The sequence below is a fragment of the Massilia sp. 01N417 genome (assembly GCF_056399645.1).
Window position 1 is genome coordinate 1 of sequence record NZ_JBFTRS010000007.1, and the last position, 56,312, is coordinate 56,312.

The following is a 56,312-nucleotide window of genomic DNA, read 5'->3' on the forward strand; positions in this document are numbered from 1 at the left end:
CCTTGAAGGGTCGTTCGAGACCAGGACGTTGATAGGTCGGGTGTGGAAGTGCAGTAATGCATTAAGCTAACCGATACTAATTGCCCGTACGGCTTGTCCCTATAACCTTGGCAGTCAGCCAGGGTACGATGACAGCTGTTTGTTGACACAACAGATCAAAACTACTTCTTCCAGATTCAGCGTCGCGTCTTCCYCAGGAGACGATACGCGTACAAGTCATGCCTGATGACCATAGCAAGTCGGTACCACCCCTTCCCATCCCGAACAGGACCGTGAAACGACTTTGCGCCGATGATAGTGCTGCAACCAGTGTGAAAGTAGGTTATCGTCAGGCTAATTATTCGCAGAAGCCCGCTCAGTTGATACTGAGCGGGCTTTTTGCTTTTCTAGCGTGTGATTTTCGTTGCCGTATTCCGACCTCGAGCATCTCGATACGGCGGCGCTGCGGACAAGCAGCAACGCGGCGAGGCACTGGTCGCTAGCGCTTGTGGTAAGTGCCGATCAGCTGCCCCTGCGCCAGCACATGCCCTTTCATCGCCTGTTCCAGCTCGGCCTTGGTCGGATGGCCGAGGTCGGGCAATTCCACGTCGAGGGCGTAGAGCTTGTGCACATAGCGGTGCGTTCCGATTGGCGGGCAGGGGCCGCCATAGGCGCTTTTCTTCCAGTCGTTGAGGCCGGTGCGCGTGCCCGGTGGCAGGTCGGTGCCGCGCACGCTGGAGGGCAGGCTGGCCGCGGAAAGGGGGATGTTATACAGGACCCAGTGCACCCAGGTCATCTTGGGCGCCGCCGGGTCCGGTGCGTCGGGATCGTCGACGATCAGGGCGAAGCTTTTCGTTCCCGGTGGCGCGCCCGACCACGACAGGGCGGGCGCGGTATCGGTTCCGTCGCAGGTATGGATTGCCGGAATGTTGCCGCCGGCGTCGAAGTCGGCCGAAACGAGTGACAGGCTCATGCTCTTCTCCTGGCAAGACTGGATTTCTCCCTCGCTTCGACTCTATACCGCTCCCGCGCTTGCCGGCGCGAGGATCAGGCTTGCGACAGCGGCGCCGAATCCTGGGTGGCGGCTTCTTCGGATCGCTGCTTGCCGCGGCTGATGCTCTCGCCGTCGCTGCGGCGCAGGCGCCAGAACACGAAGGACGACAGCATCGTCGTGACTGCCAGCGTCAGGAAGGCATGGTGCAGGGCCGAGGTCACCATCGACTGGTTGGTCTGCGGCACGCGGCCGAGGAACCAGGCCGTTACCAGCGAACCGCTTGCCAGGCCGAAGCTCATCGACAACTGCTGGAAGGAGCTGGCGATCGTGCTGGCCATGCTGGAGTCCTGTTGCGGAACGTCCGCATAGGCCAGCGTATTCATGCTCGAGAACTGCAGCGAATTGAAGAAGCCCTGCAGCAGACCGATGCCGGCGATCGCATACCAGGGCGTGCCCGGCCCCACCAGCGCGAACAGCGCGATCGTCAGGCCGATGCAGATGGTATTCACGACCAGCACCTGGCGGTAGCCGAAGCGGGCCAATACCCTCGGTGCGATCAGTTTCATGCCCATCGCCGCGGCCGCGGTCGGCATCATCAGGAGGCCGGACTGCCAGGCCGGCAGTTTCAGACCGAGCTGATACAGCAGCGGCAGCAGGAAGGGCAGGCCGCCGATGCCCAGGCGGGTGATGAAACCGCCCAGCACCGCGATGCGGAAGGTGCGCACCTTCAGCAGCGTCAGGCGCAGCAGCGGGTGCTTGTGCTCGCTTGCATGCCAGGCATAGGCCGCCAGCAGGGCCACCGACAGGCCCAGCATCAGGACGATGGTCACGGTGTCGAGCGTATGCTCGCCGAAGATCTCCAGCAGCCAGGACAGCAGGGCAGTTCCCGAGCCGAACAGGATCAGGCCGATGGTGTCGAGCGGGCGCGGCTCGGTGCCCTTGTAGTCCGGCATGTAGCGGTACACGAAGAAAAGGGCCAGCAGTCCGACCGGCACGTTGACGAAGAAGATCGCCCGCCACGAGGTCCAGTGCACGATCAGGCCGCCGACGGTCGGTCCGAGCAGGGGACCGATCAGTGCGGGCAGGATCACGAAATTCATCGCCCCCAGCAACTCGCTCTTGGGAAAGGTGCGGATGATGGCGAGGCGTCCGACCGGCATCATCATGGCGCCGCCAAGGCCCTGCAGCAGGCGCGCCACCACCATCATCTCGAGGTTGACCGACAGTCCGCACAGCACCGAAGCGAACGTGAAGATGGCGATCGCGGTGCCGAACACGCGCCGGGTACCGAAACGGTCGGCCATCCAGCCGCTCACGGGGATGCCGACCGCGAGGCTGAGGATATAGCAGGTAACGACGGACTTCAGGCTCAGCGGTGTGACCTGGAGGCTGGCCGCGATGCTGGGAACGGCGGTGTTGACGATGGTGGCGTCGAGCTGCTCCATGAACAGGGCAGTCGCCACCAGCCAGGGGAGGTAACTTTTGACGTTGCTGGTATCGGTCATTGGACGATTGTCACATAAATCGCCCTGGGCCGACGCAGGGGTCAGAGCCCGGTTTTCGCGGGTGGGCTCTGACCCCGGTGTTCAGCCGATACACCATTAGTAATGGTAAGCAGCTTTCACCATCAGCAGATTCACGCCACCGTTCGGATGCTTGATGCCGCCGTTCGAGTAATGCTGCAGGCGGGCGCCCAGTTCCCACTTGTTGTCGAACACGTAGCCGACGCCGACGTGGTCCGCGAATTCGTAGGCGGTCGACAGCTGGCGGTGGGTGTTGCGGTACACGTCCGAGAACAGGGCGGCGCCGATGCCGGCGTCGGCGTAGAAGCCGCGCTTGTCGTCCGCTTCCCAGCGGAACACCGGGGTGATGCCGATCACGGCCAGGTTGTGGTGGTTGCCCGGCACGTCCAGCCACTGGTTGGCGCGCCAGTAGGCGATGTTGGCATCCCAGTAGCCCGACAGGTGGTGGCCGCTGGTGGCGAACCAGTTCTTGTTCCAGTCTTTCTGGGCCGACAGGCGCAGCACCTGCACGTGCTCGCCGCCGCCGGCTTCCACGGCGTAGGAGTCGACCAGGCCGTTCTGGGCGTGGCCTGCCTGTGCGGCGAACAGGGCGGCGGCTGCGGCCATCGAGGTCGCGATTTTCTTAGCGGAGAACATCTTTTTTCTATCCTTTCGATTGACGAATCCCGCTATTTTAGCGAGATGTGGGTTTTGGCGTGGGCTGTCCATCAATTGTTAGAATCGAACGATCTGCACAACGAGACCACCATGACACTTCCGACCCTGGCATTTCTCGGCATCGGCCTGATGGGCAAGCCGATGGCAACCCGGCTGGCGCAAGCCGGCTATCCTCTTCACGTCTGGAACCGTTCGCCGGCCAAGGCCGAGGCCTTGCGCGGCGTCGGCGCCCTACCCGAACAAGACCTGCACGCCGCGGTGCGCGATGCCGACATCGTGATCAGCATCCTGGAAGCGGGGCCGGTGGTCGGTCAGGTGCTCGCCGCCGCGCTGCCCGCGCTGAAACCCGGCGCGCTGTGGATCGACATGAGTTCCACCCGGCAGGACGAAGCCCTGGCCTTCCATGCGCAGCTGACGCAGGCCGGCTGCCGTTTCGTCGATGCCCCGGTGTCCGGCGGCGTGGTGGGTGCGGAGGCCGGCAAGCTGGCCATCATGGCCGGCGGCGATGCGGCCGATTTCGCGCAAGCCGCGCCCGTGCTCGAAAAGATGGGCTCGGCCATCCTGGTCGGCCCGGCCGGCAGCGGCCAGGTCGCCAAGCTGTGCAACCAGCTGATCGTCGGCGCGACCATCAACGTGGTCGCCGAGGCCCTGCTGCTGGCCCAGGCCGCGGGAGCCGATCCGGCCGCTGTGCGCGAGGCGATCCGCGGCGGCTTTGCCGGCAGCCGTGTGCTGGAAGTGCATGGCCAGCGCATGCTGGAGCGGAATTTCGTGCCGGGCGGGCAAGTGAAAACCCAGCTCAAGGATCAGCGCAATATCCTGGCCGCAGCGGGGGAGGCTGGCGTGACGCTGCCGGTGACCGAGCTGGTGACGCGGCAGTACGAGACGATCGAGGCGGATTTGCCGTCGGCCGATCATGCGGCGGCCTTGATTGCGCTGGAGAGGTTGAATCCGGGGAAGCGTGTTGGCGCAGGGGCGGACACGCTGCCTGATAGTTAAGGAAACTTGGGGGGATAGTGCCGGGGGCACTATCCCGCCTTCGCGGGGGCGACGGGCGAGGCGTGGGCGCGGGGTGACGTGCTTACGTCTGCGTCCCGCTCGAAGGCAAGCGCATCTCGACTAATCGAACCCAGTAACTGGCTCCGATCGGCAACAACTGATCGTTGAAGTCATAGCTGCCATTGTGCAGCTGGCAAGGGCCGAGGCCGTGGCCGCCGGCGCGGTGGGCGCCGTCGCCGTTGCCGAGGAAGACGTAGCAGCCCGGCTTGGCCTGCAGCATGAATGCGAAGTCCTCGGCGCCCATGGTCGGCTCCACGTTGGCGTCGACGTTGTCTGCGCCAACCACCGCCTTCATCGCCTCGACCGCGAAGGCCGTCTGTTCCGGATGGTTGACCAGCGGCGGGTAATTGCGCTTGAACGAGAAATCGACGCTCGCATTGAAGGCCGCGCAGACGCCCTGCGCAATCTCGCCCATGCGCCGCTCGACCAGGTCCAGCACCTCGGTGGTAAAGGTGCGCACGGTGCCGACCAGTACCGCGTCGTCGGGGATCACATTGGTGGCGCTGCCGGCGTGGATCTGGGTGATCGACAGCACGGCGGTATCCAGCGGGTTCTTTTCGCGCGAGATGATGGTCTGCCAGCTCTGCGCGATCTGCACCGCCACCATCACCGGGTCGATGCCGCGGTGCGGCTGCGCGGCGTGGGCGCCCTTGCCCTTCACGACCGCGCGGAACTCGTTACTGGATGCCATCATCGGGCCGGCGACCACGCCAAACTTGCCGGCCGCCATACCCGGCCAGTTGTGCAGGCCATACACGGCATCCATCGGGAAGCGTTCGAACAGGCCGTCGTCCATCATGCGGCGGGCGCCGGCGCCGCCTTCCTCGGCCGGCTGGAAAATCAGGTACACGGTGCCGTCGAAGTTGCGGTTCTGCGACAGATAGTGGGCTGCACCCAACAGCATCGTGGTATGACCGTCATGTCCGCAAGCATGCATCTTGCCGGCATGGCGCGACGCGTGCTCAAATGTGTTGAGTTCCTGCATCGGCAGGGCATCCATGTCGGCGCGTAGGCCGATCGCGCGTTCGGACGTGCCGTTCTTGATGATGCCGACCACGCCGGTGACGCCAAGGCCACGGACCACCGGGATGCCCCATTCGGTCAGGCGGGCTGCCACGACGTCGGCGGTGCGCTGTTCTTCGTAGCAGAGCTCGGGATGTGCGTGAATGTCGCGGCGGATGGTCTCGAGTTCCGCCTGGTGTGCGAGGATAGGTTCGACAAGTCTCATTCTGTTCTCCCTATACATGTTTTCAACTATTGTAGCCCTTCCGAAGCCACCGCGGCCAGTGCCGTCACGAGGGCCGCAGGAATCGTCTAAACTATTGGTTTCTCGACGTTTTTCCCGGATCCGATTCCATGACCAAGACCCTCGTCAGGGCCACCTGCCCGCATGACTGCCCCGATACCTGCGCCATCCTCGTCACCGTGGAAGACGGCGTCGCAACGGAGGTCAAGGGCGATCCGGATCACCCGACCACGGCGGGGGTGCTGTGCACCAAGGTGTCGCGCTACGTCGACCGCACCTATCACGCGGACCGCCTGCTGTACCCGATGCGCCGCGTCGGCCGCAAGGGCGAAGGGAAATTCGAACGCATCAGCTGGGAGCAGGCCCTCGACGAGATCGCGGCGCGCCTGGCGCCGATCGCAAAGCGCGACCCGCAAGCCATCCTGCCCTACAGCTATTGCGGCACCATGGGCCTGGTGCAGGGCGAGGCGATGGCGATGCGCTTCTTCAACAAGGTCGGCGCCTCCTTCCTCGATCGCACCGTGTGCGCGACCGCCGGCACCACCGGCTACAAATACACCATCGGTGCTTCGATCGGCACCGACATCGAACAGTTCCAGGACGCGAAACTGATCCTGATCTGGGGCGGCAATCCGATCGCCTCCAACCTGCATTTCTGGATGCGCGTCCAGGAAGCCAAGCGCCGCGGCGCGAAGCTGATCGCGATCGACCCGTATCGCTCCCTGACGGCCGAGAAGTGCCATCAGCACATTGCCGTCCTGCCGGGCACCGACAGCGCGCTGGCGCTGGGCATGATGCACGTGCTGGTCAAGGAAAACCTGCTGGACCACGACTACATCGCCCAGCACACCGTGGGCTTCGGCCAGCTGAAGGACCGCGTGATGGAGTGGACGCCGGAGCGCACCGCCGAAACCTGCGGCATCAGCGCCGAGGAAGTGGTGAACCTGGCGCGCGAGTATGGACAAACTGCGCGGAAGGGTGAGCCGGTGGCGATCCGCATGAACTATGGCCTGCAGCGCGTACGCGGCGGCGGCATGGCGGTGCGGAACATCGCCTGCCTGCCTGCCCTGGTGGGGGCCTGGCGCCATCCGGCCGGCGGCGTGCAGCTGTCGACCTCGGGCTCCTTCCCGTCGAACAAGCTGGCGCTGCAGCGCCCGGACCTGCTGCGCGGCCGCCTTCCACGCACCATCAACATGAACACCATCGGCGACGACCTGCTGAAGGAGGCGTCGCCAGGCTTCGGTCCGAAGATCGAGGCCGTCATCGTCTACAACGCGAACCCGGTCGCGATCGCGCCGGATTCCTCGAAAGTCCAGCGCGGCTTCGAGCGCGAAGACCTGTTCACCGTGGTGCTGGAACACTTCCAGACCGATACCGCCGACTACGCGGACATCCTGCTGCCGGCCACCACCCAGCTCGAGCACGTCGACGCCCACCTGGCCTATGGCCACCTGTACATGATGGCGAACAACGCGGCGATCGCGCCGCTGGGCGAGGCCAAGCCGAACACCGAGATCTTCCGCCTGATCGCCCAGCGCATGGGCTTCGACGACCCGGCTTTCAAGGAGACCGACGACGAACTCGCGGCCCAGGCCTTCGACAAGAGCAACGCGCGCGCCGTGCACTTCGACTGGGAATCGCTGAAGCGCACCGGCTGGAGCAAGCTGAACATGCCGGCCGCGCCCTTCGCGGAAGGCGGCTTCCCGACTCCTTCCGGCAAGTGCGAGTTGTATTCCGAGTCCATGCTCCACGATGGTCTCGATCCGCTGCCGACCTATATTCCGAACTACGAATCCGTGGCATCCAATCCCGAACTGGCAGAGAAATATCCGTTGGCGATGATCTCTCCGCCGGCCAGGAACTTCCTCAACTCAAGCTTTGTCAATGTCCAGAGCCTCCGCGCCACGGAGGGTGAACCTCACCTGGACATCCATCCCGTCGACGCCGCAAGCCGCGGCATCGAGCACGGCGAGATGGTGCGCATCTTTAACGACCGGGGCTCGTTCGTCGCGCGAGCCCGTGTCACGCCCAAGGCGCGGGCCGGCCTCGTGGTCGGCCTGTCGATCTGGTGGAAAAAGCTCGCCAGCGACGGCAAGAACGCCAACGAAGTAACCAGCCAGCGCCTGACCGACATGGGCCGGGCGCCGACTTTCTACGACACGCTGGTGCAGGTGGAGAAAGCCGCACCATGATCCTTTTGAAAAATGAAACTTTCGCGAATCACCCCGCGGCTCCGCGCCGTGCTCCTGGCGGGCACGGCGGCGGGGCTGCTGGCCAGCTGCTCGACGCTGAACTACTACTCCCAGGCGGCCCAGGGCCAGCTTGAACTCCTGTCGGACGCCCGTCCGATCGACGACTGGATCGCCGACCCCGGCACCAGCTCCAAACTGCGCCTCCGGCTGGAAACGGCGCGCCAGATCCGCCGCTATGCTGTTAGCGAAATGTCATTGCCAGATAATGACAGTTATAAAAAATACGCCTCCCTGAAACGCCCATACGTGCTGTGGAACGTGGTCGCCACGCCCGAGCTGTCGCTGCGGCCCCTGCAGTGGTGCTTCCCGGTGGCCGGCTGCGTGAACTATCGCGGCTATTACAACAAGGACGCCGCCATGGCCTACGCCAGGGAGCTGAAGGCCGACGGCAACGACGTCGAGGTCGGCGGCGTGCCGGCCTACTCGACCCTGGGCTGGTTCAGCGATCCCCTGATCTCCACCTTCATCAACTATCCGGATGCCGAACTGGCGCGCATGATCTTCCACGAACTGGCGCACCAGATCGTGTATGCGCAGGGCGATTCGCAGTTCAACGAATCCTTCGCCAGCACGGTGGAAGAGGTGGGCGTGGAACGCTGGATGGAGCGCTTCGGCAACCAGGCCATGCGCGACAGCTATGCCCGCTACAAGAGCCGCAAGCACGACTTCCTGGCCCTGCTGCTCAAGTACCGCAAGGCGCTCGAACAGAACTATGTCGTGGTCGACCGCAGCGACGACGAGAAGCGCGCAGTCAAGGCGCGCCTGTTCCAGGAACTGAAGGACGAGTACCAGGTCCTGAAGGGCAACTGGGGCGGCTATGCCGGCTACGACCGCTTCTTCGAACAGCCGTTGTCGAACGCCCACCTGGCCTCGATCGCGACCTACGAGGACTTCGTGCCGGCCTTCCGCGCCATGCTCAAGCGCGATGGCAACTTCCCGGCCTTCTACAAGTCGGTCAAGCGCCTGGCCGAGCTGGATCGCCCGGATCGCCACCGCATCCTGAAGGCCCTGGCGCCGCCGGTATCGACATCGCCGCTGATGGTGCAGCGCAGCGAGGCGCCGCCTATGGTGGGGCACTAGAATTCGTGTTCGAATTGCTTTAAAAATGCTTGCTATCGGGCGCGCTGCCCGATAGCATCATGAAAGCAAACACAGCACGACCGTGCGTTTTTTTCGGTTGGGCGGCCCACACAGAAAAATACACTGGAGACAGGCACCCGATGGACAAGATTTGGCTCAAGTCGTACCCACCCGGCGTCCCCGCTGAAATCGATCCCGACCAGTACGGCTCCCTCGTGCAGCTGCTGGAAGAGTCGTTCCAGAAGTATGCCGCGAACAACGCCTTCGTCTGCATGGACAAGTTCCTCACCTATGCGGAACTGGACGCCATGTCGAAGCGCCTGGCGGCCTGGCTGCAGAGCCGCGGCATGGCCAAGGGCGCGCGCGTGGCGGTGATGATGCCGAACGTGCTGCAGTATCCGGTGGCGCTGGCCGCCATCCTGCGCGCCGGCTATACGGTCGTGAACGTGAATCCGCTGTACACGCCGCGCGAGCTGGAGCACCAGTTGAAGGATTCGGGCAGCGAGGCCATCATCGTGCTCGAGAATTTCGCGCACACGCTGCAGCAGGTGATGGGCAAGACCCCGGTGCGCCACGTGGTGGTGGCGAGCATGGGCGAGATGCTGGGCGGGGCCAAGGGCATGCTGGTGAACTTCGTGGTCCGCAACGTCAAGAAGATGGTGCCGGACTACTCGCTGCCGAGCAGCGTGCGCTTCAAGGAAGCGCTGGCGCAGGGCGGCAAGATGCCCTTCCAGCCGGCCCAGCTGAAGAACACGGACATCGCCTTCCTGCAGTACACCGGCGGCACCACCGGCGTGTCGAAGGGCGCGACCCTGACGCACCGGAACGTGATCGCCAACCTGCTGCAATCGGAGGCATGGTCTTCGGTGGCGATGAACCGGCCGCCGGTGGTCGAGCATCCGATCATCGTGTGCGCGCTGCCGCTGTACCACATCTTCGCGCTGACGGTGTGCGCGCTGTGGGGCATGCGGGTGGGCGCGCTGAACATCCTGATCCCGAACCCGCGCGACATCCCGGGCTTCATCAAGGAGCTGGCCAAGTACAAGTTCAATGCGCTGCCGGCGGTGAACACGCTGTACAACGCGCTGGTGAACCATCCGGACTTCAGGCACCTGGACTTCTCGGGCCTGAAGCTGGCGAACGGCGGCGGCATGGCGGTGCAGCAGGCGGTCAACGACCAGTGGAAGGCCATTACCGGCACCCACATCATCGAAGGCTACGGCCTGTCGGAGACCTCGCCGGTGGCTACCGCGAACCGCTGCGACATCTCGTCCTTCACCGGCACGATCGGCCTGCCGATCCCGTCGACCGAGGTGGCGATCCTGGACGACGACGGCAAGGAACTGCCGATCGGCAGCGTGGGCGAGATCGCGATCCGCGGTCCGCAGGTGATGGCCGGCTACTGGAACCGTCCGGACGAAACGGCCAAGGTCATGACCGCCGACGGCTTCTTCAAGTCGGGCGACGTCGGCGTGATGGACGAGAACGGCTACGTGAAGATCGTCGACCGCAAGAAGGACATGATCCTGGTCTCGGGCTTCAACGTCTATCCAAACGAACTGGAAGGCGTGATCGCCGCCCACCCTGGGGTGCTGGAGTGCGCGGTGATCGGTGTGCCGGACGAGCATTCCGGCGAGGCGGTCAAGGTCTTCGTGGTCAAGAAGGACCCGAACCTGACGGCCGAACAGCTGATGGATTACTGCAAGCGCGAGTTCACCGGCTACAAGAAACCGAAGTACATCGAATTCCGCAGCGAGCTGCCGAAGACCAACGTCGGCAAGATCCTGCGGCGCGCACTGCGCGAGGAAAAGCAGGCAGCATAGTTGGCTTGATTACCGTCGTCCCCGCGAAGGCAGGGACCCAAGTCTGCGAGCGTACCGTCAGCGCAAACGGAGCTTGGGTCCCCGCTTTCGCGGGGAGTCATTTTTGGCAGTGCTAAAAATGACAAAAGCGGAGAGTTAAATTGATTAGAAAGATAGGCAATAACATGGACAAATTCTGGCTGGAGTCGTACGAGACGGGCGTACCGGCGGAGATCGACTGGACGCAATACCGTTCCCTCACGCACCTGCTGGAGGAAGCCTTCCGCAAGTACGCGGACCGCAAGGCCTATGCCTGCATGGGCAAGTCCATGACGTTCGCCGAACTCGACAAGCTGTCGGCCCGGATGGCGGCGTGGCTGCAGAGCCGCGGCCTGCAGCCGGGCGCGCGCGTGGCCATCATGCTGCCGAACGTGCTGCAGTATCCGGTGGCGATGGCCGCCATCCTGCGCGCCGGCTACACCATCGTCAACGTCAACCCGCTGTACACCGCGCGCGAACTGCAGCACCAGCTGAACGACTCGGGCGCCGAAGCCATCGTGGTGCTGGAGAACTTCGCCCACACGGTGGCGGAAGTCGTCGGCCAGACCAAGGTGAAGCACGTCATCGTCGGCACCATGGGCGACCTGCTGGGCGCGAAAGGCCTGATCGTCAATTTCGTGGTCCGCACCGTCAAGAAGCTGGTGCCGGCGTGGTCGATCCCGAACGCGGTGCCGTTCAAGCGCGTGCTGCTTGAGGGCGCGCGCCAGACCCTCAAGCCGGTCCAGGTCGGCCATGACGACGTCGCCTTCCTGCAGTACACCGGCGGCACCACCGGCGTGTCGAAGGGCGCGGTGCTGCTGCACAAGCACGTGATCGCCAACGTGCTGCAGAACGAAGCCTGGTTCGCCCCGACCCTGGCCAAGGCCGGCGCCGACCTGCAGTTCGTGTGCGCGCTGCCGCTGTACCACATCTATGCGTTGACGGTCTGCGCCCTGCTGGGCCTGCGCGTGGGCGGCATGAACCTCCTGATCCCGAACCCGCGCGACATCGGTGGCTTCATCAAGGAATTGCGCAACTACCGCATCAACGTCTTCCCGGCCGTGAACACGCTGTACAACGGCCTGCTGAACAACCCGGACTTCGCCAGCCTCGATTTCTCCGGCCTGCTGGTCTGCCCGGGCGGCGGCATGGCGGTGCAGAAGCCGGTGGCGGACAAGTGGCTGCAGGTCACCGGCACCCCGATCGTCGAGGGCTATGGCCTGTCCGAGACCTCGCCGGTGGTCGCCGCCAACCGCTGCGACATCACCGGCTTTACCGGCACCATCGGCCTGCCGATCCCGTCGACCGAGATCCGTATCCTCGACGAAGCCGGCAACGAAGTCCCGTTCGGCACCGCCGGCGAGATCGCCGTGCGCGGCCCGCAGGTGATGGCCGGCTACTGGAACCGCCCCGACGAAACCGCCAAGGTCATGACCGCCGACGGCTTCTTCAAGACCGGCGACATCGGCATCATGAACGAGCAGGGCTACATCAAGATCGTCGACCGCAAGAAGGACATGATCCTGGTCTCGGGTTTCAACGTCTACCCGAACGAGGTCGAGGAAGTCGTCGCGTCGCATCCGGGCGTGCTCGAAGTGGCCTGCGTGGGCGTGCCGGACCAGCACTCGGGCGAGGCGGTCAAGCTCTACGTGGTCAAGAAGGACAAGGCGCTCACCAAGGAAGAGCTGATGGCCTTCTGCAAGGAGCAGCTGACCGGCTACAAGCGGCCGAAGTACATCGAGTTCCGCGAGACGCTGCCGAAGACCAATGTGGGCAAGATCCTGCGGCGTGAGTTGCGGGATGAGAAGCAGCCGGCGTAAGCGACGTCGTTAGCGTGTGAACGTCATTCCCGCGCAGGCGGGAATCCAAGTTAAGCTGGCGGACCGTATACAAACCTGGATCCCCGCCTTCGCGGGGACGACGTTTACAGGCCGCCGGGACGACGTTTACAGGCCGCGGGGACGACGGGCGAAAGCCGCAGGACGACCGCTAGCCGTTCGTCACTTCCACCCCAGCCGTCCCATCCACCACCCGGAACGCCGCCAGCTCCCGCTGCGCAGTCTTCGGATCCCGCACCTCGTCCAGCCCCATGAAATGCGTGCGCGTTTCCTTCGGCGTCACCTCCAGCAGCATGTAGCCGCGCCTGTCGCTGCGGCCGAACTTGATGTGCGGGTTCATCTCGACGTATTCCGCGGTGCGCTGCTGCGGGCGCGAGCTGGAGGTGACCGAGGTGCCGACGAACTCGGTGGCGATCACCGGATTGTCCTTCGATGCCGGGCGGCTGAAATCGGCGCGCAGCTCGGTGGCGTAGAAGGTGTGGACGTCCCCGCCCAGCACCAGCGGGTTGGCGGCCCCTGAACCCGCCAGGGTGTCCAGCAGCCGCCGGCGTGCGGCCGGATAGCCGTCCCAGCCATCGGTCCAGAAGCGTCCGCCGTCGGCGCCGACGATCGGCACCTGGGTCGATTGCGCCATCAGGGTCTGCTGGGCCAGGATGTTCCAGCGCGCCCTCGAGCCTTGCAGGCCGTCCTGCAGCCAGGCTTCCTGCTCCCTGCCCAGCATGCTGCGCGATGGGTCGAGCAGGGAAGGGCAGGCGCGCGGGCTCACGGAATTCGAGCCGCCCCGGCCCGGCTTCGGGCAGGCTTCGTAGGCGCGGTACTGGCGGTCGTCCAGCACGTGGAAGCGCGCCAGGCGCCCCCAGTCGTAGCGCTGAACCATGCGCACGTTCGCAAAGCTGCGAGGCGGCGGCAGGCGCAGCGGCATGTGCTCGTAGAAGGCCTGGTAGGCCGCCGCGCGGCGCGCCGCGAAATCGCTGGAGAGCCGCTCGTCGCGGTCGGCGGCGTAGTCGTTGGCGACTTCGTGGTCGTCCCAGGTCACGATCCAGGGCGCCGCCAGGTGGGCCGCCTGCAGGTCCGGGTCGCTCTTGTACTGGGCATAGCGCTGGCGGTAGCTCGCCAGGTCGAAGGATTCATTCTGGCGCACCGCGCGTTGCGGATGCTGGCGCTGGAAGGGCCCCCATTCGTAGATGTAGTCGCCGAGGAAGGCGACCAGGTCCGGCTGGGCCTCGGCGATGTAGCGGTGCGCCGCATAGCTGCCGAATTCCCAGTGCTGGCAGGAGGCCACCGCCAGCTTCAGCATGTCGGGCATGCTGCCGGCCGCAGGTGCCGTGCGGGTGCGGCCGACCGGACTGACGGCGTCGCCGAACAGGAAGCGGTACCAGTACCAGCGGCCGGGCTGCAGGCCGGTCACGTTCACGCGCACGCTGTGCGCCAGCTCCGGCGTGGCGATGACGCTGCCCTTGGCCGCGATGTTGCGGAAGCCTTCGTCCTGCGCGACTTCCCAGCGCAGCGGCACCGCCAGCCCGGGCGCCGAATCCGCATCCAGCGGATCGGGCAGGATGCGGGTCCAGAGGATCACGGAATCCGGCAGCGGCGAACCGGAAGCCACGCCCAGACTGAACGGATAGCCGGCCGCGCTCGATGGCGCCGCGCGCAGTACCGAAGGACCAGCGGCAGTGAAGGCCGCGGCCAGGCGCGCCGCGTCCAGCAGGAACAGGCGGCGCGATGGCGTCAAGGGCTTACTCGGCGATCAGGGATTCGAGCGGCGGCAGCTGGCGCGGCTTGCGGTCCGGGCCGGTGGCGACATAGGTGAGGGTGGCCTCGGTGACTTTCACGACATTGGTTTGCAGTCGGTTACGCTCGGCGTAGACTTCGACGTAGACGGTGATCGAGGTATTGCCGACCTTGACGATGTCGGCGTAGAAGGACAGCAGGTCGCCGACGAAGACCGGGTTCTTGAACAGGAAGGAGTTGACGGCGATGGTGGCCACGCGGCCGTTCGCGCGGCGCACGGCCGGCAGCGAGCCGGCGACGTCGACCTGGGCCATGATCCAGCCGCCGAACACGTCTCCGTACACATTGGCGTCGGACGGCGCCGGCATCATCCGCAGCACTGGCATCTTTCCTTCAGGCAGGCGGGTGGTGGAGAGGGTCTGGTTTTCTGGCTGGGTCATCTTGAAATCTCGGTAAAAGCTACAATCGTCCCAGATTGAACCATAAATAAAGAATCTCTGTCATGCGACGCACTCCCGCAAGCTCATCCCCTCCACCGGCCGCCGACCCGGCCGCCGGCCGCAACGACTGGGCCGTGATCGGCACCTTGATGCCCTATCTGTGGGTCTACAAATGGCGCGTGATGGCCGCGCTGGTCTGCCTGATCGGCGCCAAGGTGGCCAATATCGGCGTGCCGCTGGTGCTCAAGAATATCGTCGACAGCCTCAGCATCTCGCCCACCCATCCCTACGCGCTGCTGGTGCTGCCGCTGGGCGCCCTGTTCGCGTATGGCGCGCTGCGCTTCTCGACCACGCTGTTCACCGAGCTGCGCGAATTCCTGTTCGCGCGCGTCACCCAGCGCGCGGTACGCACCATCGCGCTGAAGGTGTTCCGCCACCTGCACGCGCTGTCGCTGCGCTTCCACCTGAACCGCCAGACCGGCGGCATGACGCGCGATATCGAGCGCGGCACGCGCGGCGTCAGCTCGCTGGTGTCGTATTCCTTGTTTTCGATTTTGCCGACCCTGGTCGAGATCACCCTGGTGCTGGGCTACCTGGGCGCGCGCTACGACAAGTGGTTCTCGATCATCACCGGGGCCGCGCTGGTCACCTACATCACCTTCACCATCGTCGTCACCGAATGGCGCACCCACTTCCGCCGCACGATGAACGAGCTCGATTCGAAGGCCAACACCAAGGCCATCGATTCGCTGATCAACTACGAGACCGTCAAGTACTTCGGCAACGAGGACTACGAAGCCAAGCGCTACGACGCAGGACTGCAGGACTACGAGCGCGCCGCCGTGCGTTCGCAGACCTCGCTGTCCTTCCTGAACTCGGGCCAGTCGCTGATCATCGCCGCCGCCGTCACCGCCATCCTGTGGCGCGCGACCCAGGGCGTGATCGACAAGACCATGACCCTGGGCGACCTGGTGCTGGTGAACTCCTTCATGCTGCAGCTGTACATTCCGCTCAACTTCCTGGGCGTGATCTACCGCGAGATCAAGCAGAGCCTGGCCGACATGGAGCGCCTGTTCGGCCTGCTGGAACAGCACCGCGAAGTGGCCGATTCGCCCGATGCGAAACCGCTGATCACACACGGCGCCCAGGTCGCGTTCTCGCACGTCGAATTCAATTACGACCCCAAGCGCCAGATCCTGTTCGACGTCGACTTCACGATCCCGGCCGGCACCACCACCGCCGTGGTCGGCCACAGCGGCTCGGGCAAGTCGACCCTGTCGCGCCTGCTGTTCCGCTTCTACGACGTGCAGCAGGGCGCGATCAGCATCGACGGCCAGGACATCCGCAAGGTGACCCAGGACTCGCTGCGCCACGCGATCGGCATCGTGCCCCAGGATACGGTGCTGTTCAACGACACCATCGAATACAACATCGCCTACGGCCGCCCCGGCGCCAGCCGCGAGGACATCGTGGCGGCGGCGCGCGCAGCCTCCATCCACGACTTCATCGAAACCCTGCCCGACGGCTATGCGACAATGGTGGGTGAACGCGGCCTGAAGCTGTCCGGCGGCGAGAAGCAGCGGGTCGCGATCGCGCGGACGCTGCTGAAGAATCCGGCGATCCTGATCTTCGACGAAGCGACGTCCGCACTGGATTCCCGCGCGGAGCAGGCGATCCAGGCGCAGCTGAAGGAGATCGCCAGGCAGCGCACCACGCTGGTGATCGCGCACCGCCTGTCGACCATCGCCGACGCGCACCAGATCCTGGTGCTCGACCACGGCCGCATCGTCGAGCGCGGCACGCACGGACAGCTGATCGCGCAGAACGGCTTGTATAAACAGATGTGGGACCGGCAGCTGGCAAGGCAGGACGAAGACCTGGCATCAAAGCCCCTGGCCCTCGAACAGGATTAAGAAAGACAAAACATGGAAAACCAGATCGTCGAGATCGACATGAAGGAGGTCGGCCACGGCAATCCGGCCTGGATCGCCGCGCTCGAAGCGGGGAAGGTGCTGTACTTCCCGAACTTCGGCGAGCACGGTTTCGCGCCGCAGAAGGAAGAGCTGGCGCTGTTCCGCGAAGACATCCGCGACCCCAAGATCCGCAACATCAGCCTCGACCCTGCCGGCAAGCTGAAAGGCGTGATCGGCGACGAAGCCACCCAGGCGCTGGCCGCCGGCATGATCGGCCGCTTTCGCGCCCAGGCCGAGGGCCTGCTGGGCAACCTGGTGCCGCGCTACAGCGAGCACCTGCGCCGCGGTTCCGTCAGCTTCCGTCCGTCGAAGGTCGAGACCCGGGTCCAGTCCTGGCGCGCCGACGACCGCCGCCTGCACGTCGACGCCTTCCCCTCGCGTCCGAACCGCGGCGAGCGCCTGCTGCGCGTGTTCACCAACGTGAACCTGGAAGGCGTGCCGCGCGTGTGGCGCGTGGGCGAGCCGTTCGAAGACGTCGCCCGCCGCTTCCTGCCGGGCGTGAAGAAGTACGTGCCCTGGCAGGCCAGCCTGCTCAACGCGCTGCACGTGACCAAGTCGCTGCGCAGCGAATACGACCACCTGATGCTGCAGCTGCACGATTCCATGAAGGCCGACCTCGACTACCAGAAGAACGCGCCGCAGGTCACCTTCGGCTTCCCGCCAGGCTGCGCCTGGGTGTGCTTCTCGGACCAGGCCTCGCACTCGGTGATGTCGGGCCAGTACATGCTGGAGCACACCTTGCAGCTGTCGCCGATGCAGCAGTACGACAAGGAATCGAGCCCGTTGGCGATTTTGACCCGCCTGCAGGGCCACGCCTTGATTTAAGCGTTTGCGCGGGCACGCCGTGCCCACGCGCATGCGGTTCAAATGAGCAGCAATTCTTTTCCGCGCGCCCGCACGATGTCCGTGATCCGCGCGGCGGCCGGCGACAGATAAGCGTTCTTTCGATAGGTGAGGCCAAGACGGCGCTGCATCTGGGTTTCGGCTAGTTCCACCTCGCGCACCCGGGCCCTGCCCGCGACCAGATTCAAACGCGACACGAATCCCAGTAGCGGCGACCGCTCGAGAATCGGCAGGATCGAGTTCAGCACGTTCGATGCGATCTGCACCTGCGGCCGCGGAAGGCCATGCCGGTCGAAGGTCTGGTCGATCCATTGGCGCGACGCGACCGTCGTGGCAGGCAGCATCCACTTGTAGTCCAGCAGACCGGCAAGCGTTGCCGGCGCGTCGAACACGGGATGGTCCTGGCTCGCCATCACGACCATGGTGTCTTCCGCGATCTGCTCGCACACGATGTCCACATCGTTTTCCATCATGGGACCGACCACCAGGTCGACATCGCCGTCGCGCAGGCTCGACAGCAGATTGTCGTTCATGCCCACCGCCAGGTTGACGGTGATCTCCGGCGCCTCTGCCAGCAGTTGTTCGAACACGGCAGGCATCAGGTGCTCGGCCACCGTCGGCACGCAGCCAATGCGCACCGTCCCCTGCAAACCGCCCGCATAGTCCTGCATCTCGCGCGCCGTCTCCTCGACCATGATCGCCATCTGCCGCGTGCGCCGCACCAGCACCTCGCCGGCGACGGTCAGCCGCATGCCGCGCCCATCCTTTTCGAACAGCTTGGCGCCCAGGTCCTCTTCCAGCCTGTCGATGCATTTGGTCAGCGCAGGCTGGGTCCGGTGCAGGCGTTCGGCGGCCCGTCCCAGGTTGCCTTCCTCGGCGATCACTTCGAAATATTTCAGGTCGCGGAAGTCCATCGATATATTCCCAAAAGTTTAAGAATTCGAAAAATAAGTGAATATACATTATAGATCGTGCTTCCTATACTCGGCTCATACAAGAACTGCCTGACAAACAGGCAGCCGCATCGGAGGAGACATCCATGGCATCCCGCATCCCGGGTGCCGTCCTGCGTCCGTTCCTCCCCGTGGCTGCCTCCACCCTACGACGAGGAACCACCATGAGCCATTCCACCCCACCCGACGTCATCCGCGACATCGAGCGCATCGATCCGGAACTGGTCGCGCGCGCCGCCCAGTACCCGTCTTCCATCCTGGCCGACGTCGCCGGCCGCCGCGGCGCCCTGAGCAGCCGCATCGCGCCGCTGGCGCCGAGCATGCGCCTGGCCGGTCCGGCCATCACCGTCGAAGTGCGCCCCGGTGACAACCTGATGATCCACGCCGCGATGGCGATCGCCAAGCCGGGCGACGTGCTGGTCATCGACGGCAAGGGCGACGATACCAGCGCCCTGCTGGGCGAGATCATGGTCAGCCAGTGCATGGCGATCGGCATCGCCGGCATCGTCGTCTACGGCGCCGTGCGCGACACCGAGGCGATCCGCGCGCTGGGCTTCCCGCTGTACGCCACCGGCGCGAATCCGAACGGCCCGACCAAGCAGGTGCCGGGCCGGATCAACTGGCCGATTGCGGTGGGCGGCGTGACGGTGCGCCCGGGCGACCTGGTGGTGGGCGATGCCGACGGCATCGTCGTCGTCGAGCCGGTCAAGGTGCCGGCCGTGCTGGATGCGGCCAGACAGAAGCTGGCCGATGAAACCGCGCGCATCGAAGGCATCCGCAGCGGCGCCCAGCTGCGCCCGGCCTGGCTCGACGCCGCGCTGCGCAAGGCCGGCGTGCTGGCCGAAGGAGAAACGCTGTGAGCGCCGTCCTCAAGGAAGAGCCGAAGCGCGCTCATGTGCGTGATGTGGTGCTGGTGACCGGCGCCGACCTGGCCGATAAAGCGGTCGAGCTGCTGTCGGCTTATGAACTGGTCTATGCCGGCAAGACGCCGACCGAGGACGAGCTGGTTGCCCTGTGCCGCCAGCACCAGCCGGTAGCGATCATCGTGCGCTACGGCCGCATCACCGAGCGCGTGATCGAGGCCTGCGCCCGCCTGCGCGTGATCTCCAAGCACGGCTCCGGCACCGACACCATCGACAAGGAAGCGGCGGCCAGCCGCGGCATCGCCGTCAAGGCGGCGGTCGGCGCCAACGCGGCCGCCGTGGCGGAACACGCCTGGGCGCTGATCTTCGCCTGCGCCAAGGACCTGCCGCTGCTGGACCGCCGCATGCACGACGGCCACTGGGACAAGGCCACCCACAAGAGCCTGGAACTGAAGGGCCGCACACTCGGCCTGGTGGGCCTGGGCGCGATCGGCGCGCGCGTGGCCACCGTCGGCGGCGCACTGGGCATGCGTGTCATCGCGCACGACCCGTTCGCGCAAACGGCGCCGGATGGCGTCAGCCTGCTGCCGCTGGCGGACGTGATCGCACAGTCGGACGTGCTGTCCCTGCATTGCCCGCTCACGAAGGACAACGCCAACATGCTGAACGCGCAGACGCTGGCCACCATGCGTCCCGGCGCCATCGTCGTCAACACCGCGCGCGGCGGCCTGATCGACGAAGCGGCGCTGGCCGAGGCCCTGCGCAGCGGCGCCCTGCGCGCGGCGGGACTGGACAGCTTCCAGGTCGAACCCTTCACCCCCGGCCACCCCTTCACCGGGATTCCGAACGCCATCCTGTCGCCGCACATCGGCGGCGTGACCGGCGATGCCTACGTCGGCATGGGCACGGCGGCGGCGGGCAACGTGCTGGCGGTCCTGGAACGGCAAGCCTGACGTCGGACAAAAACCACAGGCGCGCACCAAGACGCGCTTTAACGATTACAGTAACGGAGACGACATGAGCGATATCGATACCACTTCACGCATCGAAGCCGAGACCATGCGCAAGGTCACCTGGCGCATCATCCCCTTCCTGACAGTCTGCTATCTGCTGGCCCTGATCGACCGCGGGAATATCGGCATGGCTGCCCTGCAAATGAACGACGACCTTGGCATCACCAAGAAGGTGTTCGGATTTGCCGGCAGCCTGTTCTTCATTGCCTACTTCCTGTTCGAAGTGCCCAGCAACCTCGCGCTGCAGAAGTTCGGCGCACGCAAGTGGATTGCGCGGATCATGATCACCTGGGGGCTGGTTTCAAGCGGGATGGCCTTCGTCCAGGGCCAGAATTCGCTGTTCGTGATGCGCTTCCTGCTCGGCGCCGCCGAAGCCGGCTTCTTCCCGGGTGTGGTGCTCTACCTGACCTACTGGTTCCCCGCCGCCTACCGCGCGCGCATGGTCGCCCTGTTCATGGTGGCCGTACCGATGGGCAGCTTCATCGGTTCTCCGCTGTCCGGACTGCTGCTGCAGGCCGACGGCCTGCTCGGCATGCGCGGATGGCACTGGCTGTTCATCATCGAGGGCCTGCCCACGGTCCTGCTGGGTATCGCTTGCCTGTTCTTCCTGACCGACCGCCCGCAACAGGCCAAATGGCTGAGCGCCGAACAGCGCGGCTGGCTGGTCGCTCGCCTCGAAAATGAGCGCCAGGACAAGAAGGCCGTCGAGCACCCGTCGATCTGGAAGCTCTTCCGCAGCAAGGAAGTGCTGGGCATGGCGCTGGTCTGCTCGGCCGCATCGGCTGCCGGCACGGTGCTCGGCGTGTGGCAGCCGCAGCTGCTCAAGTCCTTCGGCCTGACCGTCATGCAGACCGGTCTCGTCAATTCGGTGCCCTATGTGATTGCCGCGGTACTGATGATCCTGTGGGGCCGCCATTCGGACAAGACCGCGGAACGCCGCTGGCACACCGCGATCCCGCTGGCCCTGATCGCCGGCGGCATGCTGGGCACCCTGGTGACCGGCTCCCTCGCGCCGACCGTGTTCCTGCTGTCCTGCATCCTGGTCGGCGCCTACTCGTTCAAGGGACCGTTCTGGGCCCTGAGCTCCACCTGGATCGCGCCCTCGTCGGCGGCGGCCGGCCTGGCCGGCATCAATGCCGCCTCGAACCTGATCGGCGGCGGCCTGATGGTCAACGCCTACGGCTGGATCAAGGAAGAAACCGGCAGTTATGCCCTGGCCTTGTTGCCGGTCGCCGGCTTGACCGTGGCCAGCATCATCATGCTCCTCGTCCTGAGCAGCGGCGCCAGCCAGGCGGCGCGCAAGGCGGCGGCCAAGGCAACCGCCTAAATCCCGCATCACCCCTCCGTAGTTTTTCATCGGCACCGGCCGAGGGCAGCCCACGCCCTCGGCCACCATAAATCCATCAATAACGAGACAATGAAAACCCAAGCTACCCTGATGCTGGCCCTCGCGGCCCTGTTCCCGGCCGCCGCATTCGCCCAGGCCAGCGTGACCGTCTACGGCTCCGTCGATGCCGGATTGCGCTACCAGACCAATGTCGATGCCGAAGGCCACGGCATGTGGACGACGAGCTCCGGCAATTACTACTCGAACCGGCTGGGCTTTCGCGGCGTCGAGCAGCTCGGCAATGGGCTGAACGCGCACTTCCAGCTGGAGAGCGGCTTCAACAGCAAGACCGGCGCCCTGGACAACACCAACAACGTCCTGTTCAACCGTACCGCCGCGGTCGGCCTGGGCGGCAGCTGGGGTTCGATCGACATCGGCCACCTGTACACGATCGGCTTCCGGACCGAGAAATTCCTCGACCCCTTCGACCATCACTACACGCCCATCGTGCCGCTGTCCTCGGGCGCCGGCACCAGCTTGCCGGCGGCGGCGAAAACGGCCGGCCTGAGCGCATCGTCGTCGTCCGGCACCCGCTTCAACAACGACGTCCAGTACACCGGGACCTTCGATGGCCTGATCCTGCGCGCCGAATACGCGCCGGGCGAAGTCGCGGGAGATGCCGGGAAGGGGACGGCGAAGGCGGTGGGCTTCAGCTACGCCAAGGGGATGCTGCTGGCGGCGGGCGCCTGGACGGACAAGCAGACCACCACCGGCTTCGACAATCACGCCTTCGTGGTCGGCGGCGGCGTCGAGGTCGGTGCCTTCACCGTCAAGGCCGGCCTGTCGCGCGAACGCCAGGAGACCGCGAGCGCGGGCAGCTACCAGCTGGAGACGCGCTTCGGCGGCGTCAACTACCAGGTCAACCAGCCGGTGGAAGTCACCGCGGCCTTCTATCGCTCGGACTACGACAGCCGCACGGGCGGCGGCCGGCGCGACCTGACCCTGGTGGGCGCGGCGTACCACTTTTCGAAGCTGACCAACCTGTATGCGGAGGTCGACTTCAACCGCTACGACGGCGCCCTGGTGCCGTCGACGAAGCAGACCTCCCAGCGCGCGGTGCAGCTGGGCGTGATGAAGATGTTCTGAGGTCCGGGGAGGGCGTCCAGGCCTCAGGCCGCCGGCCGTAGCGAGGCCGGCGGCGTGATCGGCAGCCGGATGGTGAAGGTCGTCCCGACCTCGGGCGTGGAGGCGACTTCGATGCGCCCGCCGTGCTTGTTGATGACGCTGTAGGACAGCGACAAGCCCAGTCCCGTGCCGCTGCCGACCGGTTTGGTGGTGAAGAAGGGTTCGAAGATGCGGTTCATGTTCTGCGCCGGGATGCCGCAGCCGGTGTCGCTGATCGCCACCCACACCCAGTCGCCGTCGACCCCGGTGGCGATGGTGATCACGCCGCGCTCGCGAATCGCCTGGGCGGCGTTGACGAGCAGGTTCATGAACACCTGGTTCAGTTGCGAGGCCAGGCACTTCACTTCGGGCAGCTCGCCATAGCGCCGCTCGACGGTGGCCTTGTACTTGATCTCGTTGGCGACGATGGTCAGGGTCGTCTCGAGTCCGGTGTGCAGGTCGGCGAAATGCCAGTCGGTTTCGCCCATGTGCGAAAAGTCCTTGAGCGACTGTACGATGTCCCGGACCCGCTTGAGTCCATCCAGCGACTCGTTCACCAGGTCGCCGATGTCTTCCTGCAGGAAGGCGAGATCCGCCTCGCGGTTGATCGCGTCGATGCGCGCCGCCAGCGCCGTCCCGGGCGCGGCCTGCATCACCGCTTCGTTGGTGGTGCGCACCACCGACAGCAGGGTCGTCACGTAGCGGTTCAGGGTGCTCATGTTCGAGTTGACGAAGCCGATCGGGTTGTTGATCTCGTGGGCGACACCCGCCGCCAGCTGGCCGATCGAGGCCATCTTTTCCGACTGCAGCAGCTGGTCGTGGGCTTCGCGCAGGCGCGTGATCAGTTGTTGCTGTTCCTGCTCCAGCAGCTTGCGCGCGGTGATGTCGCTGAGCGAACCGATCACTTCGAGCGGCGCGCCGCGCGCGTCGCGGATCAGGCGCAGGTGGTCGTGCATCCACAGGTACTCGCCGTTGGCCGCGCGGAAGCGGTATTCGTAGGTGCGTTCGCCTTCCACGAACAGCTGCGCCAGGCTCGAGAAGATGGCCGGGGCGTCGTCCGGGTGGATGTGATCGAACCAGAAATTGGGATCGGCCAGCATCTGCTCGGGGGTATAGCCGAGCACGTTGCGCGCGTTATTGCTCACGAAGGTCATCTTGAAGTCGCCGCTGGGGACGGAGCTGTAGATGATGGCCGGCGTGTTGTCGATCAGGTACTCCAGCCTGACCAGGGGCGAAGCGACGGGCGCAGGCGGCGGGCTGGACGCGAAGGATTCGAATTCTTCAAACTGCATGGCCATGGCGGATCCGGCGGACGGTAAAAGTACGATTCCATTATCGCGGCGAACCATCGATACGGATCGCATTCTTGCTTTTTCCGCATGGCAATATTTTGCTTGTATGGCCGCGATACAACAAAAAAGCCGCCCGAAGGCGGCCTGTCGCTGGCGGGTGCCAGGATCAATAGGTGTAGAACATGCGCTGGATTTCCCTGGTGCTGTTGGTCCTGGTCAGCGCCAGCATCAGCAGGATGCGCGCCTTTTGCGGATTCAGCGTATCCGAGACCACGAAGTCGAGCTGGTCGTCATTGGCTTCGCCGTTGCGCGCCACGATGCCCTGGCCGACGCGGCTGGAACGCACGATGACCACGCCTTTTTCGCGCGCGGCGGAGAGGGCCAGGCGCACCTTGTTCGGCAGGCTGCCGTCGCCCACGCCGGCGTGGACCAGGCCCTTGGCGCCGGCGGCGACGAAGGCGTTGACCGCGGTCGGGCCGACGTTGGCGTAGCTGTAGGCGATTTCCACGGCCGGCAGCGAGCTTAGGTTCGACACGTCGAACTCGGTGTCGACGGTGTGCTTGCGGGTCGAGGCGCGGTAGAAGTGCGGCTGGTTGCCGACCACATAGCCCAGCATGCCCAGCTCAGGCGACTTGAAGGTGTCGGTGGTGGTGGTGTTGGTCTTGGTGACTTCGCGCGCGGCGTTGATCTGGTCGTTCATCACCACCAGCACGCCTTTGCCCACCGCTTCCTGGCTGCCGGCGGTCAGCACGGCGTTGTACAGGTTGATCGGGCCGTCGGCCGAGATCGCGGTCGAGGGACGCATCGCGCCGACCACGACCACCGGCTTCCTGCTCTTCACGACCAGGTCCAGGAAGTAGGCGGTTTCCTCGATGGTGTCGGTACCGTGGGTGATCACGATGCCGTCCACGTTCGGCTGGGCCAGCAGGGCGTTGACGCGCTTGGCCAGGATCAGCCACTGCTCGTTGCCCATGTTCTCGCTGGCGATCTGGAACACCTGCTCGCCGCTCACGTGGGCGACTTTCTGCAGTTCCGGCACCGCCTTGATCAGGGCGTCGACACCGACCGTGGCGGCGGTATAGCCGACCGTGGTGGTGCTGGTGGCGCCGGTGCCGGCGATGGTGCCGCCGGTGGCGAGGATGACCACGTTCGGCAGCCTGGCCGGGGCGGCGGTCTGGGCCTGGGCGGCGAGGGCGAACAGGCAGAGGAAGAGCGCGAACAGATGGCGCGCGGATGTCAGGTAAGTCATGTCATCTCCAAAAATCTGCCGTCGTTCCCGCCTGCGCGGGAAGGACGGCTTAAAAAAAAGGCTTTCCATCGCTGGAAAGCCTTGTCCGGTTCAGTAGCGGTTCAACGCAGCGGCGACGTCGCAATATCCTTGTCGGCCGCCTTCGGGTCGGTCAGCTCGCCTTCCCACTTCGCGACCACGGCGGTGGCGATGCCGTTGCCGATCACGTTGGTGGCCGAGCGCGCCATGTCCAGGAAGTGGTCGATGCCCAGCAGGAGCAGCAGGCCGGCTTCCGGGATGTGGAACTGGTTCAGGGTCGCGGCGATCACCACCAGCGAGGCGCGCGGCACGCCGGCCATGCCCTTCGAGGTCAGCATCAGCACCAGCATCATGGTCAGCTGGGTCGACAGCGGCACTTCGATGCCGTAGGCCTGGGCGATGAAGATGGTGGCGAAGGTGCAGTACATCATCGAGCCATCGAGGTTGAACGAGTAGCCGATCGGCAGCACGAAGGCGGCCAGGCGGTTCTTCACGCCGAAGCGCTCGAGGCCTTCCAGGGTTTTCGGGAAAGCGGCTTCCGACGAGGCGCAGGTGAAGGCCAGGATGGTCGGTTCGCGCAGTTCGCGCAGCAGCTGCAGGATGCGCGGGCCGACGAACAGGATGCCGATCGCGATCAGCACGATCCACAGCAGCGCGATGCCGAGGTAGAACTCGCCCATGAACACACCGTAGGTCGACAGCACGCCGACGCCGCTCTTGGCGATCACGCTGGCGACCGCCGCGAACACCGCGACCGGCGCGAAGTTCATGACGTAGCCGGTCACTTTCAGCATCACGTGGGCGGCGCCGTCGATGGCGTCGATCAGCGGGGTGGCGCGCGCGCCCACGGCGGCGGCGCCGGTGCCGAAGAAGATCGAGAAGATCACGATCTGCAGGATCTCGTTCTTGGCCATGCCGTCGGCGATCGAGGTCGGCACCAGGTGGGTGATGAATTCCTTGAGCGTCAGGCCGGTCACGGCGATGCCCGAGGATTCGGTCACGGCCGGCAGGTGGCCGGCGGCGGCCATCGCGTCGCCCGGACGGAACAGGTTCACCAGGATCAGGCCCAGGGTCAGCGACAGGATCGAGGCGATGATGAACCAGCCCAGCGCCTTGACGCCGATACGGCCCACCTCGGAGGCGTCGCCCATCTTGGCGATGCCGACCACCAGGGTCGAGAACACCAGCGGCGCGATGATCATCTTGATCAGGCGGAGGAAGAGGGTGGTCACCAGCGACAGCGTGTCGGCGAAGCCGGCGGCATTTTCCAGGTAATTGTGTGCGAAGTAGCCGACGGCGATACCAAGCACCAGCCCCACGAGGATGTAAGTGGTCAGGCGATTACGATTATTCATAGGCTTCCTTCTGGTGGTGGCGGCGCAACGGAAAACAGGGAGATCGTCCGTCCTGTTCTCGCAGGCTTTTCTGGCACGGTACTGACAATCTTGGCAAGTTCCGCAGTATCCTAGGGGCCGATGGTGCTGTCAAGCACGCCCAACGCACACAACTATATGATTGAAATAGACAATGTCAGCAAGTGGTACGGCAGCTTCCAGGTCCTCGGCGATTGCAGCACGCGGGTGGCGCGCGGCGACGTGGTGGTGGTCTGCGGCCCCTCGGGTTCCGGCAAATCGACCCTGATCAAGACCGTCAACGGCCTCGAGCCCTTCCAGCAGGGCAGCATCCACGTCGACGGCACCTCGGTCGGCGATCCCGCCACCCGGCTGCCGGCGCTGCGCGCGCGGATCGGCATGGTGTTCCAGAACTTCGAGCTGTTCCCCCACCTGTCGGTGCGCGACAACCTGAACCTGGCCCAGATGAAGGTGCTGAAGCGTTCGCGCGAGGAAGCGACCGCCAACGGCCTGAAATACCTGGAGCGGGTCGGCCTGCTGGCGCACCAGGACAAGTTCCCCAGCCAGCTCTCGGGCGGCCAGCAGCAGCGCGTGGCGATCGCGCGCGCGCTGGCGATGGATCCGGTGGCGATGCTGTTCGACGAGCCGACTTCCGCCCTCGATCCGGAGATGGTGGGCGAGGTGCTGGACGTGATGACGGGCCTGGCCCAGGACGGCATGACCATGATGGTGGTGACCCACGAAATGGGATTCGCGCGCCGGGTGGCCGACCGCATCCTGTTCATGGACCACGGCCGCATCGTCGAGGAAAGCGCGAAGGACGATTTCTTCGACTCCCCGAAGTCGGAGCGGGCGCGCGAATTCCTCGCGCGGATCATCCACTGACTAGAGCGCGCCGGCGCCGCGGCACAGCGCCAGCAGCGCCTCGATGCCCTCGGTGCGGTACTTCTGCCGGTGCAGCACGATGTGCAGCGGCCGCACCAGGCGCAGGAAGGGCGTTTCCACCAGCGCCAGGCTGCCGCGTTCGACCTCGCCGGCCAGGGTGGTCGAGGACAGGCAGGAGATCCCGATCCCGCTTTCCACCGCCCGCTTGATCGCCTCGGTGCCGCCCAGCTCCATCGCCAGCGCGATCTCGCCCAGCTGGCCGGTGAGCAGCTGCTCGACCACCTCGCGGGTGCCCGAGCCGCGCTCGCGCAGGATCCAGCGCGCACGCCGCAAGGCCTCGATGCTGGCGCCGCCCGGCCGGGCCAGCGGATCGTCCGGGCGCACGCACACCGCCAGCTGGTCTTCGCGCCAGGCGATGGATTCGATGTCCGCATGCAGGCAGGGCCCTTCGACGAAGCCGATGTCGATCTCGAAGCGCAGCAGCGCGTCCAGCACCTGCTGGGTATTGCCGACGTCCAGCCGCAGCTGGCTGCCAGGCCGCGCCGCCTGGAATTGTCCGATCAGGCGCGGCAGCAGGTAGTTGCCGATGGTGGAGCTGGCGCCCAGGCGCAGGTTCACCGCCCGTCCGCCTTCATGGAACAGCTGCTCCATCTCCGCCGCCCGCTCGACCATCTCGACCGCCTTCGGATACAGCACGCGGCCGTCGCCGTTCAGCGCGAGGCGCTTGCCGACCCGGTCGAACAGCCGGGTGCCGAGCTGGCGTTCGAAATCGGCCAGGGCCATGCTGGCCGCCGACTGGGTCAGGCCGATCGCGGCGGCGGCCTGGGTCACGCTGCCTTTGCGGGCGGTGGCGACGAAGACTTCGAACTGCCTGAGGGTCGTGTGGAGCATTGCTTATCAGTTATGCTGATTAATCATATCAATATAACTTGTTTTTCTTATGTATGGGAAATGTTTAACCTGCATGGGTACAACAGGAGAAACCCATGCTTCACCCATCCCGCCCTTGTCTTCCCTACGTCCGCGGCCTCGCGCTGGCGGCGCTGATTGCCGCGTTGGCGATGTGGGGCGCCGGGCTGCCGGTATTCCAGCGCCTCGGCCTCAGCGCGCTGACCCTGGCCATCGTCGCCGGCATCGTGCTCGGCAACACGGTCTTCCCGCGCATCGCGCCCTTCAGCCAGGAGGGCGTCGACTTCGCCCGCAACCGCCTGCTGCGCCTGGGGATCGTGCTGTACGGCTTTCGCATCACCTTCCAGCAGATCGGCCACATCGGCTGGGCAGGCGTGCTGATCGACGCGCTGGTGATCGTCGCCACCTTCACCCTGGCCGTGCAATTGGGCACCCGGGCGTTCGGGCTGGACCGCCAGACCGCGATGCTGATCGGCGCCGGCAGCGCGATCTGCGGCGCCGCCGCCGTGATGGCGGCCGAGCCGGTGGTGCGCGGCCAGGCGCACAAGGTGTCGGTGGCGGTGGCGACCGTCGTCGTGTTCGGCACCCTGTCGATGTTCGTGTATCCGCTGCTGTATCCCTGGCTGCAGCTGTCCGAGACCGCCTATGGCCTGTATGCCGGTTCGACCATCCACGAGGTGGCCCAGGTGGTGGTGGCCGGACGCGCCGTCAGCGAAGCCGCGGCCTCGAGCGCCGTGATCGAGAAGATGCTGCGGGTGATGATGCTGGCGCCCTTCCTGGTCGTACTCGGCAGCCGCCTCGGCGCCGAAGAAGGCAGCGACGCTGGCGCCGGACGCCGCATCACGATCCCCTGGTTCGCGCTGGTGTTCGTCGGCGCCAGCGGCCTGAATTCGCTGCAATTGCTGCCGGCCGGCCTGGTCGACGCCATCCTGCAGCTCGACACCGTGCTGCTGGCGATGGCGATGGCGGCCCTTGGCCTGCGCACCCACGTCGGCGCGATCCGCCAGGCGGGCGTCAAGCCGATCCTGCTGGCCAGCGTGTTGTTCCTGTTCCTGGTCGTGGGCGGCTACCTGATCAACCGCCTCGTGGCGCTGATCGCCTGATTCAGCGGCGGCCTTCGACGACGGGACTGGACAGGGTTCCCAGGAAGGCTGCCAGGTCGCGCACTTCGCTGTCGCTCAGGCGCAGCGGTTTCAGTTCGCTGTGCCCGGCGGCGGCGGCCGGCGCGCGGCGGTAATGCTCGACCACCTCGCCCAGCGAGGCCAGCTGGCCCGCGTGCATGTACGGCGCCCGCGCTGCCGCATTGCGCAGGCCGGGCACCTTGAAGGCGCCGTCCAGCGCGTGGTCGTCGGCGGACAGGAAGCGCAGCTCCTCGCACTGTTCCGGCTTGGCGTCGCTATAGGGGCCGAGGCAGTTGAATTCGTCCTTCAGGAGTTGCGCCAGCGCCGGGCCGCGGCCGAAGTCCGGCTTGCCCGGCGTGCGCGGGGCGATGCCGGTGTTGTGGAACTGCTGGTCGCTGAACAGCGGGCCGTTGTGGCAGGTCACGCATTGCGCCTTGCCGATGAACAGGCGCAGGCCGTTCTTTTCCTGTGCACTCAGGCGCTGGGATGCTGCCGGATCGGCGCGCAGCACGTCCTCGCGCAGTAAATCTTCGATATAGCCATCGAGCCGCGACTCGCCATAGTGCAGGGTCTTCTCGTAGGCGGCGATCGCCTTGCCGAGGTTGGCGAACACGCGCGACACCGCGCGCCGGTCGTCCTCGCTCATCGCGGCCCAGGCGGCGCGCTGCGCCGGCGTGCCCAGCGGACCGCCTTCTTGCGGCAGCCGGCCCAGGTCCGGCATGGGACCGAACAGCGCTTCGTACTGGGCGCGGTAGTGGGCGCGCACCAGGTGGGCATAGGCCAGGCGGGTGCCGCCGTGCTCAAGCTGGTCTTCGAGCGGACCGAGGGCCTGCGACCACAGGCTGTCCTTGCGGCCGTCCCAGAAAGTGAAGGGCGCATGGCCGGCTTCGGCCAGCGGCATCGTGCGGCGCCGGCCGGTGCCGACGCCTTGTCCCAGCGGCCGGCCATCCTGGAACTGCCTGTCCGGCTGGTGGCAGCTGGCGCAGGACACCGCGCCGTTGCGGCTGAAGCGGGTGTCGGCGAACACCTGCTTCCCGAGCCGCACGGCGTCCGCCCTGGCCTCGACCGCATTCGAGGGGTCTGGCGCCGGCGGCGCCAGTTGGCTCAGCCTGAGCGTGGACAGGATCTGCAGTTCGCCGTCGCTCCAGCCATCGCGGCCGGCCGAGGTGAATCCGGCCAGCGCGGCGCCCGTGGCGAGCAGGGCGGCCAGCGCCAGCAGGAGCTTGCGGAAAGGCGCTTTCACGGCAGGCCTCAGCGCGTCGCCAGCCGCCCGCCGCGGCCGTCGACGATGGTGTTGAAGGTGACGGTGTCGCTGCCCGCCGCGCCGTCGATCTTCAGCTTGATCTCCCACCAGCCGGTCATGCTGAACTTCATGCCTTCCATCAGGTAGCGGCCGGCGCCGAGCTGGCGGGTGACGCGCGGCCGCGTCGGCAGGCCGTGGCCGTGCTGGGGCATGCCGCCGTCGACCGCGATGTTCAGGCCGTCGACGGGCTGGCCGGACGGCGAGCTGACGTCGACTTCCCAGGCGTGGATGCGGTTCAGGTCGGCCGGGCCGTCGACCGGACGGATGTCGACCACGTAGCGCTGCCTGGCGGTGGTCCGGTGCGTGGACAGGTCCAGGTCGCTTGGCGGCGACATGCAGCCCGCCAGGAAGGACAGCGACAGGAAGGCCAGCAGCGGCAGGATTTTCTTGGTAACCATGATGTGCTTTCAAAAGTGAGGTGGATAGGAGCACTCACTTTCAAGCTTCCAATTATTGGAAGGTCAAGCACTTCATTCAATATTTTTTATGATGAGGCTGATGCCGCCGATGACCAGCACTCCCCAGATCGCCTGCACCACGCGCGCCGCCGGCAGCCGGCTGTGCAGGTGGTTGCCGAGCCACAGCCCGCCCATCGCGAACGGGAACAGGAGTGCCGCCAGTACCAGCAGCGCATGGTTGCGATACAGCCCGGCGCTCGAGAACAGGGCCAGGCGCGCCAAACCGCTGAAGAAGATCACGCCGCTGATGGTGGCGCGCAGCACCAGTTTGTCGCGCAGGCGGCGCGTCAGGTAGATCGTGTAGAAGGGGCCGCCGGTGCCGAACATGGCGGTGAACATGCCGCCCACCACGCCGAAGGGCAGGACCCAGGCGGCGCCGAGCGGCTTGGGCGGATGCCGCAGCAGCAGGCTCCAGGCCGAATAGCAGAGGATGAAGGCGCCCAGCACCACCAGCAGCACGCGCTCCGGCGCCCGCACCAGCGCGAACACGCCCAGGCCCATCCCGGCCAGCATGAAGGGAATCAGGCGCAGCACTTCGCGGCGCTCGATCGTCTTCAGGTTCTTCAGGCCCAGCAGCAGGCCGGCACTCAGGTCGAACACCAGCATCAGCGGTACCGCCATGCGCAGCGGGATCAGTTGCACCAGCAGCGGCATCGCCGTGACCGAGGAGCCGAAGCCGGTCAGGCCGAACACGGTGTAGGCGAAGACGATGATGAGCGCCAGCGGCGCGACCGTGCCGAAATCGAGATCCATGCCGATAGTCGAATACGAAGTTGCTAAATCAGATATCCAAATTTTATCTTCTTCTATCGATTTAGTTCTTTTAGGAAACGTATCGTGCGCATCCACGTAGCGGCGCGTGCCCGTTGGGGTGGCTGCTAGTAAAATGTCGGGGTTCGCAATCCGAGAGCCGCCATGTCCATCATCGAATCCCCCGACACCATCACCCTCATCCGCCCCGACGACTGGCACCTGCACCTACGCGACGGCGCGCATATGGCCAGCGTGCTGCCGCACACCGCGCGCCAGTTCGCCCGCGCGATCGTCATGCCGAACCTGAAGCCGCCGGTCACCACCGCTGCCGACGCAGCCGCCTACCGCGACCGCATCCTGGCCGCGCTGCCGGAAAGCATGCAGTTCGAGCCGCTGATGACCCTGTACCTGACCGACAACACGGACCCGGACGAGATCCGCCGCGCCCAGGACACCGGCTTCATCCACGCCGTCAAGCTCTACCCGGCCGGCGCCACCACCAATTCGGCGGCCGGCGTGACCGACCTGCGCAAGTGCTACAAGACCCTCGAGGTGATGCAGGAAGTCGACATGCCGCTGCTGGTGCACGGCGAAGTGACCAACCATGACATCGACCTGTTCGACCGCGAAGCCGTGTTCATCGAACGCGTGATGCGCCCGCTGCGCCGCGACTTCCCGGAACTGAAGATCGTGTTCGAGCACATCACCACGCGCGACGCCGCCCAGTACGTGGCCGAGGCCGAAGGCCCGATCGCGGCCACCATCACGGCCCATCACCTGCTGTACAACCGCAACGAGATCTTCAAGGGCGGCATCAACCCGCACTACTACTGCCTGCCGGTGCTCAAGCGCGAAGAACACCGCCTGGCGCTGGTGACGGCCGCCACCAGCGGCGACGAGCGCTTCTTCCTCGGCACCGACTCGGCCCCGCACGCCGTGCACGCCAAGGAAAGCGCCTGCGGCTGCGCCGGCTGCTATACCGCCCTGCACGCGATGGAGCTGTACGCCACCGCCTTCGAACAGGCCGGCGCACTCGACAAGCTGGAGGCTTTCGCCAGCCTGAACGGCCCGAACTTCTACGGCCTGCCGGTCAACGAGGGCAGCATCACCCTCAAGCGCGAAGCCTGGACCATCCCGCCGAGCGTGCCGATGGGCGAAACCCAGCTGGTGCCGCTCGACGCCGGCCAGCAGCTCCACTGGAAGATGCTGTAAGCAGGAATGTTCGAGGAGATCGAGCAGATCGAGTGGGCGCACCCCTGGTATGACGCGGTGCGCCCCGCCTTCGACAGCCTGGAGCCGGCCGCGGGTCCGGCCGATCGTTTCATCGACCGCTTCAATGCGAATGCGGCCCGCCTCCAGCTGCAGAACCACCGCGGCCAGCCTGTGCGCTTCGTGCCACAGGCCGCGCTGCCGCCCGACACCGCCTACGAAGAATTCATTGGCGCCACCGGCTGCGTGCCGACGCGCGAGAACCTGCACGACTTCTTCAACGGCCTGGTGTGGCAGACCTTCCCGCTCATCAAGCGCGAGCTGAACGCGCTGCAGGCGGCCCAGATCGCCGCCGCCGGCATCAAGCAGTCGCGCGGACCGGCGCGCGATGCCGCCACCATCTTCGACGAGAACGCCGCCCTGCTGGTGGCGCGTGACACCGGCGACGGCCGCGCCCTGGTCGACGGCCTGCGCGCCCACCAGTGGCACGACACCCTGTACCTGCGGCGCGCCGCGTTCGAGCGCGATGCCGAGGTCTGGCTGTTCGGCCACGCCCTGATGGAAAAGCTGGTGGCGCCACGCAAGGCGATCACGGCGCACACGCGGGTGCTGTTCGCGCCCGACGCCTGGTTCGGCCTGGCCTGGGAGGACCGGCGCGCCTGGATCGACATGCAGGTAGCCGGCCAGCTGTGCACCGAGGGCCTTGCCACGTCCGGCTTCACGCCGCTGCCGGTGCTGGGCGTACCCGGCTGGTGGCCGCAGCAGGACGCGGCGTTTTATCTCGACCAGACCGTATTCCGGCCCAAGCGGCCGGCCAAAGAGCTGACTTAGGAGGAAACATGACTGATGTGGTCCGCTGGGGCATTCTCGGTACCGGGAAGATCGCCAAGGCCTTCGCCAACGCGCTGAAGGATACGCCGGGGGCGGTGCTCGCCGGCGTCGGCTCGCGCAGCCTGCCGGGCGCGCAAGGCTTCGCCGACGAATTCGGCGGCACTGCCTATGGCTCCTACGAGGAGCTGGCGCAGGCGCCTGACGTCGACCTGATCTACGTGGGCACGCCGCATCCCGCCCACGTCGACAACGTGCGCATGGCCCTGAACGCCGGCAAGGGCGTGCTGTGCGAGAAGCCCTTCACCATGAACCGCGCCGAGGCCGAAGAACTGGTGGCGCTGGCGCGTTCGAAAAACCTGTTCCTGATGGAGGCGATGTGGACCCGCTTCATGCCGGCGCTGGCGGAAGTGCGGCGCGTGGTCGACTCCGGCGAGATCGGCAAGGTGACGCAGGTGATCGCCGACCTCGGCTTCAAGGCCGACTTCGGCCATGAACACCGCGTGTTCAATCCGGTGCTGGGCGGCGGCGCGCTGCTCGACCTCGGCATCTATCCGCTGTCGATTGCGGTGGCGCTGCTGGGGCCCGTGGCATCGGTCGCGGCCCAGGCCGAACTGGGTCCCACCGGCGTCGACGAACAGACCGGCTTCGTGCTGCGCCACCGCGACGGCGGCATGTCGATGTGCAGCTGCTCGCTGCGCGCGCGCCTGCCGAGCGAGCTGACGATCGCCGGCGAACGCGGCCACGTGCGCATGAACACCATGTTCCACCGCGCCCAGACGGTGACGGTGGTACGTGCCGACGGCATCGCGCGCACCGTGCCCACGCCTTTTATCGGCAACGGCTATGTGCACGAGGCGATCGAGGCCCAGCGCTGCTGGCAGGCCGGCCTGATCGAGAGCCCCGGCATGACGCATGAAGACACGCTGGCCCTGATGGGCGTAATGGACGAAGTGCGGCGCCAGATCGGCGTGCACTACGCGGCCGACGACAGCGCCGCCAAGGAATAACCAACAAGGAGAAAAACCATGAAACGCGATCCCCGTACCACCAGCCGCATGCGGCGCCTGAATGCCCGCCAGCGCAAGAAGGCGCGCGTCGGCGAATTCAAGGAGCACTGCTTCGACATCGAACTCGTGTTCCACAGCCCGATGCGCGGCGAGCCTTACCACGACTTCATCAACGATTTCTTCGGCTTCCTGGAACAGCGCGGCCTGCTGGGCGGCGGCTTCGGCGGCAAGGAGCCGTTCAGCGAGACCGAAGGCGTGATCGCCAACATCGAGCGCGGTTCGCCCGGCGAGGAAGACCGCGAGGCAGTGGTGCAGTGGCTGCGCGCCCGTCCGGAAGTCGTCGACGCCCGCGCCAGGGACTTCAAGGATGCCTGGCACGGCTACGGCTTCTGATTGCCGCCGATTGTAAGCATTTGTCAGCGCGGTAAGGCTTTGTAAGGAGCGTCAACAGGACAGTGAGGGTCCTCGTTTTAGGGACAAGTGACACGCAAACGACGTGCACTACGAACCCGATAACCCTGAGGACCCTTCATCATGAAAAAGACCATCGCTACCCTGATCGCCGGCCTGTTCGCTACCGCAGCATTCGCAGCACAGACTCCTGCCACCACGACGCCGGCGGCTACCACCCCGGCAGTGGCGAAGGCGGACGTGAAAGAGACCAAGACCGCAGCCAAGGCCGACGTCAAGGCAGAAGTCAAGGAAGCCAAGGCCGATGCCAAGGAAGCCAAGGAAGTCGCCGCCAAGGCCGAGCACAAGGCTGTCCACAAGACCGCCCACAAGACCGCTCACAAGACCAAGAAAGCTGCGCACAAGGACACCACCGTCGCCGCAGCGACCCCGGAAGCTACCGCCACCCCGGCACCGGCTACCAAGTAATCCCTGATTCCGTTTTACGCCCGGCGGCCGATGGCGGCTGCCGCGCGGCTTCCCTGACTACACGAGACAAAACCTGAGGATCGCACCATGAAAAAGACCATCGCTACCCTGATCGCCGGCCTGTTCGCTACCGCAGCATTCGCAGCACAAACTCCTGCCACCACGACCCCGGCGGCTGCCACCCCGGCAGTGGCGAAGGCCGAAGCCAAGCAGGAAAAGCAGGCTGCGAAGGCTGAAGTCAAAGAGACCAAGGCTGCGGCCAAGGCAGACGTCAAGGAAGTCAAGGCCGATGCCAAGGTCGATGCCAAGGCCGAAGTGAAGGAAGCCAAGGCCGACGCCAAGGAAACCAAGGAAGCCGCCAAGGCGGACGTGAAGGTCGCCAAGGCAGAGCACAAGGCCGCCAAGGTCCATCACAAGGCTGCCGCCAAGGCCGAAGCGCACAAGGACACCACTGTTGCTGCCGCTACGCCGGCCAAGTAAGCCTGCCCTTTGTATGTCGTTCCCGGCATTGCCGGGAACGACTTCCCGCTTTCGCGGGAATGGCGTTTACGGGCAGCCGGCGTGACATGCATATCCGGATTTGTTTGACATCGCGAACGGAAGCAATCGATACTTTTCGCTATCCGTTTCCCCGGTGTCCGACAAACGAAAGGAAGCCCCATGCGCCGCCATGCCATCCTGCTCGCCGCCTGCCTGTGCGCAGCCCAGCCCAGCTTCGCGGACCCGGTGCCGGTGCCCGCCGACAAATCCGCCTACGTGGGCGAATGGATCGGCGAGAAGATGCGGCTGAAGATCCAGCAGAACGGCCAGGTCGAATACAAGCGCGACCGGCCGGGCAGGAACGTGGATCTCCACGTCGACCTGCAGGGCTTCAACGGCGACAATTTCGACGTCGGCGTCAGCCTGGTCCGCTCCACCTTCGTGGTCAGCAAGCCGCCGCACCGCGAGGGCGGCAAGTGGAAGATGACGGTGGACGGCGTCGAGCTGACCAAGGTCGATTGAACCCTCAGGCCGCGGCCGGCGCCGACGCCGCCCGGCGCGCGCCGAAGACCACCCAGGCCGCCAGCGCCAGCTCGATCACGTTGGCGGCGCGCTCCACCAGGAATTGCGTCGACCCGGCGGCGTCCTGCACCTTCGAATACATCATGCACAGGTTCAGCGCCATGTGCAGCACCATGCAGAGCCACAGGCTGCCGCTGCGGTAGCGCACGGCGGTGAACATCATGCCGGCGATCGAGGTCACCAGCATCTGCCAGCAGGCGGTCTTCCAGTCGGTGCCCATGAAGCCGTGGATCAGGTGCATGGCGCCGAACAGCAGGCCGTTCAGCACGATGGCGCGCCATACCGGCAGCGACAGCAGCAGCGCGAAGATCACGCCGCGGAACAGCAGTTCCTCGCCGAAGGCGTTGAACAACTGGATCGTGAAGTCGGAGAGGATCTTGCCGCCGTCGGCGCTGCGCAGGCCCCAGGGCAGGAACAGCACGGCGGTCGACAGGCTGGCCAGGAATACCGGTTCCGGACGGATGCGGCCCAGGCCGAGCGCCAGCCGCTTCCACAGCCCGAAGGCATGGGCCAGCACCAGCGGATAGACGATGGTCGAGGCGAAGGCGAGCAGCTTGACCTTGCCGTAGGCTTCGGGCGGAGCCAGGCTGAAGCCGAACTTGAGGATCAGGATCGTCAGCAGGAACTGGCCGACGGCGCAGGCGATGGCGAAGGGAACCGGGGTCTCGTTGTGATAAGTGGTTTGCATGGCGCGTCTCATTGTTGTTGTATTGACGTGCGCACTGTAGGGGATGACGGGAGGGCGGGCGATCCGTTTGCGACAGACGGCAGAAATCGCGGAACAGGCCGTCTTTACAACAGGTGTACATTAGGGCCTACGACAACGTGGAGGAGCATCGAGATGAAAAAACCCATCGCCACCCTGATCGCCGGCCTGTTCGCCACCGCCGCATTCGCCCAGACCACGCCTGCCCCGGCGCCGGGCCAGACCACCACGCCGGATTCGAGCACCTCGCCGGAGGTCGCCAAGGCCGCCGCCGCGCACGATAAAAAAGCCACCAGGGATGCCAGGTCCGAGGCCGGGCAAAAGAAGGACGCTGCGAAGCATGCCGCCGGCAAGGGAAAAGGCAAGAGCAAGCCGACCCGGGCCAAGATCAAGGTCCCGCCCGACAACGGCCATACGAGCAAGGAAGACCCGACCGCCTAGGCTGTTAGACCTTGAGGAACTCTTCCCGTCCGCCCAGCCAGCGCAGCAGGTGGGCGTCGACGACCGCTTCCGCTTCCGGACGGTCGGAGCCCAGCAGCCAGGCGGCGACGTCGCGCGCCTGCTCGACGATCCACTGGTCGGTCTCCAGGTTGGCGAAGCGCAGCATGGCTTCGCCGGACTGGCGCGCGCCGAGGAATTCGCCGGGGCCGCGGATCTCGAGGTCGCGGCGGGCGATCTCGAAGCCGTCGGTGGTCTCGCGCATCGTCATCAGGCGCTGCTTGGCCACCTGGCCGAGCGGGCTCTGATACAGCAGCAGGCACACGCTGGCCGCCGAACCGCGGCCCACGCGTCCGCGCAGCTGGTGCAGCTGCGAGAGGCCGAAGCGCTCGGCGTGCTCGATCACCATCAGCGAGGCGTTCGGCACGTCGACCCCGACCTCGATCACGGTGGTGGCCACCAGCACGTGCACCTCGCCTCTTGAAAAGGCATCCATGATGACCTGCTTTTCCGCCGGCTTCATGCGGCCGTGGACCAGGCCGACCACCAGGTCGGGCAGGGACGCGGCCAGGGTCTCGAAGGTGTCGGTGGCGGTCTGCAGCTGCAGCGCTTCCGACTCTTCGATCAGCGGACAGACCCAGTAGACCTGGCGGCCTTCCAGCGCGGCGGCGTGCACGCGCTCGATCACCTCGTCGCGGCGGTTCTGGTCGATCGCGCGGGTGACGATCGGCGTGCGGCCCGGCGGCAGTTCGTCGATCACGGACACTTCCAGGTCGGCGTAATAGGTCATCGCCAGGGTGCGCGGGATCGGCGTGGCCGACATCATCAACTGGTGCGGCACCAGGCCGTCGCTGCCCTTGTTGCGCAGGGTAAGGCGCTGGCCGACGCCGAAGCGGTGCTGCTCGTCGACCAGCACCAGGCCCAGCTTCGCGAACTGCACCGTATCCTGAATTAATGCGTGGGTGCCGATCACCAGGTTGGCTTCGCCCGATTCCGCCATCTCGCTGGCGATCTGCTTTTCCTTCTTTTTCAGGCTGCCGGTCAGCCAGGCGACCTTCACGCCCAGCGGTTCCATCCAGGCCGCGATCTTGCGGAAGTGCTGCTCGGCCAGGATCTCGGTCGGCGCCATCAGGGCCGCCTGGTAACCGCTGTCGATGGCCTGGGCGGCCGCCAGCGCGGCCACCACGGTCTTGCCGCTGCCGACGTCGCCCTGCAACAGGCGCTGCATCGGGTAGCCTTCGCGCAGGTCCTTGCTGATCTCCTGCACCACGCGCTGCTGCGCGTTGGTTAACTTGAACGGCAGGGCCTCCAGGAAGGCCCCGGACAGCGCGCCGACGCTGGTGAGTTGCGGCGCGCCCTTTTCGCGGCGTGCCTGCTGGGCGCGTTTCAATGACAGCTGCTGGGCCAGCAGTTCGTCGAACTTCACCCGGGTCCAGGCCGGGTGGGTCTTTTCGATCAGCGCGTTCTCGTCGACGTCCGGCGGCGGATAGTGCAGCAGGCGCACCGCCGGCTGGAACTCGGCCAGCGACAGCTTTTCGCGCACCGCGCGCGGCACGGTGTCGGTCCAGTCGACCCGCTTCATGGCATCGGAAATCGCGCGCCGCAGCACGGTCTGCGACAGGCCTTCGCCGGACGGGTAGACCGGGGTCAGGGAGGTCGGCAGGGGCGCGCCCTCGTTGACGACTTTATAAACCGGGTGGACCATCTCGGCGCCGAAGAAGCCGTGGCGCACCTCGCCGCGCGCCCGCACGCGGGTGCCTTCGGCCAGCTGCTGGACCTGGCTGCCGTAGAAATTCATGAAGCGCAGCTGGATGTCCGCGGTCTCGTCGGCGATCGATACCAGCAGCTGCTTGCGCGGTTTATACGTGATTTCGTTTTTGCTGACGATGCCTTCGACCTGCGAGACGTGGCCGCCGCGCAGGCAGGCCTCGCGGATCGGCACGATCTCGGTTTCGTCCTCGTAGCGCATCGGCAGATGCAGCACCAGGTCCATGTCGGTGCGCAGGCCGAGCTTGGCGAGTTTGCTCTCGATGGTCTTCTGAACCGGCGTTGTCGTGGGCTTGGCTGCGGCTTTGTCTTTGGTTGCGGGCATAAAGGCTGGTGTAAAATAGAGGGTTCGCCGCATACGCTTGAGCTTATATTGTAAGGCTCCTGGCACCGTTTTCCCATCATGAGCAGAATCTACTCCCTCTCCGATTTCGATTTCGTCCTGCCGGACGAGCGCATTGCCCAGGTGCCGCTGCCGGATCGCAGCGCTTCGCGCCTGCTGCAGCTCGACGGCGACCGCATCACCGACCGCCATTTCGCCGACATCGTCGACCAGCTTGCCGCTGGCGACGTGCTGGTGATGAACAATACCCGCGTGCTGAAGGCGCGCTTCTTCGGCCAGAAGGAATCCGGCGGCCAGGTCGAGGTGCTGGTCGAGCGCGTGCTCGACAACCGCACCGTGCTGGCCCAGGTCCGCGCGTCCAAGTCGCCCAAGCCGGGCAACCGCATCCGCCTGGCCGACGCCTTCGACGTCACCACCGGCGCGCGCGAAGGCGAATTCTTCACCTTGCATTTTCCAGAAGAAGCGGGCGACGTGTTCGAGCTGATCGAGGCCCACGGCCGCCTGCCGCTGCCGCCCTATATCGCCCACGACGCCGACGAGTTCGACGAGCAGCGTTACCAGACCGTCTATTCGAAGGAGCCGGGCGCCGTCGCCGCGCCGACCGCCGGTCTGCACTTCGACCAGCCGCTGCTGGACAAGCTGGCCGCGAAAGGCGTCACCATCGCCTACGTCACCCTGCACGTGGGCGCCGGCACCTTCCAGCCGGTGCGGGTCGAGAACCTGGCCGAGCACAATATGCACAGCGAGTGGTACACGATCTCGCAGGAGACGGTCGATGCGGTACGCGCCGCCCAGGCCGCAGGCCGCGACGTGGTAGCGGTCGGCACGACCTCGCTGCGCGCGCTGGAGTCGGCTTCCCAGGCCGGCAGCCTGCAGGCCGGCAGCGGCGACACCCGCCTGTTCATCACCCCGGGTTACCAGTTCAAGACGGTGACCCGCCTGATCACGAACTTCCACCTGCCCAAGTCGACCCTGATGATGCTGGTCTCGGCCTTTGCCGGCTACGACGAGATCCGCAAGGCCTATGCGCACGCGATCGCCAGCGAATACCGCTTCTTCAGCTATGGCGATGCGATGCTGCTAACCCGAAAGGCTATGCAGTGATTTCTGTTCCGACGACGCTAGTTCTTGGCGCAGGCGCGAGCATGCCTTATGGATTTCCATCCGGGGCCAAATTGAGGGAGCAATTATGTAACCCGCAATTTATGCTCGCCTTGCAGAAGAATGGCTCGTTCGACGACCGTGAGATTAGCATTTTCTGCGAAGCATTTCTGAAGTCTAGTATGGCTTCTATTGATGCATTTTTGGCTCGCCGAGGCGATCAAAGAGTAATGGAGGGCGGTGCGACATTTGCAGAAATCGGTAAGGCTGGTATCGCAATTTCGTTAATTAGCTGCGAGAATATTCACAATCTCTATAATTTTGATAACCCTGATAATTGGTATCACTATTTGTGGCAATTAATTGGGGATTCACTCGAAGATATCGGGAAAAATAAGCTATCGATTGTCACATTTAACTATGACCGCTCGTTAGAGATGTTTCTTTTGTTGGCGATCAGGCACGCTTTTGGAGTAACTGAAGAGGTTGCAGCAGAGCATCTGAGAAAAATACCAATTATCCACGTGTATGGGAAGATTGGGGAGTTAGCATGCTTCGGCCATGAAGCTGATCGGTGCAGGTCTTATGTTGCTTACCCGAGTGCAAAAGACATAAAAATTGCTGCTGAGGGAATTCGTGTTATTGCCGAGCATAGAGATGATAGTCCGGAGTTTGGTCAGGCGCATAAGGCGCTTATATCTGCTGACAGAATATGTTTTTTAGGCTTTGGTTTTGATGCAACAAACGTCAAACGCTTGAATATTTTTGAAATCCTAAAAAAACGCTTTATTGATTCTGGTTTTTATCATCCAAATGTTTATTCTACGACGATTGGAATGCTTCGATCAGAGCGCGAGCGGGTTCTCAGATTGCTTACTGCAAGTGGCGCAGGGTTTGCTCCGACGATAATTGGACTTCACCGGTATGACTCGCTTAAGGCTAGGATTCAAGCGAACTTGACTGAGGCTGCAGATCAGAAAAATACGAATTATTTGCGCCACACTGGCGTTCTAAATGGATTTGAATAATGCTGGAATTTACCCTTCTCAAAAAAGATACGAGCGGCCTGTCGCATGCGCGCCGCGGCCGCCTGAAACTCAACCACGGCACCATCGAGACCCCGATCTTCATGCCGGTCGGGACCTACGGTTCGGTCAAGGCGATGGACCCGCTTGAACTGAAGGAAGTGGGCTCGCAGATCATCCTCGGTAACACCTTCCACCTGTGGCTGCGCCCGGGCACCGAAGTCATGGACAAGTTCGGCGGCCTGCACGCCTTCATGGGCTGGGACAAGCCGATCCTGACCGACTCCGGCGGCTTCCAGGTGTTCTCGCTGGGCGCGATGCGCAAGATCACGGAAGAGGGCGTGAAGTTCGCCTCGCCGATCGACGGTTCGCGCCAGTTCCTGTCGCCGGAAATCTCGATGCAGATCCAGCGCTCGCTGAATTCGGACATCGTGATGCAGTTCGACGAATGCACCCCGTACGAGATCGACGGCCGTCCGGCCACCGCCGAGGAAGCAGCCAAGTCGATGCGCATGTCGCTGCGCTGGGCCCAGCGCTCGATGAACGAGTTCAAGCGCGGCGAGAACCCGAACGCGCTGTTCGGCATCGTCCAGGGCGGTATGTACGAGCGCCTGCGCGACGAATCGCTGGCGGCCCTGGAAGACATCAACTTCCCGGGCCTGGCGATCGGCGGCCTGTCGGTGGGCGAGCCGAAGGAAGACATGATGCGCATCCTCGAGCACGTCGGCCCGCGCCTGCCCGAGAACAAGCCGCACTACCTGATGGGTGTCGGTACGCCGGAAGACCTGGTGGCCGGCGTGGCCAACGGCGTCGACATGTTCGACTGCGTGATGCCGACCCGGAACGCGCGCAATGGCTGGCTGTTCACCCGTTTCGGCGACCTCAAGATCAAGAACGCGCGTTACAAGGATGACACGGCGCCGCTGGACGAGAGCTGCACCTGCTACTGCTGCAAGAACTTCTCGCGCGCCTACCTGCACCACCTGCACCGCTCGAAAGAGATCCTGGGCGCGCGCCTGAACACCATCCACAACCTGCACTACTACCTGAACCTGATGCAGGAGATCCGTGACGCGATCGATGCGGACAAGTTCCACGAGTTCCGCCTGCAATTCAATAGCGACCGCGCTCGCGGCGTGTAATTCATGCGACGTGGGCACGGGGTGCCCACCCTACAGGTAGCGCAATTGGTAGGGTGGGCACACCGTGCCCACGCACGTCAGCATTAATTTTCAAACAACGTCTTGCAATCAGGCACCCAGCTCCCACATGGCCGGAAACTGGCTGTTGACAGTTTGCGGGTGCTAGAATACAGCGCTTGTTTTTTCACATTCTTATAAATCGGAGTCCTTGTGTTCATTTCCAACGCTTATGCGCAAACCGCCGCCGGCGCCGCCGACCCTGGCATCATGGGCAGCCTCACGACGTTCGCGCCGATCATCATCATGTTCGTGGTCATGTACTTCATCATGATCCGTCCGCAGCAGAAGCGCCAGAAAGAACTGAAGTCGATGATGGATGCGCTGGCCAAGGGCGACGAAGTGATCACCATCGGTGGCGTGCTGGGCCGTGTGTCCAAGGTCACCGAAGGCTATGTCACCATCGAGGTGGCTGCCGGTACCGAAATCGTGGTGCAGAAGAACGCCGTCACCACCCTGCTGCCGAAGGGCACCCTGAAGGCCCTGTAACCAGCCTTGCGGCTTCGGCCGCACGCGCTCAATTCTGAACGCTGGAACATCATGAATCGCTATCCCCTCTGGAAGTACATACTGATCCTCGTGGCGGTGCTGCTGGGCCTCCTGTACACGGCGCCGAACTATTTCGTCGATTCGCCGGCGCTGCAGGTCACCACCTCGAAGGCGACGGTCAAGATCAACAGCGACACCGTGGCCCAGGTGACCGCGGCGCTCAAGCGCGACGGCATTCCGCCGGAAGCCGTGAGCCTCGAAGGTTCGGGTGACACGACCGCCGTGCGGTCGCGCTTCGCGTCCACCGATGCCCAGTTCAAGGCCAAGACCGCCCTCGAGCGCGACCTGAACCGCGACCCGACCGATCCGGACTACATCGTCACCGTCAACCTGGCGAAGAACACCCCGATGTGGATGCAGAAGCTGGGCGCGCAGGCGATGAACCTGGGCCTGGACCTGCGCGGCGGCGTGCACTTCCTGCTGCAGGTGAATTCCAAGGCGGTCCAGGAAAGCCGCATCAAGAACCTGCAAACGACCATCCGCGGCCAGCTGCGCGACAAGAACGTGCGCCACGCCGGCATCGACCGCATCGGCAACCGCATCGAAGTCCGCTTCCGGGACACCGACACCCGTACCCAGGCGCGCAACGTGCTGGCCCAGGATCCGGACCTGACCTTCGCCGATACCACCGACGGTACCGACCTGAAGCTGGTCGTGACCCTGAAGCCGGAAGCGCTGCAGCGTGCCGTGGAGGAGGGCGTGAAGCAGAACATCTCGACCCTGGGCAAGCGTATCAATGAACTCGGCACCACCGAGCCGGTGATCCAGCAGCAGGGCCGCGACCGCATCGTGGTGCAGCTGCCGGGCGTGCAGGACGTGGCCCATGCGAAAGACATCATCGGCCGCACCGCGACCCTGGAATTCCGCACCGTCGACGATACCGTCACCCCGGGCACCGAGCTGAGCGCCGCGGTTCCGCTGAATTCGGAACTGTTCACCACCGGTCCGGGCGCACCGGCCGTGGTGTCGAAGGACGTGTTCCTGGGCGGTGAATCGATCACCAGCGCGACGGCCAGCTTCGACCAGCAGAACCAGCAGCCGGTCGTCAGCATCAGCCTGAACGCCGAAGGCGGCCGCAAGATGCGCCAGATGACCCGCGAGCGCGTCGGCAAGCGCATGGCCGTGCTGCTGCTGGAAAAAGGCAAGTACACCGTGCTGTCGAACGCGACCATCCAGGGCGAATTCGGCGCCTCGTTCCAGATCACCGGCATGCCGTCGGCGGAGAAGGCGGCTGAGCTGGCCCTGCTGCTGCGCTCCGGCGCGCTGTCGGCACCGATGGAATTCGTCGAGGAACGCGTGGTCGGCCCGCAGCTGGGCGCCGAAAACATCACCAAGGGCCTGCACTCGACCGTGTGGGGCTTCGTGGCGATCGCGATCTTCATGATCATCTACTACCAGCTGTTCGGCTTCTTCAGCGTGGTGGCGCTGGCCTGCAACCTGCTGTTCCTGCTGAGCCTACTGTCGATGCTGCAAGTCACGCTGACCCTGCCGGGCATCGCCGCAATCGCGCTGGCGCTGGGTATGGCAATCGACGCCAACGTGCTGATCAACGAGCGCATCCGCGAGGAACTGCGTGCCGGTAACACGCCGCAGGCGGCGATCTCGGCCGGCTTCAGCCACGCCTGGGCGACCATCCTGGACTCGAACGTGACCACCCTGATCGTCGGCGTGGCCCTGCTGGTGTTCGGTTCGGGCGCGGTGCGCGGCTTCGCGGTCGTGCACTGCCTGGGCATCCTGACCTCGATGTTCTCGGCCGTGTTCCTGTCGCGCGGCGTCGTGAACCTGTGGTACGGACGCAAGAAGAAGCTGAGCAAGATCGCCATCGGTACCGTCTGGGAACCGGGCATCACGGCAGCGGGCGCCAAGTCCGCGGCCAAGAAATAAGCAGCGAGGAAAGCCATGGAATTTTTCAAGATTAAACGGGACATCCCGTTCATGCGCCACGCGTTGATCTTCAACGTGATTTCGGCGCTGACCTTCGTTGCCGCGGTGTTCTTCCTGGTGACCCGGCCCCTGCACTACTCGGTCGAGTTCACCGGCGGCACCACCATGGAGCTGCGCTACCCGCACGCGGCGGACCAGGAAAAGATCCGCCACACGCTGGAAAAGATCGGTTATGAGCAGCCCGAGGTGACCAGCTTCGGCACGGCCCAGGACATCATGATGCGCCTGCCGATCCGCAAGGACCTGCCGGGTGCGACCGCCTCGACCACCGTGTTCAACGCCGTTTGCGCGGCCGAGAACGGTACGCCGAAGCAGGTCCAGGAGACCACCGAGAAGGGCGAGAACATTACCCGTACCAGCTGCTTCACCGCGGAGGGCAAGGAAGCCGTGCACCTGCAGCGCGTCGAATTCGTCGGCCCCTCGGTCGGCGACGAACTGGCGCAGAACGGCCTGAACGCGCTGATCATGGTGGTGATCGGCGTGGTGATCTACCTGGCCGTGCGCTTCGAGTGGAAATTCGCGGTGGCGGCGATCGTCGCCAACCTGCACGACGTCGTGATCATCCTGGGCTTCTTCGCCTTCTTCCAGTGGGAATTCTCGCTGACCGTGCTGGCCGCGGTGCTGGCGGTGCTGGGCTACTCCGTCAACGAATCGGTCGTGATCTTCGACCGGATCCGCGAGACCTTCCGCAAGCAGCGCAAGATGAGCGTGACCGAGGTCATCGACCACGCGATCACCAGCACCATCTCGCGTACCATCATCACCCACGGTTGTACCGAGATGATGGTGCTGTCGATGCTGTTCTTCGGCGGCCAAGCCCTGCATTACTTCGCCGTGGCGCTGACGATCGGTATCCTGTTCGGTATCTATTCGTCCGTGTTCGTGGCGGCGGCGATCGCCATGTGGCTGGGCGTCAAGCGCGAAGACCTGATCAAGCCGATCAAGGAACGCGACGAGACCGACGGCGCTGTCGTGTAATCGTCGTCAATACGGAAAAAGCCGCCCGGGCCCTGGCCTCGGCGGCTTTTTGTTTATTTCGTACGATTTCTTCAGGTGTGTGAAACAACGCACAGAGTGTCATCTTACGGCGGCCTTAAGATGGACTCGTCTCTTTCAGGACATCCCTAGTTTTGGACTTCACCCGCTCCGCTGGAGCGGGTTTTTTTTTGCCTAAACGGCATTGCAGAATTATTTCAAGATTTAGATCAAAAAATTTAACAAATGTGAGTTCGCGCACAGAGTGCTCAGGTTCAGGGAACTAAGATGGACTCGTCTCTTTCAGGACATCCCTAGTTTTGGACTTTACCCGCTCCCTGGAGCGGGTTTTTTTTTGGCGCTGTTCGCGCTAGGTGTTGAATCTGCCCAGAGCCGCTCTCAAAAAGGCATCCGCACTGGCGATCCGCCGCCCATCCAGCGCCCAGCGCCAGCCGAAGTAATGGGGCAGATAGCGGCTGGCGACGCCGCGGAAAGGCAGCAGCCAGGCGCGCATCCGGCTGTGGTACGCGTTCACATTTTGGATGTGCAGCGCACCGCGCCTTCGTTCGCCGGCGCTCGCGTTGATGGCCTCATGTGAGATCCCGAGCTCCCGCGCGAATGCCGGATAGGCGGCGTGGCTGTCGGTCACCAGCAGCACGTCGCGCTCCAGCCTTGGCCCCAGGTGTTGCAATAGCTGACGCTTGCTGACGCTTCCCTTGCCGGTCACGGCGTCGATGGTCTGGCCGCTGCGATCGCGCGCGACGAGGATGCACACCTGCTCGTTCGAGATCCCACGCTTTGTCGCCTTGCCGCCGCGCTTTCGTGGTGGACGGCCGAGGCTTCTGGAACCCTTGTGCGATTCGAGCACATACATCTCATCGGCTTCGGCGATACCGCTCAAGCGCTGCGAGCGGTCATCCTTGCTCAAGGCCAGGAAGCGGTGACGCCATCGAAAGCTGGTCGCACTGGCCACGCCGATCTCGCGCGCCGCGCGGCGCACGCTGCGGGAGTCGAGCATGCCGCCGAGGTAGTCGAGCCATTGCCCTTTGTAGCGTAGCCGGGCCAGCGGTGTGCCGCTGAGCAGGTTGAAGGTGCGACGGCAACTGCGGCAGCGGTAGCGCTGCAGTCCATGTGCATGACCGTGACGATAGGGTTTGCTGGCCTGGCAATGCGGGCAAAAGGGTGGTGCAGCGGGCTGTTCGACGATCTCAAGTACGCGGTCGAGGCCGGCCACCGATTGCAGCAGTTCGAGCAGGCGGGCGCGTTGCCGCCGGGTCAAGCTGGTGAGGCGTTGCAGGAACTGCTCGAACTGCCGTGCTTGCATGGCGTCTCCGTCAACGGTTCAGGTCGACATTGGACCGCAGGCTTACGGAAAAGATTCCACACTTGGCGCGAACAGCGCCTTTTTTTTGCCTGCTTATTGCCTGCCGAAAGTCTCAGCCTGGAAACCGCCGAACTGCTGGGACAGTGGGCGCTGCGGCAGGGAGCGGTGGCGGTGCAGGGCATCTACCGTTCGGCGAGCCGCGTGGAACGGCAGCGCGCTCGCGCATGCAGGCCGGCCTGGCGCGGACAAAGCCTTGTTGCGCTTTGGCTGAGGACTTCAGTCCAGCGCCGTTACCAGGCTGCGCACTTCGTCTTCCGATTCCTGCACGATCAGCGCCAGGGTGCCGTCGCCGACCGCGAAGTCGATGGTGGCGCTGGCCTGGGTCGGGCTGAAGCCCGGGCGTTCGAGCAGGGGAGAGGGAACCGGGGCCAGGTCCTTGGCCAGCATCAGGGTGTCGCCCAGGGTTTCCGGCGGCAGGGCGCGCATGCCGTTCCACAAGGCTTCGATCGCATCCGTCACCGGGCCCGGGACGCCCAGCTTGAGCAGGACGCCGCGGCCGATCTCGATCTGGCCGTGCTCGATCCATTCGTCGGCGCCGCCGTCCAGCAGGCCGGGGAACTCGCCTGCCCGCGACAGCAGGTAGAAGCCGCCGACCTCGTGCACGATGCCGGCAAACATCGCCGTGTCCGGATCGACGAAGGAGACGCGCCGCGCGATCACCAGCGCCAGCGCGGCGACGTTGGCCGAGTGCTGCCACAGCTGGTCGGCCTTGGCGCGCAGCAGCGGGTCGCTGACGCCGCTGGCCAGCTGACGCACGATGATGGAGGCGGCCAGCGCCCCCAGCGTGCGAAAGCCGACCCGCTGCACGGCGGCGCGGACGTTGGTGACGTCGTTGCCGGCGCGGTTATAGGCGGCCGAGTTGGCGATGGCGACGGTGCGCGCGGCCAGCAGCGGCTCGGTCTGCACCAGGCGTGCGGCTTCCTCGACGTGGCAGTCGGGATCGCTCAGCGCGCGCTGCAGCTTGAGCGTGGCGTTGACGTGGGTCGGGAAAGCCAGCTCGCCGCGCGCGGCTTGCGCGGCAATGCTCTTGAGGGCGTCGAGTCTATCCATGGGGAAATATTATACGGCTCAGGGCTCGCTGAAAATGGCGTCGCAGCCATCTTTCGGCTCTTCCGTATCCTGCAGCTCGTCGACCAGGCCCAGGTCGAACAATTCCTCGACGGCGTTCATGAAGCTGTTGATTTTGGTGGCGCCGATCAGGCGATAGATTTCGCCGGCTTCGTTGCGCACGCCGATCAGCATCTTTTCCTGCTTCACCTCGTCGGGCGGGGCGACGTCGAGCAGCAGGTTGCCGATGATGTGCTTGTCGAAATGGGCGGGCTTTTTACCTTCGAGCAGGGCGGTTTTCACGGGTTGGTCTTCCTTTCTTGTGAACTGGATCGGATTATAGCGGTCGGCGCGCCCTGAGGGTCGCCGCCCGGGATTCGCGTTTTGCGGCCGGGACAGTTACCATATCGCCATGACCCAGCAGCTGCGCGGCATTGCCGCCCTCATCCTCGTCGTCCTCGTGTGGGGCACGACCTTCCCGGCCATGAAAGACCTCACCGCGACCTTTTCGCCGGTGTGGATCATTTTGACGCGCTTCGCGCTGGCGGTCGTCATCCTGTCTCCCTTCCTGTGGCGCGCGCATTGGAGCGACCTGCGCGCGGGCGTGTTGCTGGGCCTGGTCCTGTTCTTCTGCTACCTGTTCCAGGTCGAGGGCCTGGCGCTGACCAGTTCGAACCGTAACGCCTTCATCACCGGCCTGAACGTGCTGGTGGTGCCGCTGCTGGGCATCCTCGGCGGACGCCTGCCGGAGCGCCGCATCGTGCTCGCGCTGGTGCTGGCGGTGGCCGGCCTGGCCGCCCTGTGCTGGGACGGCGGCGCCTGGGGCACGGGCGACACGCTGGCGCTGCTGGGCGCCTTCTGCTTCGGCGCCTACGTCAAGATCATGGAAATCCGCACCCGCACCGCCAAGCGCCTGCTGAGCGTGACGGCGGCCCAGATCGGCACCGTGGCCGTGTGCGCGGCCGCGTGGCTGCTGCTGCGCGAAGTGCCGCGCGGCGTCGGCGTGCTGGAGGACGCCAACAATTACTGGCGCTACGTCGGCGCCAACCTGCTGGCCTACTGGCCGAACTTCGCCTACCTGGGCGTGGTCTGCACCGCCGCCATCATCTCGCTGCAGGTCTGGGGCCAGTCGCGCACCAGCGCCAACGAGGCGGCCGTGATCTACGCCTTCGAGCCGGGCGCGGCGGCCTTCTTCGGCTATTTCTGGCTGGGCGAGGCGATGACGGCCCGCGGCTGGCTCGGCGCCGCCCTGTTGATCTCCGGTATGATTGTCAGTCAATGGAATACCGAGAGCCGCCCGGCGGGCGCGCTCGCCCCCGAGTGATGATCCCGACCCCTGTTCCGCATCGTTTCGATGTCGCACGCTGAACTGTCCAGCCTCGCGCAGGAAGCGCCCTTGCGCGTGCTGCTGGTGAATGCCGGCGAGCCGGATTCCCTGACCTGGGCCGGGATCGTGCAGCCGCTGCGCCTGGCGGCCAAGATGGTGGGGCCGCAGCGTCTGATCGTCGACGTGCGCACGCCCGATAAATTCGGCGGCGACGGCCAGCGCCACTGGCACCTGGTGCTGCTGGTCGCCGATGAAGCCGAGGCCGGCCTGCGGCCCGCCAATATGCGCCTGCTGGCCCAGCGCTGCCGCGCCGCGCCCTGCTGGGGAGGCGTGGGCGCCGGCGTGCTGTGGCTGGCCGAGGCGGGCGCCTTCAACGGCGCGCGCACCGCGCTGCCGTGGTCGCTGTACCCGGATGCCGAGACCTTCGCCGACCAGGCCCTGTTCAGCCCCCACCTGTTCGAGATCGACGGCGCGCGCCTGACCTGCTGCGGCGGCGGCGCCAGCATCGACTTCGCCCTGACCCTGGTCGAGATCCTGTTCGGCGCCACGGTCCAGGCCCAGGTCAAGGAAGTGCTGTGCGTGGACCGCGTGCGCGGCCAGGAAGAGCGCCAGCGGGTCGCCCTGCAGGCCCGCTTCGGCGTGCTGCAGCCCAAGCTGACCGAGGCCGTGACCCTGATGGAAGCCAACATCGAAGAGCCGCTCTCGACCGACGAGATCGCCCAGCTGGCCGGCATCTCGCGGCGCCAGCTGGAGCGCCTGTTCAAGCAATACCTGGGCAGCCTGCCGTCGCGCTACTACCTCGAACTGCGCCTGAAACGCGCCCGCCAGCTGCTGCGCGACACCAACCACTCGATCGTGCAGGTGGGCCTGATGTGCGGCTTCTCCTCCGGCTCCCACTTCTCCACCGCCTTCGGCGCCCTGTTCGGCAACACCCCGCGCGAAGAACGCCAGCGCAAACTCGCTGAGTAATTTCCCAAATTCGGGGTCAGGTCCATTTTTCTCGGCGGGATAGGCGATGATGAGTGGCATTGGCTGGCTATAAGTGCAAAATTGAAGAAGTTGACAAAATAAAGTGCTCTGACCCCGAATTTTGCTTGAGATAGCGCAAAAGTTGCTCGTCCAAAAATGAAAATGCCTGTCGCAGTTTGGAAAGAACTGCAAGGGTCGTGTTTCTATAATGGGTCGCTCGGCGCGGCTGCTGGAGTTCGCGCGACTCTTATTTGGATGAGGATGAACGTCATGAATGCTAAGCTCGAATCGGGTGTCACCACGCGGCCTGTTACACGCCAGACTTTCGACGAGGTCCTCGTCCCGACCTACGCCCCGGCCGCGATGGTCCCGGTGCGCGCTTCCGGCCTGGATGTCTGGGACCAGGAAGGCAAGCATTACCTCGACTTCACCTCCGGCATCGCCGTCTCCAGCCTCGGCCACTGCAACCCGGTGCTGGTCGACGCCGTGACGCGCCAGATCAATACCCTGTGGCACCTCGGTAACGGCTACACCAACGAGCCGGTGCTGCGCCTGGCCTCGGCCCTGACGGAAGCGACCTTCGCCGACCGCGCCTTCTTCTGCAACTCCGGTGCCGAAGCCAACGAAGCCGCCCTCAAGCTGGCCCGCAAGTACGCGCACACCAAGTTCGGCCCGCACAAGTCGCGCATCGTGTCCTGCCTGTCGTCCTTCCACGGCCGCACCCTGTTCACCGTCTCGGTCGGCGGCCAGCCGAAGTACACCGAAGGCTTCGAGCCGCTGCCGCAGGAAATCAACCACATCGCCTACAACGACATCGAGTCCGCGCGCGCCGCGATCCTTGACGACGTCGCCGCCGTGATTGTCGAGCCGATCCAGGGCGAGGGCGGCGTGATCCCGGGCGATATCGAATTCCTGAAAGCCCTGCGCGAGCTGTGCGACAAGACCGGCGCCCTGCTGGTGTTCGACGAAGTGCAGTCGGGCGTGGGCCGCACCGGCACCCTGTACGACTACATGAACGTGGGCGTGACCCCGGACATCCTGACCTCGGCCAAGGCCCTGGGCAACGGCTACCCGATCGGCGCCATGCTGACCACCGAAGAGATCGCCCAGCACTTCAACGTCGGCTCGCACGGCACCACCTACGGCGGCAACCCGCTGGCCGCGACCGTCGCCCTGAACGTGCTCGAGCAGATCAACCAGCCGGCCTTCCTGGCCCGCGTGAACGAAGCCAGCGCCAAGCTGTTCGCCCAGCTGGAAAAACTGTCGAGCGACTTCCCCCAGCTGTTCGGCAAGCCGCGCGGCAAGGGCCTGCTGGTCGGCCTGCCGATGGCGGAAGGCTTCAAGGGCCGCGCCAAGGATTACACCAAGGCCGCGGAGAAGCTCGGCCTGATGCTCCTGATCGCCGGCCCCGACGTCGTGCGCCTGGCGCCGGCCCTGGTCGTCAGCGACGCCCAGCTGCTCGAAGCCGACCGCATCATGCGCGACGCCGCCCAAGCCTTCATCGCCGGCTGATACGCGCCATCCGCCGGCTGCTTCGACGCAGCCGGCCTGCCTGACTCTTGATCGGGAGTTCCCATGTATGTTGTCCGTCCGGTAGAGCCCGCGGATGTCGGCGCCCTCGAGGCGCTGCTGGCCACCGCCATGCCGGGAGTGCATACCCTGCCGCGCACGCGCGAGAAGATCGCCGCCCTGGTCGAGCGATCAAGCGCCTCGTTCGCGGCCCACGTCGACATCCCCAGCGAGGAAACCTATCTGTTCGTGCTGGAGGACCTCGAGCACCATGAACTGGTGGGCACCGCCTCGATCCACGCCTCGGCCGGCTCGAACGGTACCTATTTCGCGTTCCGTAACGATGTGATCCAGCAGGTCTCGCGCGACCTGAACATCAGCCACAGCGTGCATGCGCTGACCCTGTGCTCGGAGCTGACCGCCTACTCGCAGCTGTCGGGCTTCACGATCCACCACCGCAACAAGGCCAACTACCGCGCCGGCCCCGAAGCGGCCCTGCTGTCGCGCGCCAGGCTGCTGTACGCCGTGCTGGCGCCGCACCGTTTCGGCGACCGCTTCTTCGTGCCGCTGGCCGGCGTTACCGACGACCACGGCCAGTCGCCGTTCTGGGATGCGCTCGGCCGCAAGTTCTTCAAGATGGATTTTCTCGATGCCGAACGTACCATCGGCGGCGCCCGCAACCGCACCCTGATCGTCGAGCTGATGCCGCACTATCCGGTGTACGTGCCGCTGCTGCCCGGTCCGGCGCAGGCGGCGATGGGCCAGATCCACCCGGATGGCCAGCTGGCGTTCGACTTGTTGACGGAGGAGGGCTTCGAGGCCGACGAGTACATCGACATCTTCGATGGCGGCCCGATCCTGCAGGCGCATAAGAACGCGCTGCGCTCCTTCCGCGGCTCGATGGTGCGCCGCGTCGCGACCCAGGACCAGCCGCCGGGCGCACCGGACACCATGGCCAGCTACGCGGTGGCCAGCAGCGAGCGCAAGTTCCGCGCCATCGTCGTGTCCTGCGCGCCGGCCGAAAGCAGCGAGGCGCTGTGCCTGCCCGCCTGGGCCCAGCAGGCGCTCGGCGTCGCGCCGGGCGATAACGTCATCTGCGTGCGCATTTAAAGGAAACCGACCCATGCTCTTGATTCGCGCAATCACCCTGGACGACGTCGATCCGCTGATCGAGATGGCGCGCCAGGTCGGCAGCGGCATGACGACCCTGAAACCGGACCGCGACATGCTGGGCGAACGCGTGAACACCGCGGTCGCTTCCTTCGCCCAGACCATCCCGCCGGAACAGCGCGACTACATGTTCGTGCTGGAAGACACCGCCAACCATCGCCTGGCCGGCGTGTGCGCCATCAAGGGCGCGGTCGGCCTCACCGAACCGTTCTACAACTACCGCATCGGCACCCTGGTCCATTCCAGCCGCGAGCTGGGCGTGTTCACCCGCATGGACACGCTCTACCTGTCGAACGACCTGACCGGTTCGAGCGAACTGTGCTCGCTGTTCCTGATGCCGGAATACCGCACCGGCCATAACGGCAAGTGGCTCTCCAAGAGCCGCTTCCTGTTCATCGCCCAGTTCCAGCACCTGTTCACCGAGAAGATCATCGCCGAGATGCGCGGCTTCCAGGCCGAGGACGGCACTTCGCCGTTCTATGAGGGTCTCGGCCGCCATTTCTTCAAGATGGATTTCGATCACGTCGACGGCCTGACCGCGATCGGCAAGAAGTCCTTCATCGCCGAGCTGATGCCGCGCCAGCCGCTGTACGTGGCCTACCTGCCGGAAGACGCCCAGGCCGTGATCGGCCAGGTGCACCGCTCGACGCTGCCGGCGAGGAAGCTGCTCGAGCAGGAAGGCATGCACTACGAGGGTTACGTCGACATCTTCGACGCCGGTCCGGTGCTGCAGGGCCGCGTGGCCGAGCTGCGCGCGGTGCGCGACAGCGTGCTGACCGTGGCCGAGGAAGGCGCGCCGGAAGGCGAGTGCGACACCACCCTGGTCTCGAACACGAAGCTCGGCGATTTCCGCATGATCCTCGCGCAAACCTGCGATGGCGGCACCAAGGTGGCGCTGTCGGTACGCGAACTGCAGCTGCTGCATTGCCAGGCGGGCGACCCCGTGCGCACGCTGTCACTCAATGTAAGGAAGAATACGAATGGCTAATCTGTCTAACTACATCGGCGGCGAATGGCTCGCCGGCAGCGGCCAGGAACTGGTCACCATCGATCCGTCGACCGGCCGCCAGACCTGGACCAGCAAGGAATCGAACCCCGACGACGTGGCCCGCGCGGTGCAGGCGGCGCGCGATGCCTTCGAAGACTGGGCCCTGACCCCGCTCGAGCAGCGCATCGCGATCTGCCAGCGCTTCCGCGACCTGCTCAAGGAGCACAACGAGGAACTGGCCGCGATCATCGCCGAGGAAGTCGGCAAACCGCTGTGGGAAGCCCGCACCGAAGTCACGACCATGGCCAACAAGGTCGACATCTCGGTGCAATCCTACGGCGCGCGCACCGGCGAGAGCGCCGCCAAGGTCGCCGACGGCAATGCCGTGCTGCGCCACCGCCCGCATGGCGTGTTCGCCGTCTTCGGCCCGTACAACTTCCCCGGCCACCTGCCGAACGGCCACATCGTGCCGGCCCTGATCGCCGGGAACACCCTGGTCTTCAAGCCCAGCGAATATGCGCCGCGCACCGCCGTGCGCACGGTCCGGCTGTGGGAACAGGCCGGCCTGCCGAAAGGCGTGCTGAACCTGGTCAACGGCGGCCGCGAGACCGGCATTGCGCTGGGCGCCAACCAGGACGTCGACGGCGTGCTGTTCACCGGCAGCAGCCAGACCGGCGCCGCCCTGCACAAGCAGTTCGGCGGCATGCCGGGCAAGATGCTGGCCCTGGAAATGGGCGGTAATAATCCGCTGGTGGTGTGGGACGTCGACG

The 56,312-nt window shown here is 65.1% G+C and carries 52 protein-coding genes and 2 rRNA genes (1 of these 54 running past the window's edge); 35 read left to right on the plus strand and 19 right to left on the minus strand.

Going from position 1 to position 56,312, the window contains the following annotated elements; genetic code table 11:
• Positions 1-101, plus strand: a 23S ribosomal RNA gene (locus AC1DOQ_RS09565); the annotation flags it as partial.
• Between the two features lie 120 nt (positions 102-221).
• A 5S ribosomal RNA gene (rrf, locus tag AC1DOQ_RS09570) occupies positions 222-334 on the plus strand.
• 144 nt (positions 335-478) lie between these two features.
• Here the strand turns inward: rrf and AC1DOQ_RS09575 are convergent.
• From AC1DOQ_RS09575 to AC1DOQ_RS09585, 3 genes are all read right to left on the minus strand, one after another.
• Positions 479-952: a YbhB/YbcL family Raf kinase inhibitor-like protein gene (locus AC1DOQ_RS09575; RefSeq protein WP_477362547.1), complete on the minus strand. Its 474-nt coding sequence runs from the start codon at positions 950-952 to the stop codon at positions 479-481.
• Positions 953-1,026: 74 nt separating this feature from the next.
• Positions 1,027-2,478: a DHA2 family efflux MFS transporter permease subunit gene (locus tag AC1DOQ_RS09580; RefSeq protein ID WP_477362549.1), complete on the minus strand. Its 1,452-nt coding sequence runs from the start codon at positions 2,476-2,478 to the stop codon at positions 1,027-1,029.
• Positions 2,479-2,574: 96 nt separating this feature from the next.
• Positions 2,575-3,132, minus strand: coding sequence for an acyloxyacyl hydrolase (locus AC1DOQ_RS09585; RefSeq protein ID WP_477362551.1), 558 nt, complete (start codon positions 3,130-3,132; stop codon positions 2,575-2,577).
• 111 nt (positions 3,133-3,243) lie between these two features.
• Here AC1DOQ_RS09585 and AC1DOQ_RS09590 point away from each other — a divergent pair, with 111 nt between their 5' ends.
• The gene (locus AC1DOQ_RS09590; protein WP_477362553.1) at positions 3,244-4,149 is read left to right on the plus strand and encodes an NAD(P)-dependent oxidoreductase; all 906 of its coding nucleotides are present in this window, start codon (positions 3,244-3,246) and stop codon (positions 4,147-4,149) included.
• Between the two features lie 82 nt (positions 4,150-4,231).
• Here the strand turns inward: AC1DOQ_RS09590 and AC1DOQ_RS09595 are convergent, their stop codons facing one another.
• A complete protein-coding gene (locus AC1DOQ_RS09595; RefSeq protein WP_477362555.1) occupies positions 4,232-5,437 on the minus strand; it encodes a M20 aminoacylase family protein in 1,206 nt (401 codons plus the stop codon).
• 128 nt (positions 5,438-5,565) lie between these two features.
• Here AC1DOQ_RS09595 and AC1DOQ_RS09600 point away from each other — a divergent pair, with 128 nt between their 5' ends.
• From AC1DOQ_RS09600 to AC1DOQ_RS09615, 4 genes are all read left to right on the plus strand, one after another.
• Positions 5,566-7,647 (plus strand): molybdopterin-containing oxidoreductase family protein, encoded by a 2,082-nt coding sequence (locus AC1DOQ_RS09600; RefSeq protein WP_477362557.1) that lies wholly within the window; start codon positions 5,566-5,568, stop codon positions 7,645-7,647.
• A gap of 12 nt (positions 7,648-7,659) precedes the next feature.
• On the plus strand, positions 7,660-8,787 hold the full coding sequence (locus AC1DOQ_RS09605) for an aminopeptidase (protein ID WP_477362559.1): 1,128 nt from the start codon (positions 7,660-7,662) through the stop codon (positions 8,785-8,787).
• A 140-nt stretch (positions 8,788-8,927) separates the two neighbouring features.
• A complete protein-coding gene (locus AC1DOQ_RS09610) occupies positions 8,928-10,610 on the plus strand; it encodes a long-chain-fatty-acid--CoA ligase (protein ID WP_477362561.1) in 1,683 nt (560 codons plus the stop codon).
• A gap of 164 nt (positions 10,611-10,774) precedes the next feature.
• Complete coding sequence (locus AC1DOQ_RS09615; RefSeq protein WP_477362563.1) at positions 10,775-12,448, plus strand: long-chain-fatty-acid--CoA ligase; 1,674 nt, start codon at positions 10,775-10,777, stop codon at positions 12,446-12,448.
• A 169-nt stretch (positions 12,449-12,617) separates the two neighbouring features.
• Here AC1DOQ_RS09615 and AC1DOQ_RS09620 read toward each other — a convergent pair whose 3' ends face one another.
• Positions 12,618-14,198: an alkaline phosphatase D family protein gene (locus tag AC1DOQ_RS09620; protein ID WP_477362565.1), complete on the minus strand. Its 1,581-nt coding sequence runs from the start codon at positions 14,196-14,198 to the stop codon at positions 12,618-12,620.
• Between the two features lie 4 nt (positions 14,199-14,202).
• Entirely contained in the window at positions 14,203-14,637 is a 435-nt protein-coding gene (locus AC1DOQ_RS09625) for an acyl-CoA thioesterase (RefSeq protein WP_442123983.1), read from the minus strand.
• Positions 14,638-14,699: 62 nt separating this feature from the next.
• Between AC1DOQ_RS09625 and AC1DOQ_RS09630 the strand changes: the two genes are divergently transcribed.
• Together AC1DOQ_RS09630 and AC1DOQ_RS09635 are read left to right on the plus strand one after the other, a co-directional pair.
• Positions 14,700-16,550 carry an ABCB family ABC transporter ATP-binding protein/permease gene (locus tag AC1DOQ_RS09630; RefSeq protein WP_477362567.1) on the plus strand — a complete coding sequence of 617 codons (1,851 nt, stop codon included), beginning with the start codon at positions 14,700-14,702 and terminating at the stop codon, positions 16,548-16,550.
• A gap of 12 nt (positions 16,551-16,562) precedes the next feature.
• Positions 16,563-17,435: a Kdo hydroxylase family protein gene (locus tag AC1DOQ_RS09635; protein ID WP_477362569.1), complete on the plus strand. Its 873-nt coding sequence runs from the start codon at positions 16,563-16,565 to the stop codon at positions 17,433-17,435.
• A 38-nt stretch (positions 17,436-17,473) separates the two neighbouring features.
• Here the strand turns inward: AC1DOQ_RS09635 and AC1DOQ_RS09640 are convergent, their stop codons facing one another.
• A complete protein-coding gene (locus tag AC1DOQ_RS09640) occupies positions 17,474-18,367 on the minus strand; it encodes a LysR family transcriptional regulator (RefSeq protein ID WP_477362571.1) in 894 nt (297 codons plus the stop codon).
• A 203-nt stretch (positions 18,368-18,570) separates the two neighbouring features.
• Between AC1DOQ_RS09640 and AC1DOQ_RS09645 the strand changes: the two genes are divergently transcribed.
• The 4 genes from AC1DOQ_RS09645 to AC1DOQ_RS09660 all read left to right on the plus strand — a co-directional run bounded on the left by AC1DOQ_RS09645 (position 18,571) and on the right by AC1DOQ_RS09660 (position 22,755).
• A complete protein-coding gene (locus AC1DOQ_RS09645) occupies positions 18,571-19,266 on the plus strand; it encodes an RraA family protein (RefSeq protein WP_477362573.1) in 696 nt (231 codons plus the stop codon).
• Positions 19,263-20,222, plus strand: a complete 960-nt coding sequence (locus AC1DOQ_RS09650) for a hydroxyacid dehydrogenase (protein WP_477362575.1) — start codon at positions 19,263-19,265, stop codon at positions 20,220-20,222. The genes AC1DOQ_RS09645 and AC1DOQ_RS09650 overlap by 4 nt, the downstream gene beginning before the upstream one ends.
• A gap of 64 nt (positions 20,223-20,286) precedes the next feature.
• Entirely contained in the window at positions 20,287-21,609 is a 1,323-nt protein-coding gene (locus AC1DOQ_RS09655) for an MFS transporter (RefSeq protein WP_477362577.1), read from the plus strand.
• 90 nt (positions 21,610-21,699) lie between these two features.
• Positions 21,700-22,755, plus strand: coding sequence for a porin (locus AC1DOQ_RS09660; protein WP_477362579.1), 1,056 nt, complete (start codon positions 21,700-21,702; stop codon positions 22,753-22,755).
• A 23-nt stretch (positions 22,756-22,778) separates the two neighbouring features.
• Here AC1DOQ_RS09660 and AC1DOQ_RS09665 read toward each other — a convergent pair whose 3' ends face one another.
• The 3 genes from AC1DOQ_RS09665 to AC1DOQ_RS09675 form a co-directional block, all read right to left on the minus strand.
• Positions 22,779-24,065 (minus strand): ATP-binding protein, encoded by a 1,287-nt coding sequence (locus AC1DOQ_RS09665; protein ID WP_477362997.1) that lies wholly within the window; start codon positions 24,063-24,065, stop codon positions 22,779-22,781.
• Positions 24,066-24,231: 166 nt separating this feature from the next.
• Positions 24,232-25,314, minus strand: coding sequence for a type II asparaginase (locus AC1DOQ_RS09670; RefSeq protein ID WP_477362581.1), 1,083 nt, complete (start codon positions 25,312-25,314; stop codon positions 24,232-24,234).
• Positions 25,315-25,415: 101 nt separating this feature from the next.
• Positions 25,416-26,687 carry a dicarboxylate/amino acid:cation symporter gene (locus AC1DOQ_RS09675; RefSeq protein ID WP_477362583.1) on the minus strand — a complete coding sequence of 424 codons (1,272 nt, stop codon included), beginning with the start codon at positions 26,685-26,687 and terminating at the stop codon, positions 25,416-25,418.
• 156 nt (positions 26,688-26,843) lie between these two features.
• Here AC1DOQ_RS09675 and AC1DOQ_RS09680 point away from each other — a divergent pair, with 156 nt between their 5' ends.
• On the plus strand, positions 26,844-27,569 hold the full coding sequence (locus AC1DOQ_RS09680) for an amino acid ABC transporter ATP-binding protein (protein WP_477362585.1): 726 nt from the start codon (positions 26,844-26,846) through the stop codon (positions 27,567-27,569).
• Here AC1DOQ_RS09680 and AC1DOQ_RS09685 read toward each other — a convergent pair whose 3' ends face one another.
• Positions 27,570-28,460, minus strand: coding sequence for a LysR family transcriptional regulator (locus tag AC1DOQ_RS09685; protein ID WP_477362587.1), 891 nt, complete (start codon positions 28,458-28,460; stop codon positions 27,570-27,572).
• Between the two features lie 95 nt (positions 28,461-28,555).
• Between AC1DOQ_RS09685 and AC1DOQ_RS09690 the strand changes: the two genes are divergently transcribed.
• Entirely contained in the window at positions 28,556-29,581 is a 1,026-nt protein-coding gene (locus AC1DOQ_RS09690; RefSeq protein ID WP_477362589.1) for a YeiH family protein, read from the plus strand.
• Position 29,582: 1 nt separating this feature from the next.
• Here the strand turns inward: AC1DOQ_RS09690 and AC1DOQ_RS09695 are convergent, their stop codons facing one another.
• The 3 genes from AC1DOQ_RS09695 to AC1DOQ_RS09705 all read right to left on the minus strand — a co-directional run bounded on the left by AC1DOQ_RS09695 (position 29,583) and on the right by AC1DOQ_RS09705 (position 32,113).
• Complete coding sequence (locus AC1DOQ_RS09695; RefSeq protein ID WP_477362591.1) at positions 29,583-30,842, minus strand: cytochrome-c peroxidase; 1,260 nt, start codon at positions 30,840-30,842, stop codon at positions 29,583-29,585.
• An 8-nt stretch (positions 30,843-30,850) separates the two neighbouring features.
• A complete protein-coding gene (locus AC1DOQ_RS09700) occupies positions 30,851-31,300 on the minus strand; it encodes a FixH family protein (RefSeq protein ID WP_477362593.1) in 450 nt (149 codons plus the stop codon).
• Positions 31,301-31,372: 72 nt separating this feature from the next.
• Positions 31,373-32,113, minus strand: coding sequence for a sulfite exporter TauE/SafE family protein (locus tag AC1DOQ_RS09705; protein ID WP_477362595.1), 741 nt, complete (start codon positions 32,111-32,113; stop codon positions 31,373-31,375).
• 162 nt (positions 32,114-32,275) lie between these two features.
• On the opposite strand from AC1DOQ_RS09705, the gene pyrC reads away from it, so the two are divergent.
• The 7 genes from pyrC to AC1DOQ_RS09740 all read left to right on the plus strand — a co-directional run bounded on the left by pyrC (position 32,276) and on the right by AC1DOQ_RS09740 (position 37,041).
• Complete coding sequence (gene pyrC, locus AC1DOQ_RS09710; protein WP_477362597.1) at positions 32,276-33,325, plus strand: dihydroorotase; 1,050 nt, start codon at positions 32,276-32,278, stop codon at positions 33,323-33,325.
• Positions 33,326-33,331: 6 nt separating this feature from the next.
• Entirely contained in the window at positions 33,332-34,153 is an 822-nt protein-coding gene (locus tag AC1DOQ_RS09715) for a DUF3025 domain-containing protein (protein WP_477362599.1), read from the plus strand.
• A gap of 8 nt (positions 34,154-34,161) precedes the next feature.
• Complete coding sequence (locus AC1DOQ_RS09720) at positions 34,162-35,160, plus strand: Gfo/Idh/MocA family protein (protein ID WP_477362601.1); 999 nt, start codon at positions 34,162-34,164, stop codon at positions 35,158-35,160.
• Between the two features lie 18 nt (positions 35,161-35,178).
• On the plus strand, positions 35,179-35,553 hold the full coding sequence (locus AC1DOQ_RS09725; protein ID WP_477362603.1) for a 50S ribosome-binding protein YggL: 375 nt from the start codon (positions 35,179-35,181) through the stop codon (positions 35,551-35,553).
• A 141-nt stretch (positions 35,554-35,694) separates the two neighbouring features.
• Entirely contained in the window at positions 35,695-36,039 is a 345-nt protein-coding gene (locus AC1DOQ_RS09730) for a hypothetical protein (protein ID WP_477362605.1), read from the plus strand.
• A gap of 87 nt (positions 36,040-36,126) precedes the next feature.
• Positions 36,127-36,519, plus strand: coding sequence for a hypothetical protein (locus AC1DOQ_RS09735; protein ID WP_477362607.1), 393 nt, complete (start codon positions 36,127-36,129; stop codon positions 36,517-36,519).
• A gap of 180 nt (positions 36,520-36,699) precedes the next feature.
• Positions 36,700-37,041 (plus strand): hypothetical protein, encoded by a 342-nt coding sequence (locus tag AC1DOQ_RS09740; protein ID WP_477362609.1) that lies wholly within the window; start codon positions 36,700-36,702, stop codon positions 37,039-37,041.
• A gap of 4 nt (positions 37,042-37,045) precedes the next feature.
• Here the strand turns inward: AC1DOQ_RS09740 and AC1DOQ_RS09745 are convergent, their stop codons facing one another.
• Positions 37,046-37,789 (minus strand): lysostaphin resistance A-like protein, encoded by a 744-nt coding sequence (locus tag AC1DOQ_RS09745; protein ID WP_477362611.1) that lies wholly within the window; start codon positions 37,787-37,789, stop codon positions 37,046-37,048.
• 153 nt (positions 37,790-37,942) lie between these two features.
• Between AC1DOQ_RS09745 and AC1DOQ_RS09750 the strand changes: the two genes are divergently transcribed.
• Positions 37,943-38,248 carry a hypothetical protein gene (locus AC1DOQ_RS09750; protein WP_477362613.1) on the plus strand — a complete coding sequence of 102 codons (306 nt, stop codon included), beginning with the start codon at positions 37,943-37,945 and terminating at the stop codon, positions 38,246-38,248.
• 4 nt (positions 38,249-38,252) lie between these two features.
• Here AC1DOQ_RS09750 and recG read toward each other — a convergent pair whose 3' ends face one another.
• The gene (gene recG / locus AC1DOQ_RS09755) at positions 38,253-40,337 is read right to left on the minus strand and encodes an ATP-dependent DNA helicase RecG (protein ID WP_477362615.1); all 2,085 of its coding nucleotides are present in this window, start codon (positions 40,335-40,337) and stop codon (positions 38,253-38,255) included.
• 87 nt (positions 40,338-40,424) lie between these two features.
• Between recG and queA the strand changes: the two genes are divergently transcribed.
• The 6 genes from queA (at position 40,425) to secF (ending at position 47,151) form a co-directional block, all read left to right on the plus strand.
• Positions 40,425-41,459 (plus strand): tRNA preQ1(34) S-adenosylmethionine ribosyltransferase-isomerase QueA, encoded by a 1,035-nt coding sequence (queA, locus tag AC1DOQ_RS09760; RefSeq protein ID WP_477363000.1) that lies wholly within the window; start codon positions 40,425-40,427, stop codon positions 41,457-41,459.
• Positions 41,456-42,484: a hypothetical protein gene (locus AC1DOQ_RS09765; RefSeq protein WP_477362617.1), complete on the plus strand. Its 1,029-nt coding sequence runs from the start codon at positions 41,456-41,458 to the stop codon at positions 42,482-42,484. Before queA ends, AC1DOQ_RS09765 begins: the two co-directional genes overlap by 4 nt.
• Complete coding sequence (gene tgt / locus AC1DOQ_RS09770; RefSeq protein ID WP_477362619.1) at positions 42,484-43,623, plus strand: tRNA guanosine(34) transglycosylase Tgt; 1,140 nt, start codon at positions 42,484-42,486, stop codon at positions 43,621-43,623. Before AC1DOQ_RS09765 ends, tgt begins: the two co-directional genes overlap by 1 nt.
• A 210-nt stretch (positions 43,624-43,833) precedes the next feature.
• Positions 43,834-44,169 (plus strand): preprotein translocase subunit YajC, encoded by a 336-nt coding sequence (gene yajC / locus AC1DOQ_RS09775; RefSeq protein ID WP_477362621.1) that lies wholly within the window; start codon positions 43,834-43,836, stop codon positions 44,167-44,169.
• A gap of 51 nt (positions 44,170-44,220) precedes the next feature.
• The gene (gene secD, locus AC1DOQ_RS09780; protein WP_477362623.1) at positions 44,221-46,113 is read left to right on the plus strand and encodes a protein translocase subunit SecD; all 1,893 of its coding nucleotides are present in this window, start codon (positions 44,221-44,223) and stop codon (positions 46,111-46,113) included.
• Positions 46,114-46,128: 15 nt separating this feature from the next.
• Positions 46,129-47,151: a protein translocase subunit SecF gene (gene secF, locus AC1DOQ_RS09785; protein ID WP_442123954.1), complete on the plus strand. Its 1,023-nt coding sequence runs from the start codon at positions 46,129-46,131 to the stop codon at positions 47,149-47,151.
• 367 nt (positions 47,152-47,518) lie between these two features.
• On the opposite strand, the gene AC1DOQ_RS09790 is transcribed toward secF, so the two are convergent.
• From AC1DOQ_RS09790 to AC1DOQ_RS09800, 3 genes are all read right to left on the minus strand, one after another.
• Positions 47,519-48,472: an IS1595 family transposase gene (locus tag AC1DOQ_RS09790; RefSeq protein WP_477362625.1), complete on the minus strand. Its 954-nt coding sequence runs from the start codon at positions 48,470-48,472 to the stop codon at positions 47,519-47,521.
• A gap of 276 nt (positions 48,473-48,748) precedes the next feature.
• Positions 48,749-49,582: an HDOD domain-containing protein gene (locus AC1DOQ_RS09795; RefSeq protein ID WP_477362627.1), complete on the minus strand. Its 834-nt coding sequence runs from the start codon at positions 49,580-49,582 to the stop codon at positions 48,749-48,751.
• 18 nt (positions 49,583-49,600) lie between these two features.
• The gene (locus tag AC1DOQ_RS09800; RefSeq protein ID WP_442123947.1) at positions 49,601-49,882 is read right to left on the minus strand and encodes a hypothetical protein; all 282 of its coding nucleotides are present in this window, start codon (positions 49,880-49,882) and stop codon (positions 49,601-49,603) included.
• Positions 49,883-49,991: 109 nt separating this feature from the next.
• On the opposite strand from AC1DOQ_RS09800, the gene AC1DOQ_RS09805 reads away from it, so the two are divergent.
• The 6 genes from AC1DOQ_RS09805 to astD all read left to right on the plus strand — a co-directional run.
• Complete coding sequence (locus AC1DOQ_RS09805) at positions 49,992-50,903, plus strand: DMT family transporter (RefSeq protein WP_477362629.1); 912 nt, start codon at positions 49,992-49,994, stop codon at positions 50,901-50,903.
• Between the two features lie 30 nt (positions 50,904-50,933).
• Positions 50,934-51,875, plus strand: a complete 942-nt coding sequence (locus AC1DOQ_RS09810) for a GlxA family transcriptional regulator (RefSeq protein WP_477362631.1) — start codon at positions 50,934-50,936, stop codon at positions 51,873-51,875.
• A 270-nt stretch (positions 51,876-52,145) separates the two neighbouring features.
• A complete protein-coding gene (locus AC1DOQ_RS09815; protein ID WP_477362633.1) occupies positions 52,146-53,387 on the plus strand; it encodes an acetylornithine/succinyldiaminopimelate transaminase in 1,242 nt (413 codons plus the stop codon).
• Positions 53,388-53,450: 63 nt separating this feature from the next.
• Positions 53,451-54,494, plus strand: coding sequence for an arginine N-succinyltransferase (locus AC1DOQ_RS09820; protein WP_477362635.1), 1,044 nt, complete (start codon positions 53,451-53,453; stop codon positions 54,492-54,494).
• 13 nt (positions 54,495-54,507) lie between these two features.
• Positions 54,508-55,542 carry an arginine N-succinyltransferase gene (gene astA / locus AC1DOQ_RS09825; protein ID WP_477362637.1) on the plus strand — a complete coding sequence of 345 codons (1,035 nt, stop codon included), beginning with the start codon at positions 54,508-54,510 and terminating at the stop codon, positions 55,540-55,542.
• A protein-coding gene (astD, locus tag AC1DOQ_RS09830; protein WP_477362639.1) for a succinylglutamate-semialdehyde dehydrogenase crosses the window boundary here: on the plus strand, positions 55,535-56,312 show its 5' portion. The gene runs 704 nt beyond the window's last position; the window shows 778 of its 1,482 coding nt (coding positions 1-778); the start codon lies at positions 55,535-55,537; its stop codon lies beyond the right edge, outside the window. The genes astA and astD overlap by 8 nt, the downstream gene beginning before the upstream one ends.

Excerpts from the sequence above, each read along its gene's own strand:
- AC1DOQ_RS09575 (WP_477362547.1), bottom strand. The coding sequence starts at position 952 with ATGAGCCTGTCACTCGTTTCGGCCGACTTCGACGCCGGCGGCAACATT.
- AC1DOQ_RS09580 (WP_477362549.1), bottom strand. The coding sequence starts at position 2,478 with ATGACCGATACCAGCAACGTCAAAAGTTACCTCCCCTGGCTGGTGGCG.
- AC1DOQ_RS09585 (WP_477362551.1), bottom strand. The coding sequence starts at position 3,132 with ATGTTCTCCGCTAAGAAAATCGCGACCTCGATGGCCGCAGCCGCCGCC.
- AC1DOQ_RS09590 (WP_477362553.1), top strand. The coding sequence starts at position 3,244 with ATGACACTTCCGACCCTGGCATTTCTCGGCATCGGCCTGATGGGCAAG.
- AC1DOQ_RS09595 (WP_477362555.1), bottom strand. The coding sequence starts at position 5,437 with ATGAGACTTGTCGAACCTATCCTCGCACACCAGGCGGAACTCGAGACC.
- AC1DOQ_RS09600 (WP_477362557.1), top strand. The coding sequence starts at position 5,566 with ATGACCAAGACCCTCGTCAGGGCCACCTGCCCGCATGACTGCCCCGAT.
- AC1DOQ_RS09605 (WP_477362559.1), top strand. The coding sequence starts at position 7,660 with ATGAAACTTTCGCGAATCACCCCGCGGCTCCGCGCCGTGCTCCTGGCG.
- AC1DOQ_RS09610 (WP_477362561.1), top strand. The coding sequence starts at position 8,928 with ATGGACAAGATTTGGCTCAAGTCGTACCCACCCGGCGTCCCCGCTGAA.
- AC1DOQ_RS09615 (WP_477362563.1), top strand. The coding sequence starts at position 10,775 with ATGGACAAATTCTGGCTGGAGTCGTACGAGACGGGCGTACCGGCGGAG.
- AC1DOQ_RS09625 (WP_442123983.1), bottom strand. The coding sequence starts at position 14,637 with ATGACCCAGCCAGAAAACCAGACCCTCTCCACCACCCGCCTGCCTGAA.
- AC1DOQ_RS09630 (WP_477362567.1), top strand. The coding sequence starts at position 14,700 with ATGCGACGCACTCCCGCAAGCTCATCCCCTCCACCGGCCGCCGACCCG.
- AC1DOQ_RS09635 (WP_477362569.1), top strand. The coding sequence starts at position 16,563 with ATGGAAAACCAGATCGTCGAGATCGACATGAAGGAGGTCGGCCACGGC.
- AC1DOQ_RS09640 (WP_477362571.1), bottom strand. The coding sequence starts at position 18,367 with ATGGACTTCCGCGACCTGAAATATTTCGAAGTGATCGCCGAGGAAGGC.
- AC1DOQ_RS09645 (WP_477362573.1), top strand. The coding sequence starts at position 18,571 with ATGAGCCATTCCACCCCACCCGACGTCATCCGCGACATCGAGCGCATC.
- AC1DOQ_RS09655 (WP_477362577.1), top strand. The coding sequence starts at position 20,287 with ATGAGCGATATCGATACCACTTCACGCATCGAAGCCGAGACCATGCGC.
- AC1DOQ_RS09660 (WP_477362579.1), top strand. The coding sequence starts at position 21,700 with ATGAAAACCCAAGCTACCCTGATGCTGGCCCTCGCGGCCCTGTTCCCG.
- AC1DOQ_RS09665 (WP_477362997.1), bottom strand. The coding sequence starts at position 24,065 with ATGCAGTTTGAAGAATTCGAATCCTTCGCGTCCAGCCCGCCGCCTGCG.
- AC1DOQ_RS09670 (WP_477362581.1), bottom strand. The coding sequence starts at position 25,314 with ATGACTTACCTGACATCCGCGCGCCATCTGTTCGCGCTCTTCCTCTGC.
- AC1DOQ_RS09675 (WP_477362583.1), bottom strand. The coding sequence starts at position 26,687 with ATGAATAATCGTAATCGCCTGACCACTTACATCCTCGTGGGGCTGGTG.
- AC1DOQ_RS09680 (WP_477362585.1), top strand. The coding sequence starts at position 26,844 with ATGATTGAAATAGACAATGTCAGCAAGTGGTACGGCAGCTTCCAGGTC.
- AC1DOQ_RS09685 (WP_477362587.1), bottom strand. The coding sequence starts at position 28,460 with ATGCTCCACACGACCCTCAGGCAGTTCGAAGTCTTCGTCGCCACCGCC.
- AC1DOQ_RS09690 (WP_477362589.1), top strand. The coding sequence starts at position 28,556 with ATGCTTCACCCATCCCGCCCTTGTCTTCCCTACGTCCGCGGCCTCGCG.
- AC1DOQ_RS09700 (WP_477362593.1), bottom strand. The coding sequence starts at position 31,300 with ATGGTTACCAAGAAAATCCTGCCGCTGCTGGCCTTCCTGTCGCTGTCC.
- AC1DOQ_RS09705 (WP_477362595.1), bottom strand. The coding sequence starts at position 32,113 with ATGGATCTCGATTTCGGCACGGTCGCGCCGCTGGCGCTCATCATCGTC.
- pyrC (WP_477362597.1), top strand. The coding sequence starts at position 32,276 with ATGTCCATCATCGAATCCCCCGACACCATCACCCTCATCCGCCCCGAC.
- AC1DOQ_RS09715 (WP_477362599.1), top strand. The coding sequence starts at position 33,332 with ATGTTCGAGGAGATCGAGCAGATCGAGTGGGCGCACCCCTGGTATGAC.
- AC1DOQ_RS09720 (WP_477362601.1), top strand. The coding sequence starts at position 34,162 with ATGACTGATGTGGTCCGCTGGGGCATTCTCGGTACCGGGAAGATCGCC.
- AC1DOQ_RS09725 (WP_477362603.1), top strand. The coding sequence starts at position 35,179 with ATGAAACGCGATCCCCGTACCACCAGCCGCATGCGGCGCCTGAATGCC.
- AC1DOQ_RS09730 (WP_477362605.1), top strand. The coding sequence starts at position 35,695 with ATGAAAAAGACCATCGCTACCCTGATCGCCGGCCTGTTCGCTACCGCA.
- AC1DOQ_RS09735 (WP_477362607.1), top strand. The coding sequence starts at position 36,127 with ATGAAAAAGACCATCGCTACCCTGATCGCCGGCCTGTTCGCTACCGCA.
- AC1DOQ_RS09740 (WP_477362609.1), top strand. The coding sequence starts at position 36,700 with ATGCGCCGCCATGCCATCCTGCTCGCCGCCTGCCTGTGCGCAGCCCAG.
- AC1DOQ_RS09745 (WP_477362611.1), bottom strand. The coding sequence starts at position 37,789 with ATGCAAACCACTTATCACAACGAGACCCCGGTTCCCTTCGCCATCGCC.
- AC1DOQ_RS09750 (WP_477362613.1), top strand. The coding sequence starts at position 37,943 with ATGAAAAAACCCATCGCCACCCTGATCGCCGGCCTGTTCGCCACCGCC.
- recG (WP_477362615.1), bottom strand. The coding sequence starts at position 40,337 with ATGCCCGCAACCAAAGACAAAGCCGCAGCCAAGCCCACGACAACGCCG.
- tgt (WP_477362619.1), top strand. The coding sequence starts at position 42,484 with ATGCTGGAATTTACCCTTCTCAAAAAAGATACGAGCGGCCTGTCGCAT.
- secD (WP_477362623.1), top strand. The coding sequence starts at position 44,221 with ATGAATCGCTATCCCCTCTGGAAGTACATACTGATCCTCGTGGCGGTG.
- secF (WP_442123954.1), top strand. The coding sequence starts at position 46,129 with ATGGAATTTTTCAAGATTAAACGGGACATCCCGTTCATGCGCCACGCG.
- AC1DOQ_RS09790 (WP_477362625.1), bottom strand. The coding sequence starts at position 48,472 with ATGCAAGCACGGCAGTTCGAGCAGTTCCTGCAACGCCTCACCAGCTTG.
- AC1DOQ_RS09795 (WP_477362627.1), bottom strand. The coding sequence starts at position 49,582 with ATGGATAGACTCGACGCCCTCAAGAGCATTGCCGCGCAAGCCGCGCGC.
- AC1DOQ_RS09805 (WP_477362629.1), top strand. The coding sequence starts at position 49,992 with ATGACCCAGCAGCTGCGCGGCATTGCCGCCCTCATCCTCGTCGTCCTC.
- AC1DOQ_RS09810 (WP_477362631.1), top strand. The coding sequence starts at position 50,934 with ATGTCGCACGCTGAACTGTCCAGCCTCGCGCAGGAAGCGCCCTTGCGC.
- AC1DOQ_RS09815 (WP_477362633.1), top strand. The coding sequence starts at position 52,146 with ATGAATGCTAAGCTCGAATCGGGTGTCACCACGCGGCCTGTTACACGC.
- AC1DOQ_RS09820 (WP_477362635.1), top strand. The coding sequence starts at position 53,451 with ATGTATGTTGTCCGTCCGGTAGAGCCCGCGGATGTCGGCGCCCTCGAG.
- astA (WP_477362637.1), top strand. The coding sequence starts at position 54,508 with ATGCTCTTGATTCGCGCAATCACCCTGGACGACGTCGATCCGCTGATC.